At 59.7% G+C, this 57,085-nt stretch carries 50 protein-coding genes and 1 pseudogene (2 of these 51 running past the window's edge); 26 read left to right on the top strand and 25 right to left on the bottom strand.

Going from position 1 to position 57,085, the window contains the following annotated elements:
* From AB4O11_RS02300 to AB4O11_RS02280, 5 genes and pseudogenes are all read left to right on the top strand, one after another.
* On the top strand, nt 1-104 hold the 3' portion of the coding sequence (locus AB4O11_RS02300; protein WP_257356014.1) for a HugZ family pyridoxamine 5'-phosphate oxidase. 628 nt of this gene lie to the left of the window's left edge; the window shows 104 of its 732 coding nt (coding positions 629-732); the start codon falls outside the window, past its left edge; it ends in the stop codon at nt 102-104.
* A 65-nt stretch (nt 105-169) separates the two neighbouring features.
* A complete protein-coding gene (locus AB4O11_RS02295; protein WP_093430564.1) occupies nt 170-646 on the top strand; it encodes an FxsA family protein in 477 nt (158 codons plus the stop codon).
* Nucleotides 647-906: 260 nt separating this feature from the next.
* On the top strand, nt 907-1,200 hold the full coding sequence (locus AB4O11_RS02290; protein ID WP_007916610.1) for a co-chaperone GroES: 294 nt from the start codon (nt 907-909) through the stop codon (nt 1,198-1,200).
* Nucleotides 1,201-1,250: 50 nt separating this feature from the next.
* Nucleotides 1,251-2,897, top strand: a complete 1,647-nt coding sequence (groL, locus tag AB4O11_RS02285) for a chaperonin GroEL (RefSeq protein WP_093430563.1) — start codon at nt 1,251-1,253, stop codon at nt 2,895-2,897.
* Nucleotides 2,898-2,953: 56 nt separating this feature from the next.
* Nucleotides 2,954-3,061 (top strand): annotated as a pseudogene (locus tag AB4O11_RS02280) (metal ABC transporter ATP-binding protein); the annotation flags it as partial.
* Nucleotides 3,062-3,089: 28 nt separating this feature from the next.
* On the opposite strand, the gene AB4O11_RS02275 reads toward AB4O11_RS02280, so the two are convergent.
* Entirely contained in the window at nt 3,090-3,833 is a 744-nt protein-coding gene (locus AB4O11_RS02275) for a phosphatase PAP2 family protein (protein ID WP_093430562.1), read from the bottom strand.
* 54 nt (nt 3,834-3,887) lie between these two features.
* The gene (locus tag AB4O11_RS02270) at nt 3,888-5,837 is read right to left on the bottom strand and encodes an LTA synthase family protein (protein ID WP_099757046.1); all 1,950 of its coding nucleotides are present in this window, start codon (nt 5,835-5,837) and stop codon (nt 3,888-3,890) included.
* 203 nt (nt 5,838-6,040) lie between these two features.
* Between AB4O11_RS02270 and colR the strand changes: the two genes are divergently transcribed.
* The 5 genes from colR to AB4O11_RS02245 all read left to right on the top strand — a co-directional run bounded on the left by colR (nt 6,041) and on the right by AB4O11_RS02245 (nt 9,769).
* Nucleotides 6,041-6,724, top strand: a complete 684-nt coding sequence (colR, locus tag AB4O11_RS02265; protein WP_041068401.1) for a two-component system response regulator ColR — start codon at nt 6,041-6,043, stop codon at nt 6,722-6,724.
* The gene (locus tag AB4O11_RS02260; RefSeq protein ID WP_116255107.1) at nt 6,714-7,988 is read left to right on the top strand and encodes a sensor histidine kinase; all 1,275 of its coding nucleotides are present in this window, start codon (nt 6,714-6,716) and stop codon (nt 7,986-7,988) included. Before colR ends, AB4O11_RS02260 begins: the two co-directional genes overlap by 11 nt.
* Before the next feature lie 161 nt (nt 7,989-8,149).
* The gene (locus AB4O11_RS02255; protein ID WP_093430559.1) at nt 8,150-8,818 is read left to right on the top strand and encodes a class I SAM-dependent methyltransferase; all 669 of its coding nucleotides are present in this window, start codon (nt 8,150-8,152) and stop codon (nt 8,816-8,818) included.
* Between the two features lie 4 nt (nt 8,819-8,822).
* Nucleotides 8,823-9,539, top strand: coding sequence for a lipopolysaccharide kinase InaA family protein (locus AB4O11_RS02250; RefSeq protein WP_093430558.1), 717 nt, complete (start codon nt 8,823-8,825; stop codon nt 9,537-9,539).
* A gap of 2 nt (nt 9,540-9,541) precedes the next feature.
* Nucleotides 9,542-9,769 (top strand): hypothetical protein, encoded by a 228-nt coding sequence (locus tag AB4O11_RS02245; RefSeq protein ID WP_093430557.1) that lies wholly within the window; start codon nt 9,542-9,544, stop codon nt 9,767-9,769.
* Nucleotides 9,770-9,944: 175 nt separating this feature from the next.
* Here AB4O11_RS02245 and AB4O11_RS02240 read toward each other — a convergent pair whose 3' ends face one another.
* The 10 genes from AB4O11_RS02240 to AB4O11_RS02195 form a co-directional block, all read right to left on the bottom strand.
* Nucleotides 9,945-12,980: a multidrug efflux RND transporter permease subunit gene (locus tag AB4O11_RS02240; protein ID WP_460130018.1), complete on the bottom strand. Its 3,036-nt coding sequence runs from the start codon at nt 12,978-12,980 to the stop codon at nt 9,945-9,947.
* A gap of 13 nt (nt 12,981-12,993) precedes the next feature.
* Nucleotides 12,994-14,142, bottom strand: a complete 1,149-nt coding sequence (locus AB4O11_RS02235) for an efflux RND transporter periplasmic adaptor subunit (protein WP_099757043.1) — start codon at nt 14,140-14,142, stop codon at nt 12,994-12,996.
* A 180-nt stretch (nt 14,143-14,322) separates the two neighbouring features.
* The gene (locus tag AB4O11_RS02230) at nt 14,323-15,423 is read right to left on the bottom strand and encodes a DUF1513 domain-containing protein (protein ID WP_460130017.1); all 1,101 of its coding nucleotides are present in this window, start codon (nt 15,421-15,423) and stop codon (nt 14,323-14,325) included.
* A 14-nt stretch (nt 15,424-15,437) separates the two neighbouring features.
* A complete protein-coding gene (locus AB4O11_RS02225; protein ID WP_460130015.1) occupies nt 15,438-16,502 on the bottom strand; it encodes an imelysin family protein in 1,065 nt (354 codons plus the stop codon).
* A 27-nt stretch (nt 16,503-16,529) separates the two neighbouring features.
* Nucleotides 16,530-17,957 (bottom strand): di-heme oxidoreductase family protein, encoded by a 1,428-nt coding sequence (locus AB4O11_RS02220; RefSeq protein WP_460130013.1) that lies wholly within the window; start codon nt 17,955-17,957, stop codon nt 16,530-16,532.
* Between the two features lie 318 nt (nt 17,958-18,275).
* A complete protein-coding gene (locus tag AB4O11_RS02215) occupies nt 18,276-19,619 on the bottom strand; it encodes an imelysin family protein (RefSeq protein WP_093430551.1) in 1,344 nt (447 codons plus the stop codon).
* Between the two features lie 227 nt (nt 19,620-19,846).
* Nucleotides 19,847-21,898 carry a putative bifunctional diguanylate cyclase/phosphodiesterase gene (locus AB4O11_RS02210; protein WP_093430550.1) on the bottom strand — a complete coding sequence of 684 codons (2,052 nt, stop codon included), beginning with the start codon at nt 21,896-21,898 and terminating at the stop codon, nt 19,847-19,849.
* A gap of 332 nt (nt 21,899-22,230) precedes the next feature.
* The gene (locus AB4O11_RS02205; protein WP_007918933.1) at nt 22,231-22,827 is read right to left on the bottom strand and encodes a superoxide dismutase; all 597 of its coding nucleotides are present in this window, start codon (nt 22,825-22,827) and stop codon (nt 22,231-22,233) included.
* Between the two features lie 176 nt (nt 22,828-23,003).
* Nucleotides 23,004-23,606, bottom strand: a complete 603-nt coding sequence (locus tag AB4O11_RS02200) for a LysE/ArgO family amino acid transporter (RefSeq protein ID WP_460130011.1) — start codon at nt 23,604-23,606, stop codon at nt 23,004-23,006.
* Nucleotides 23,607-23,611: 5 nt separating this feature from the next.
* Nucleotides 23,612-24,013: an ACT domain-containing protein gene (locus AB4O11_RS02195; RefSeq protein ID WP_186622841.1), complete on the bottom strand. Its 402-nt coding sequence runs from the start codon at nt 24,011-24,013 to the stop codon at nt 23,612-23,614.
* 96 nt (nt 24,014-24,109) lie between these two features.
* Between AB4O11_RS02195 and AB4O11_RS02190 the strand changes: the two genes are divergently transcribed.
* The 4 genes from AB4O11_RS02190 (at nt 24,110) to AB4O11_RS02175 (ending at nt 28,000) form a co-directional block, all read left to right on the top strand.
* Nucleotides 24,110-25,003, top strand: a complete 894-nt coding sequence (locus tag AB4O11_RS02190) for a LysR family transcriptional regulator ArgP (RefSeq protein ID WP_460092083.1) — start codon at nt 24,110-24,112, stop codon at nt 25,001-25,003.
* Nucleotides 25,004-25,057: 54 nt separating this feature from the next.
* Entirely contained in the window at nt 25,058-26,050 is a 993-nt protein-coding gene (locus AB4O11_RS02185) for an NAD-dependent epimerase/dehydratase family protein (protein ID WP_093430546.1), read from the top strand.
* Nucleotides 26,051-26,166: 116 nt separating this feature from the next.
* A complete protein-coding gene (locus tag AB4O11_RS02180) occupies nt 26,167-27,021 on the top strand; it encodes an ATPase (protein ID WP_093430545.1) in 855 nt (284 codons plus the stop codon).
* A 130-nt stretch (nt 27,022-27,151) separates the two neighbouring features.
* Nucleotides 27,152-28,000: a cache domain-containing protein gene (locus tag AB4O11_RS02175; protein WP_099757038.1), complete on the top strand. Its 849-nt coding sequence runs from the start codon at nt 27,152-27,154 to the stop codon at nt 27,998-28,000.
* Between the two features lie 144 nt (nt 28,001-28,144).
* Here AB4O11_RS02175 and AB4O11_RS02170 read toward each other — a convergent pair whose 3' ends face one another.
* Nucleotides 28,145-29,662: an MDR family MFS transporter gene (locus tag AB4O11_RS02170; protein WP_320336417.1), complete on the bottom strand. Its 1,518-nt coding sequence runs from the start codon at nt 29,660-29,662 to the stop codon at nt 28,145-28,147.
* Nucleotides 29,663-29,741: 79 nt separating this feature from the next.
* Nucleotides 29,742-30,926 (bottom strand): 4-hydroxybenzoate 3-monooxygenase, encoded by a 1,185-nt coding sequence (pobA, locus tag AB4O11_RS02165; RefSeq protein WP_460131035.1) that lies wholly within the window; start codon nt 30,924-30,926, stop codon nt 29,742-29,744.
* A 186-nt stretch (nt 30,927-31,112) separates the two neighbouring features.
* Here pobA and AB4O11_RS02160 point away from each other — a divergent pair, with 186 nt between their 5' ends.
* Nucleotides 31,113-31,997, top strand: a complete 885-nt coding sequence (locus AB4O11_RS02160; protein WP_460130008.1) for a helix-turn-helix domain-containing protein — start codon at nt 31,113-31,115, stop codon at nt 31,995-31,997.
* A 134-nt stretch (nt 31,998-32,131) separates the two neighbouring features.
* Here AB4O11_RS02160 and AB4O11_RS02155 read toward each other — a convergent pair whose 3' ends face one another.
* Together AB4O11_RS02155 and AB4O11_RS02150 are read right to left on the bottom strand one after the other, a co-directional pair.
* Nucleotides 32,132-32,308 (bottom strand): hypothetical protein, encoded by a 177-nt coding sequence (locus AB4O11_RS02155; protein WP_460130006.1) that lies wholly within the window; start codon nt 32,306-32,308, stop codon nt 32,132-32,134.
* 117 nt (nt 32,309-32,425) lie between these two features.
* On the bottom strand, nt 32,426-33,331 hold the full coding sequence (locus tag AB4O11_RS02150) for a LysR family transcriptional regulator (RefSeq protein WP_460092078.1): 906 nt from the start codon (nt 33,329-33,331) through the stop codon (nt 32,426-32,428).
* A gap of 114 nt (nt 33,332-33,445) precedes the next feature.
* On the opposite strand from AB4O11_RS02150, the gene AB4O11_RS02145 reads away from it, so the two are divergent.
* Together AB4O11_RS02145 and AB4O11_RS02140 are read left to right on the top strand one after the other, a co-directional pair.
* Nucleotides 33,446-34,324, top strand: coding sequence for an MBL fold metallo-hydrolase (locus tag AB4O11_RS02145; protein ID WP_093430539.1), 879 nt, complete (start codon nt 33,446-33,448; stop codon nt 34,322-34,324).
* A 45-nt stretch (nt 34,325-34,369) separates the two neighbouring features.
* Complete coding sequence (locus AB4O11_RS02140; protein ID WP_460130004.1) at nt 34,370-34,984, top strand: NAD(P)-dependent oxidoreductase; 615 nt, start codon at nt 34,370-34,372, stop codon at nt 34,982-34,984.
* A 334-nt stretch (nt 34,985-35,318) separates the two neighbouring features.
* On the opposite strand, the gene AB4O11_RS02135 is transcribed toward AB4O11_RS02140, so the two are convergent.
* Entirely contained in the window at nt 35,319-36,200 is an 882-nt protein-coding gene (locus tag AB4O11_RS02135; protein WP_116255101.1) for a LysR substrate-binding domain-containing protein, read from the bottom strand.
* Nucleotides 36,201-36,337: 137 nt separating this feature from the next.
* Here AB4O11_RS02135 and AB4O11_RS02130 point away from each other — a divergent pair, with 137 nt between their 5' ends.
* The 6 genes from AB4O11_RS02130 (at nt 36,338) to AB4O11_RS02105 (ending at nt 43,757) form a co-directional block, all read left to right on the top strand.
* Nucleotides 36,338-37,975: a 5-guanidino-2-oxopentanoate decarboxylase gene (locus AB4O11_RS02130; RefSeq protein ID WP_460131032.1), complete on the top strand. Its 1,638-nt coding sequence runs from the start codon at nt 36,338-36,340 to the stop codon at nt 37,973-37,975.
* Nucleotides 37,975-39,423 (top strand): aldehyde dehydrogenase family protein, encoded by a 1,449-nt coding sequence (locus AB4O11_RS02125; RefSeq protein WP_460131029.1) that lies wholly within the window; start codon nt 37,975-37,977, stop codon nt 39,421-39,423. The genes AB4O11_RS02130 and AB4O11_RS02125 overlap by 1 nt, the downstream gene beginning before the upstream one ends.
* A 217-nt stretch (nt 39,424-39,640) precedes the next feature.
* A complete protein-coding gene (locus AB4O11_RS02120; protein ID WP_093430534.1) occupies nt 39,641-40,744 on the top strand; it encodes an ABC transporter substrate-binding protein in 1,104 nt (367 codons plus the stop codon).
* 190 nt (nt 40,745-40,934) lie between these two features.
* Nucleotides 40,935-41,843, top strand: coding sequence for an ABC transporter permease (locus tag AB4O11_RS02115; protein ID WP_099757032.1), 909 nt, complete (start codon nt 40,935-40,937; stop codon nt 41,841-41,843).
* Nucleotides 41,840-42,688: an ABC transporter permease gene (locus AB4O11_RS02110; protein WP_320336423.1), complete on the top strand. Its 849-nt coding sequence runs from the start codon at nt 41,840-41,842 to the stop codon at nt 42,686-42,688. The genes AB4O11_RS02115 and AB4O11_RS02110 overlap by 4 nt, the downstream gene beginning before the upstream one ends.
* 13 nt (nt 42,689-42,701) lie before the next feature.
* Complete coding sequence (locus AB4O11_RS02105) at nt 42,702-43,757, top strand: ABC transporter ATP-binding protein (RefSeq protein ID WP_460130000.1); 1,056 nt, start codon at nt 42,702-42,704, stop codon at nt 43,755-43,757.
* Nucleotides 43,758-43,982: 225 nt separating this feature from the next.
* Here the strand turns inward: AB4O11_RS02105 and AB4O11_RS02100 are convergent, their stop codons facing one another.
* Entirely contained in the window at nt 43,983-44,912 is a 930-nt protein-coding gene (locus tag AB4O11_RS02100; protein WP_460129998.1) for an AraC family transcriptional regulator, read from the bottom strand.
* Between the two features lie 338 nt (nt 44,913-45,250).
* Between AB4O11_RS02100 and AB4O11_RS02095 the strand changes: the two genes are divergently transcribed.
* Nucleotides 45,251-45,604: a putative quinol monooxygenase gene (locus AB4O11_RS02095; RefSeq protein ID WP_093430529.1), complete on the top strand. Its 354-nt coding sequence runs from the start codon at nt 45,251-45,253 to the stop codon at nt 45,602-45,604.
* 43 nt (nt 45,605-45,647) lie between these two features.
* On the top strand, nt 45,648-45,890 hold the full coding sequence (locus AB4O11_RS02090) for a hypothetical protein (protein ID WP_116255098.1): 243 nt from the start codon (nt 45,648-45,650) through the stop codon (nt 45,888-45,890).
* Nucleotides 45,891-45,894: 4 nt separating this feature from the next.
* On the opposite strand, the gene AB4O11_RS02085 is transcribed toward AB4O11_RS02090, so the two are convergent.
* Together AB4O11_RS02085 and AB4O11_RS02080 are read right to left on the bottom strand one after the other, a co-directional pair.
* The gene (locus AB4O11_RS02085; protein ID WP_007912610.1) at nt 45,895-46,524 is read right to left on the bottom strand and encodes a flavin reductase family protein; all 630 of its coding nucleotides are present in this window, start codon (nt 46,522-46,524) and stop codon (nt 45,895-45,897) included.
* Between the two features lie 273 nt (nt 46,525-46,797).
* Nucleotides 46,798-47,073, bottom strand: a complete 276-nt coding sequence (locus AB4O11_RS02080; RefSeq protein WP_064119044.1) for a hypothetical protein — start codon at nt 47,071-47,073, stop codon at nt 46,798-46,800.
* Nucleotides 47,074-47,414: 341 nt separating this feature from the next.
* Between AB4O11_RS02080 and AB4O11_RS02075 the strand changes: the two genes are divergently transcribed.
* A complete protein-coding gene (locus AB4O11_RS02075; protein WP_093430527.1) occupies nt 47,415-48,170 on the top strand; it encodes a COG4705 family protein in 756 nt (251 codons plus the stop codon).
* A gap of 150 nt (nt 48,171-48,320) precedes the next feature.
* Here AB4O11_RS02075 and AB4O11_RS02070 read toward each other — a convergent pair whose 3' ends face one another.
* The 5 genes from AB4O11_RS02070 to AB4O11_RS02050 all read right to left on the bottom strand — a co-directional run.
* A complete protein-coding gene (locus AB4O11_RS02070; protein ID WP_093430526.1) occupies nt 48,321-49,640 on the bottom strand; it encodes an MFS transporter in 1,320 nt (439 codons plus the stop codon).
* 515 nt (nt 49,641-50,155) lie between these two features.
* Complete coding sequence (locus AB4O11_RS02065) at nt 50,156-51,484, bottom strand: sigma-54-dependent transcriptional regulator (protein WP_257356000.1); 1,329 nt, start codon at nt 51,482-51,484, stop codon at nt 50,156-50,158.
* A complete protein-coding gene (locus tag AB4O11_RS02060) occupies nt 51,484-53,244 on the bottom strand; it encodes an ATP-binding protein (protein WP_320336565.1) in 1,761 nt (586 codons plus the stop codon). Before AB4O11_RS02060 ends, AB4O11_RS02065 begins: the two co-directional genes overlap by 1 nt.
* Before the next feature lie 84 nt (nt 53,245-53,328).
* The gene (locus tag AB4O11_RS02055) at nt 53,329-55,965 is read right to left on the bottom strand and encodes an RHS repeat-associated core domain-containing protein (RefSeq protein ID WP_460129996.1); all 2,637 of its coding nucleotides are present in this window, start codon (nt 55,963-55,965) and stop codon (nt 53,329-53,331) included.
* A gap of 4 nt (nt 55,966-55,969) precedes the next feature.
* Nucleotides 55,970-57,085, bottom strand: partial view of an RHS repeat-associated core domain-containing protein gene (locus tag AB4O11_RS02050; RefSeq protein ID WP_460129993.1) — the 3' portion only. It continues 1,674 nt past the right edge of the window; only the last 1,116 of its 2,790 coding nucleotides appear in the window; the start codon falls outside the window, past its right edge; the stop codon is at nt 55,970-55,972.

The following is a 57,085-nucleotide window of genomic DNA, read 5'->3' as shown; positions in this document are numbered from 1 at the left end:
TGCGGTTCCCGGCACCTTGTAATACGCCGACACAAGTGCGCGAAGCCTTGGTTTCTCTGGCTCACGCCGAGGTCTGGCCAAAAAATGAGGTGGCTGGTGCTTGAATTCACGAAAGGGCGACGTCATCTAAGGCTTACTGCAAGGCATTTCTTGCGTTGAGGAAACTTTGATGCGCCCTTTTCTGTTGCTCTTTCTGCTGTTTCCGGTGCTGGAGCTGTTCGTATTCGTCAAAGTGGCAGGGGCTATCGGGTTTTTCCCGGCCCTGCTGCTGATCATTGTCGGCTCGATGTTCGGCATTTTCGTGCTGCGCGTCGCCGGTCTGGCCACTGCATTGCGTGCCCGTGAAAGCCTGAACCGCGGCGAACTGCCCGCGCAAACCATGCTCGAAGGGCTGATGCTGGCTCTGGCCGGTGGCCTGTTGATCCTGCCAGGCTTCATCAGCGATGTGGTCGGTCTGGTCATGTTGTTGCCAGTCAGCCGTCGATTGCTGGCGAACAAAATGCGCCAGCGCGCTGAAGAACAGGCCATGCGCCAGCGTGCGTTCGCCGATGACCTGCAACCCCGTGGCGGTCCTGCACCGCGCCAGCCTCTGGGCCGCGAGGGTGATGTGATCGAAGGCGAGTTCGAACACCGCGACAACAAGTAACTGCTCTATCTACACGGCACCTTCGGGTGCCGTGTTCGTTTATGGGCTGCTTTTGTGCAACACATCGGTGAAAAATTTTTCGCCTCGCCCTTGTAATCAGCTTATGCGCCCTTATGTATCGGTCACCGAAAGGTTTCCGGTATTTGAACCGGACAGACTTCCGCGGTTCGCTCGACGAATCGCAACCGGCGCAGGCCGGATTTGTTAAACCCGCCGGGACTACACCGGCCGATGAAAACCACAATTAGGAGAGATCGACAATGAAGCTTCGTCCTCTGCATGACCGCGTCGTAATCCGTCGCAGCGAAGAAGAAAAGAAAACCGCTGGCGGTATCGTCCTGCCAGGTTCGGCTGCTGAAAAAGCCAACCACGGTGTGATTCTCGCTGTAGGCCCGGGCAAAGCTCTGGAAAACGGCGAAGTGCGCGCACTGTCCGTTAAAGAAGGCGACAAGGTTGTGTTCGGTCCTTACTCCGGCAGCAACACAGTGAAAGTCGACGGCGAAGACCTGCTGGTAATGAGCGAGAACGAAATCCTCGCTGTTATCGAAGGCTGATAACCCCGTTCATTTTCCCGCTACTACAAAGTATTTAAGGAATATCGATCATGGCTGCTAAAGAAGTTCTGTTTGGCGATTCCGCCCGTAAAAAAATGCTCAAGGGCGTCAACGTCCTGGCTGACGCAGTAAAAGCGACCCTGGGCCCGAAAGGCCGTAACGTGATCATCGAGAAGAGCTTCGGCGCTCCGACCATCACCAAGGACGGCGTTTCCGTCGCCAAAGAAATCGAACTCGAAGATCGCTTCGAAAACATGGGCGCGCAGCTGGTCAAAGACGTTGCCTCCCGTGCCAACGATGACGCTGGTGACGGTACTACCACCGCTACCGTTCTGGCTCAGTCGATCGTCAACGAAGGCCTGAAAGCCGTCGCTGCCGGCATGAACCCGATGGACCTGAAGCGCGGTATCGACAAAGCGACCATCGCTATCGTCAAAGAGCTGAAGAACCTGTCCAAGCCATGCGCTGACACCAAGGCAATCGCTCAGGTAGGCACCATCTCCGCCAACTCCGACAACTCCATCGGCGACATCATTGCCGAAGCCATGGAAAAAGTCGGTAAAGAAGGCGTGATCACCGTTGAAGAAGGCACTGGCCTGGAAAACGAACTGTCGGTTGTTGAAGGCATGCAGTTCGACCGTGGCTACCTGTCCCCGTACTTCGTCAACAAGCCAGAGACCATGGTTGCCGAGCTGGACAGCCCGCTGATCCTGCTGGTCGACAAAAAGATCTCGAACATCCGTGAAATGCTGCCAGTGCTGGAAGCCGTTGCCAAAGCCGGCCGTCCACTGCTGATCGTTTCCGAAGACGTTGAAGGCGAAGCCCTGGCGACTCTGGTTGTGAACAACATGCGTGGCATCGTCAAAGTCGCAGCCGTCAAGGCGCCAGGCTTCGGCGACCGTCGCAAGGCCATGCTGCAGGACATCGCAGTTCTGACCGGCGGTACCGTTATCTCCGAAGAGATCGGCCTGAGCCTGGAAGCCGCTACCCTGGAAAACCTGGGCAGCGCCAAGCGTGTGACCATTTCCAAGGAAAACACCATCATCGTTGACGGTGCCGGTGCAGATTCCGACATCCAGGCGCGTATCGCTCAGATCCGTGCTCAGGTTGCTGAAACTTCCTCGGACTACGACCGTGAAAAACTGCAAGAGCGTCTGGCCAAGCTGTCCGGCGGCGTTGCAGTGATCAAGGTTGGCGCTGGTTCCGAAGTTGAAATGAAAGAGAAGAAGGCCCGCGTTGAAGACGCCCTGCACGCAACCCGTGCAGCCGTTGAAGAAGGCGTGGTACCTGGCGGTGGCGTTGCGCTGATCCGCGCTTTGCAAACCCTGGTTGACCTGAAAGGCGACAACGCTGATCAGGACGTGGGTATCGCTGTGCTGCGTCGCGCTGTTGAAGCACCGCTGCGTCAGATCGCTGCCAACAGCGGCGACGAGCCAAGCGTTGTCGTCAACGAAGTCAAGAACGGCAAAGGTAACTTCGGTTACAACGCTGCGACTGGCGAATACGGCGACATGATCGAAATGGGCATCCTGGACCCAACCAAGGTGACTCGTTCCGCTCTGCAAGCGGCATCGTCGATCGGCGGTCTGATCCTGACCACCGAAGCAGCTGTAGCTGACGCGCCGAAGAAAGACGGCGCTGCAGGCGGCGGCATGCCAGACATGGGCGGCATGGGTGGCATGGGCGGCATGATGTAAGCCAGCCTTACCCCTGTAACGCAAAACCCCGCTGGCGCAAGCCAGCGGGGTTTTTTATTGCCCAAATTTCAGCTTCACACCAATCCCCTGTGGGAGCGAGCCTGCTCGCGAAGGCGTCGGATCAGCCAACATTAATGTTGAATGACACACCGCCTTCGCGAGCAGGCTAGCTCCCACAATTGGATTTATATGTCAGGCGCTGACCGGTTGTGCCTTGACCACGGCCTCGGTTTTCACCGCCGGGCGATACAGCACCCAGTAATACGACCCCAGGCAAATCAGCCAGCAGAAAATCGCCGTCCACACGTTGTGCGAAAAGAAGTGCGCACCCTGCATCATCCGGCTGATCGAAAACACCGAACCCAGCGCAAAGGCAAAGATAAACGCCTGACGGGCCAGACGCGGACGGCGATCACGCAGGACAAAGAACAGCGCAAACAAGGTGAACCCCGTCGCCGCATGACCACCAGGCCAGCAACGGCCAGGTTTGTCGGTTTGTGGACGATGTTCCATCAGTTTGCTGTAGGTTTCATGGCCGCCAAATTGCTCCAGGCTCCATGGGCACTGCACCGCCGTTACGGCTTTGACCGGGGTGACGAACGAGGTCGCCAGGCCCAGCGACAGCACCAGACAACCCAGTTCGCGCTTGAACGGTTTCAGTCTGCCGACGAAGAACGAGCCGAGAAACCCCAGCACCGCAAACACCGAAAACGCGATCACCACCTGCTTGGCGCGATCGTGCAGGATGTCTTCCAGGAAAAAACTGTGGCGGCCAATGAAGTCGCCGGCCACCGGGTCATAGAACAACCGCGCCAGCACCATGTCCAGGTCGGTCATTTCCAGCAGAATCAGGCTTATCGCCGCGATGATTGGAATACCCAGATACAGCCACAGATTCAGCGGGCGAGGGGTAGGGCGTACAACACTTGATGACATGTCGGATCCTGAACAAAAGAAAACGCCCCGGGGCATCAGCCCGGGGCGTTTCAATTAACGTTCGCTGACTTGTGGAACACCCTCCTTGGGTGCTTTCCAGGCAAGCAGCTGTTGCTTGAAGCCATAACTGGCGGTTTGGTAATAGGTGATGGCGCGGCTGATCAACGGATCATCGCTGGAGGCCCGCGATTCGCGGCTCTCGGTCAGCGCATCGTCATGCCGACGCAAGCCTTGGCGCGGGCTGAGGATCGCCAGATCCTTGCCGTCAAACAGGCCCAGATGCTGGTAGTTGCCGACCACGACGCGTGGTGGCAGTGGGTTGTCCTGCAGCAGGTTGCGCCCGAAGAAAGTCGACTCGTAATCCATGTTCAACAAGCCCAGCAGCGTCGGTGCCAGGTCGATCTGGCTCGCCAGTTGGCCATTCTCGCGAGGCTCGATCAGCTTCGGTGCATAAATGAACAGCGGAATTTGATAGTTGGCAATCGGCAAGTCTTCTTTACCGGCGCTGCCCGCCGTGTGATCGGCGACGAAGATGAAGATCGTGTTGTCGAACCACGGTTTTTGCCGCGCCTGGTCGAGGAACTGGCCAATCGCATAGTCGGTGTATTTCACCGCGCCATCGCGACCGTTACCGGATTTGATGTCGATCCGGTCGTCCGGGTAGGTGTAGGGACGATGGTTGGAGGTGGTCATCAACTGCAACAGAAACGGTTGCTGTTTGGCATAGTCGGCATCGGCCAGCTTCAGCGTCTGTTTGTACAGATCCTCGTCGGCCATGCCCCAGGCGTTCTTGAAGTGAATCTCGGTTTCATCAACGCTGCTCTGGTCGACCACCCGATAGCCGTTGCCACTGAAGAACGCGTTCATGTTGTCGAAGTAGCCGCGGCCACCGTAAACGAACACGCTGTCGTAACCCACCGCGCTGAGTTGCTGGCCAAGGCTGGCAAAACCGCTCTCGCGACCGATACGCTTGACGATCGAACGCCCCGGGGTTGGTGGGATGGCCAGTGTGATGGCTTCCAGGCCGCGGTCGGTGCGGGTGCCGGTGGCGTAGAAATTGCTGAAATACAGGCTCTGTTTACGCAGCGCATCCAGATTGGGCGTCAGGTCGCGTTTGTCGCCGTTACTGCCCAGGTATTTGGCGCTGAGGCTTTCGATGGTGACCAGGACGATGTTGGGTGTACGCGCAGTGCCGGGATTGTCGATCATCCGGCGGATGTCCTGTGGGTCCTGACCGATGAAGCGCGCGTTGGGCTCGCTCAGTTCGGCGCGAATCTGTCGGGCGACCACCTCGGGCGTGTGGCTGCTGTAGAACTGCGTGTAATCCAGTTCGTTGTTCCGGAACGCGGCGAAGAACTGATACGGGCCGTTGCTGGCCAGTTCGTTCTGATAGGCATTGCCACCTTGCGCACGTGGCGCATCCTGGCTGAGCAGTTGCAGGCTCAGACCGGCAATGATCAACAGCCCCAGGGCATTGAGCAGGCGCCCACGCAGCGGCGGCAATGGCGCATTCAGCGCGGCATTGAACGGTTTGCGCAGGGCAAAACCGAGCGCGACGGCCAGCAACGCCAGAATGCTCAGCAGCGTGCCGATCGGGTAAGACTCCAGCACGTTGTTCAGCACTTCGTCGGAATACACCAGATAGTCGACCGCGATGAAGTTGAAGCGCACACCGAACTCGTCCCAGAACAGCCACTCGGCCACCGCCACGAACAGCATGGCGAACAGGCTGACGGTCAGCAGCCCTTGCAGAAACCAGCGATGGCCACGGCGGCGCCACAGGGCCGGCGGGCAGAGCAACAGGTACAGGCCCATCGGCAACGCCGCATAGGCAAGAAACCCCAAGTCATACAGCAAGCCGATGCCAAACAGCGAAAGCGTGCCACCGCCGGCCTCATCCAGATGAGTCAGCAACAGAACGGTTCGAGTCAGGAGAAATACCAGCAGCCACACACCGGTGACCAGCAACAGAAGGCGCACAGGCGCCGTCTTGAAAAAGTCCATTGTCTACATTTCCTTATATCTAATGGCGCGAGAGTCTCGCGTTGTCACTGTAGTCAGGTTGTGAACCAATAGTGAAAAACTCGTTAAGGTTTGAATTTGCTTGAGAGAGTTGATTTACGAGGCTTTCAGCCCTAGCTCTGAGCTGGCGATGGCCTTAAGCTGCGCGAGCCATGACGGCCGTTACTGTGTACGGAGGAGTGCCCATGCGAATTCTATTGGTTGAAGACAACCGCGATATCCTCGCCAATCTGGCCGATTATCTGGGGCTCAAAGGCTATACCGTCGATTGCGCCCAGGACGGTCTGTCGGGCCTGCACCTGGCGGCCACCGAGCATTACGACCTGATCGTGCTCGACATCATGTTGCCCGGCATCGATGGCTACACCCTGTGCAAACGTCTGCGTGAAGACGCCCGTCGGGACACGCCAGTGATCATGCTGACCGCTCGCGATCAACTGGACGATCGTCTCCAGGGTTTCAAGTCCGGGGCTGACGATTACCTGGTCAAACCCTTCGCCTTGTCCGAGCTGGCCGCGCGCGTCGAAGCAGTGATGCGTCGGACCCAGGGTGGCGGGCGCCGGGCGTTGCAGGTCGGTGATCTGAGCTATGATCTCGACACGCTCGAGGTTACCCGCGAAGGCAAACTGCTGAAACTCAATCCGGTCGGCCTCAAGCTGCTGGCGGTGTTGATGCAGAAGAGCCCGCACGTCCTGCGTCGGGAAATTCTCGAAGAAGCGCTGTGGGGCGATGATTGCCCGGACAGCGACAGCCTGCGCAGCCACGTCCACCAATTGCGTCAGGTGATCGATAAACCGTTTGCCAAGCCATTGCTGCAAACCGTGCACGGCGTCGGTTATCGCTTGGCCGAGGGCCGCGATGGAGTTTAAGCAAAGCCTTTCCCAGCGGATCATCATTGCCTTTGCGCTGATGAGCGCGCTGGTCGCGGGGGCCTTTGCCATGGGTATCGTCGCGACCGTGCACCTGGTGGAAGAAAAACTGATTTCGGCGGGGCTGGGCGGCGATCTGCAACGGCTTCTGCTGATGGACAACGTTTCGGACTGGAGCCATCGCCCGGAACCCGACCAGTTGTTCTATTTCAGTGGCGGCCCGGGCGATTTCGAGCTGCCCAAGGACCTGCGTCACCTTGATGCGGGTTTCCATGAAGTGTTCCGCGAGCAGCTGTCGTATCACGCGATGGTCGAAGTCGTCGACGGTCGGCGTTATGTGCTGCTGCAGGATCAAAGCGATTTCGAAGAGCGCGAGCGGGTGCTGTTTGCCGTGGTACTGGTGGGCTTTGTGCTCAGCCTGGCCCTGGCGGTATTCCTCGGTTGGGTGCTGGCGCGCAAGGTAATGGCGCCGGTGGTGCGCCTGGCCCGGCAGGTACGCCATCGCGATCAGTTGCTTGGTCTGGCGCCGCCGCTGGCACCGGATTACGCGGCAGACGAAGTAGGCGAACTGGCGGTGGCGTTCGATGCCACGCTGGGGCGTCTGCGTCAGGCGCTGACACGTGAAAGATTGTTCACCAGCGATGTCAGTCACGAGTTGCGCACGCCGTTGATGGTATTGGCCAGCTCCTGTGAGCTGCTGATGGAAAACCCGGCCATCGATCAGCGTGGGCGCAATCAGGTCGAGCGCATTGCCCGGGCCAGTGAGGAAATGCGCGAGCTGGTGCAGACCTTCCTGATGCTCGCCCGCTCTCAACGCGAAGATGCTGGTTCGGCACCGCAACAGAATCTCGCTCAAGTCGCGGACAGCTTGTTGTGCGTGTGGCGTGAGCCGATCGAAAGCAAAAGGCTGACCTTGCAGTTCGAGCCGGGAAATCCGCCGACCACGTGCTACAACGCAACGTTGTTGACCGCGGTGATGGGCAACCTGTTGCGCAACGCTTGTCACTACACCGAGAAGGGCTTCATTCGCCTGACACTCACGGCGAACGGCTTTGTGGTGGAAGACTCCGGTGTCGGCATTCCGGAAGAAAAACGCGAAGCCATGTTCGAGCCTTTCGTGCGTGGCAGCGAAAAGCGCGGCGAAGGCCTGGGGTTGGGATTGTCGCTGGTGCAGCGGATCTGCGAGAACCAGGGCTGGACCGTCAGCCTGAGCACGATGGAACCCAATGGCTGCCGCTTCGAGGTGGATCTGGGCAAAATCTGACGCACGGAGTGGCTCGATGCTACTCCCTCCTTCCTGTCTAATTCCTGTATAACGCTGTAATAATTTGTCTGTTTACCGGACATTTTTTTCACAAATGGATGACCTGACGCTGACACGCCGCTCCTTAAGGTGGTGACATCAGCAATTCAGGAGTCCAGGTGATGGCCGGTCCGATCAAACTCGATTTTTCCGAGAAGTACGACGATCAACACGCGCAGAAATACCTGCGCAAGCACAAAGAAAGCCTTGGACGGCGTCTCTCCCACTGGCGTGACGAACAGCTGGCCCGCAAGGCGCTGGCGTCGGTGGGTGAACCGGGACTGGTGCTGGATCTGCCTTGCGGTGCCGGGCGTTTCTGGCCGTTGTTGGGCGAAAAGGCCAACCGGGTGATTATCGGCGCGGACAATTCCGAATCGATGATCAAGACGGCAATGCAGTCGCAACCGGCCGATGTGGTGAAACGGGTACAACCCTTGCACACCTCTGCCTTCGATATTGCCTTGCCTGACAACGCCGTCGACAGCATTTTCTGCATGCGTCTGCTCCACCACATCGGTGAAGCCGAGCATCGCCGGGCGATTCTGCGCGAATTCGAGCGCGTTACCCGGGACAGTGTGATCGTTTCGCTGTGGGTTGATGGCAATTTCAAAGCCTGGAAACGCCAGCGAGCCGAGCGCAACCGTGACAAACGCGAGTATCAGAATCGCTTTGTGTTACCGGCCGCTACGGTGGAAAAGGAGTTCGAGGAAGCAGGTTTTCGGATTCAGGAACAACTGGACTTTATTCCGCTCTACGCCATGTGGCGGGTTTACGTATTACGCAAGAGGTAACAGGATGGCAGTGCAATTTGCAGCAGAAACGGATGTCGCTCCGCAAGATCGCTTTGACTTTTACTGGAACCAGCGCGGCGAGTGGGTGGAAGAACCCAATGTTCGACGTGGCGGGGAAAGTGGCGTGCAAAGGGTCGTGGGGCGCGATGGTCAACTGCTGTATGCCAAGCGCCAGACCGGTCACATCTATCGCAGTTGGTTGCACCCTTTTGGCCGTCCTACTGTTTTGCGTGAACTTGATGCGCTGACCGGCGTGAGCAAGCTCGGTGTGCGCGTACCGCAAATCGTTTTCTGCGGCGCTCAGCCTGATCCTCAGCACAAATGGCGCGCTCTGCTGGTCACCAAGTCCCTGGACGGTTTCCAGGAACTGGAACATTGGCTGGCGGCTGCCGGCGGTCGCGATCAGTGCGGTGATGTGGTTTATGAGCGCGTGCTCAAGGACCTCGCCGAGAACCTGGCGCGCATGCACAAGGGCCGTTGGCAGCACAGCTGCATCTACATCAAACACGTGTTTGTGCGTGTGACGGGCGAAGGCGAGTCGGCCAAGGTCGAAGTCGCGTTGATCGATCTGGAGAAATGCCGCCAGCGTCTGACCGCCTATCGCGCCGCTTCCCACGACATGAAGCAATTGCGCCGCCATTCGTCGTTCCGCGACACGGACTGGAAAAAACTCGTCTACTTTTATGAGACGGCGTTTGGCAGCGCTATCAAAGGTTTATAGCGATGAAACTAGAAATTGCACGAGGTTTGTTTTTGGTTGGAGCCTTGGCAGTTGCGTCATTGGCGGTGGCTGCCTGGGAGCAGCCCCGCATGCAGGTAGTGGGCTCGTCCGTAGACGACGCCCACTGCGCAGTCCCACGGGTGGCAAAAGCCTCCGTGGCGACCAAACCCGATCATGATCTGTTGTTGTTCATGTTCGGACTTTCTCAAGGGATGAGGCCGCAGAGTTGAACCGATTGAAGCCCACATAAAAGGCCTCGCAGATGCGAGGCCTTTTTTTATGCGCGGATTTTATGGATAAACGCCAACCAAATGTGGGAGCGAGCTTGCTCGCGAAGGCGGTGTGTCAGGCACTATAAGTATTAACTGAAAGACCGCTTTCGCGAGCAAGCTCGCTCCCACAGGGTTATGCGGTTTGTTTGGGATCGGGTTTCGCCAGCAGGGTGTAAACGCACGGCAACACAAACAGCGTAAACAACGTGCCAATCGACATCCCCGTGGCAATCACCATGCCGATATCAAACCGACTGACCGCGCCGGCACCCGTGGCGAGAATCAACGGCACCATGCCAAACACCATCGCCGCCGTGGTCATCAACACCGGGCGTAAACGAATCGCTGCCGCTTCCTCAACGGCTTCACGCGCCGTCAGGCCTTTATCCTTGCGCAATTGGTTGGCGAACTCGACGATCAGAATCCCGTGTTTACTGATCAGCCCGATCAGCGTCACCAACCCGACCTGGGTATAGATGTTCATGCTCGACCAGCCGAGGAATAGCGGTATCAGCGCGCCGCAGATCGACAACGGCACCGTCACCAGGATCACCAGCGGATCGCGGAAGCTTTCGAATTGCGCCGCCAGCACCAGAAAGATAATCGCCAGCGCCAGCGCGAAGGTTACCCACAGGGCACTGCCTTCCTGCACGAACTGTCGCGATGCGCCGCCGTAGTCGAAAGCAAACCCGGCCGGTGCTTCTTCGCTGGCAATCTGCAACACGGTGTCGATGGCTTCACCCATGCTCACCAACGGGAAACCGGAGATCTTCGCGGCGTTAAGTTGCTGGAACTGATTGAGCTGGCGCGGTCGAGCGCGGTCGCTGACCTTGATCAGCGTCGACAGCGGCAATAACTCGCCCTGAGTGTTTTTCACGTAGTAGTTGTTCAGCCAGTCCGGGTTATCGCGATAGGGGCGTTCGACCTGGGCAATGACCTTGTAGCTGCGCCCATCAATGGTGAAACGGTTGATTTCCGCCTCGCCCAACAGCGTCGCCAGCGTGCCACCGAGATCCTGCATCGACACGCCCATCTGCGCTGCTTTGGCGCGGTCAATATCGACCACCACCTCGGGTTTGTCGAACGCCAGATCGAGATCGACGAAGGCGAACTTGCCCGACTCCATCGCGCGCTTCTTGATCCGGTCAGCCACTTGCAGCAGCAGTTCATAGTCGTTGGCGGTGTTGACCACGAACTCAAACGGCAAGCCTTCACCGGTGCCGGGCAGGGAGGGCAGGTTGAAACCAAAGATCTGCAAGCCAGGAATGCCTTCCAGTTTGCCTTGCACCTCGGGGAGGATTTGCATCTGCGTGCGACTGCGCTCATTCCACGGCTTGAGCAGGAAGCCGCCGATCCCCGCCTGTACACCGTTGTAGCCGTTGATCTGGAACGAGGAGTAGTACTCCGGGAACTCTTTGAAGATCTTGATGAATTCGTCGGTGTAGGTGCTCAGGTAATCGAGGTTGGTTGGCTGCGGCGCAGTGGCCATCATGAAAATGATGCCCTGATCTTCGTCCGGGGCCAGTTCCGATTTGGTGAACTTGAGGAACACCGGGATCAGGCACAACACGATCACTGCGAACACCAGCACCACCGGCCGCGTGTTCAGCGTGCCGTGCAGCATGCTCTGATAGCGGCGCTTGAGGCCGTCAAAAATGCGGTCGAGGCGATGCGCGAGGCCGCTGGGATTTTCCTCGTGGCGCAGCAAAAACGCGCACATCATCGGCGACAGGGTCAGGGCGACGATCCCGGAAATCACCACGGCGCCGGCCAGGGTCAGCGCAAACTCCTTGAACAACGCTCCGGTCAGCCCGGTGAGGAAACCGATCGGCGCATACACCGCCGCCAGGGTGATGGTCATCGACACCACCGGCATGGCGATTTCCCGTGCGCCTTCCAGCGCCGCATCAAACGGCGTCTTGCCTTCCTCGATATGCCGGTGAATGTTTTCCACCACGACAATCGCATCGTCCACCACCAGACCGATGGCCAGCACCATCGCCAGCAGCGTCAGCAGATTCATCGAGTAACCCATCATCTGCATGAAGAACATCACGCCGATCATCGACAGCGGAATGGTCACCACCGGGATTAGCACCGAGCGCAATGCGCCGAGGAACAGGAACACCACGACGATGACGATCAGCACCGCCTCGAACAGGGTTTTTACCACTTCATCGATCGAGGCCTGGATAAACAGCGTGGCGTCGTAGGCGATCTCGCTTTTCAGGTTCGGCGGCAGTTGCGCTTCCAGCTCGGGCATCAGCTTGCGCACTTCCTTGATCACATCCAGCGGGTTGGCGCCCGGGGTGGCCTTGATGCCGATGTACACCGACGGCGTGCCGCCAAACGAGCTGATCGAATCGTAGTTTTCCGCGCCCATTTCCACCCGCGCGACATCACTCAGCAACACGCGGCTGTCGCCACTGACCTTGAGCGGAATCGCCGCGAAGGCTTCAGCGGATTTCAGTTCGGTGTTGGCGTTGATGCTGGTGACCACATACTCGCCTTTCACTTCGCCGGCGGCGGAGAGGAAGTTGTACTGGCGCACGGCGTTGGTCACATCGCTGGCGCTGAGGCCGAAACCGGCGAGTTTCACCGGGTCGAGCCACAAGCGCATGGCGAACACCTGATTGCCGAGAATCTCCGCCTCGGCCATGCCCGGCAAGGTCGCCAGTTTTGGCTGGATCACCCGTGACAGGTAGTCGGTGATTTGCGGGTTGCTCAAGTCCTTGCTGAAGAAACTGATGTACATCAGCGCCGAGGCGTCGGCGGACTCCTTGCTCAGCACCGGGTCTTCGGCGTCCTGTGGCAGCTTGTTTTTCACCTCGTTGGCTTTGGCCAGCAGTTCGGTGAACAAACGGTCGGTGTTGGAGCCGATGCGCGCGTAGATCGAGATCACCGAGAAGTTCTGCCGGCTGACCGAAGTCATGTAGTCGATGCCCTCGGCGCTGGCGAGGCTCTGCTGCATCGGCTGGGTGATGTAGCCCTGAATGGTTTCGGCGTTGGCTCCGGGATAAGCGGTGGTCACCGTGATCAGGGCGTTTTCCATTTGCGGGTATTGGCGCAGCGGCAACTTGCTCCAGGCCTGAAAGCCCAGCAGCACAATCAACAGGCTGACCACGGTGGCGAGCACCGGGCGGCGGATGAACGGATCGGTAAAGGCCATGGGGATTCCTTGATCAGTCGGCGCGCGGCGGACTGTTCTGCTCGCCGAGGGTCTTGTCGTCGCTGATGGCGATGTGGGCACCGTTGTCCAGTTTGATCTGGCCAGCCGTCACCACTTGTTCGCCACTTTGCACGCCCTTTTTGATCATCACCAGGCCATCGCGGCGCTCACCGGTTTCGATGAAGCGGCGTTCGGCGATCAGCACCGGTTGGCCCTTGTCGTCCTTTTCGACGCTGCCGTCTTCGGCTTTCTTTTGCCCGACCACGTAGATCGAGTTGCCGTAGAGGGTGTAGGTGATCGCGCTCTCCGGCACGACAATGTGTTTCTGCGGATCCGGCAACAGCACCTCGAGGCTGGCGAACATGCCCGGCAGCAATTTGCCGTCGGGGTTGGCCAGCGTGGCGCGAACCAGAATGTTGCGCGTTGTGCTTTCGACGATCGGGTTGATCGCGCTGATCTTGCCGGCGAAGTTTTGCTTGGGATAGGCGGCGACAGCGATCTGCACAGGCTGACCGATGGCCAGTTTCGGCACCGATTGTTCGGGCAGGTAGAAGTCGGCGTAGAGGCTGCTCAGATCTTGCAGCGTGGCGATTTTGGTGCCGCTGGCGAGGTAGTCGCCGACGTCGACCTGACGGATGCCGATGGTGCCGCTGAACGGTGCGAGGATGCGTTTTTTCGCCAGCGAAGCGTTGAGCTGATTGACCGTGGCTTTATTTTTCTGCAGTACAGCGGAGAGCCGGTCGTACTCGCCTTTGGAGATTGCGCGGCTATCGACCAGTTGCGCGCCACGGCCGAAGTCCAGTTGCGCCAGCCCGAGATCAGCCTTGGCGGTTTCCAGCAGGGCAGTTTCGACGCCACTGTCGAGTTGCAGCAAGGGTTGCCCGGCCTTGACCTTCTGTCCGGACTCGAACTTGAGTTCGGTGACGGTGCCGGCCACTTCCAGGCTCAGCTCGACACCTTGCAGCGCCTTGAGAGAGCCGACGGTGGGCAAACGCATCTGCCACGGTTGCTCGGTGGCATTGGCCACGGCAACGCTGATTGGCGGTTTCGGCTTGGAAAAGCCCTGGATCATTGTGTAGATCGAAAAGGCTTTGTATCCGCCCAGCACCAGGACGATCAACAAAACAACACCCAACATGATCAGCATGCGGCGACGCAGCATATTTCCAGTTCCTTGGATAAATCAGGTGAGACAGGCGGGCACATTACTCCGAGTACAGGGGGGATTCCAACTGGCAGTTCTTACAGGGGCGCGCAAAAAGACCGCAGCCTGCGGCAGTTCCTGCAGAGGAGTGCATTCCAATGCAGGAGCTGCCGCAGGCTGCGATCTTTTAAGGCAGTTTTACGCCATCAAATGCAGATGGTTGTCCCAGAGCCCCGCCGGTAATTCCAGTGGCTTGGCCAGCAGCTCATCCTGACGGCAATCGTAGTAACGGCAACGTCCTTGCCCGGAGGTCACGACAAAACCGTCCTTCACCGCACCCACACCCGCGCAATCGGGCAACGGCGCGTCGAGGCGCACCTCGCCACTGTCCAGATCCCAGATAAAGAAGCGGTTGCCACGCGGCGCCGTCAGCGCAACCAGGCGCAAGTCGCTGTGCACCGCAACACTTGCGGTGTAATGCCCCATCGACTGCAACTGATGCTCCGGCACCGGGAACGCCACGAACGGCTGCCCCGGACGCTTGATCGCCAGCAACTCCGAACGCTCATGCGAGGCGCCCATGAACTGCTGACCGGCGACGATGGTACCGTCGCTGGCGATGCCCAGATGGCGCACGCTGTTCATCTGCTGGGCGAGGGTTTCCTTGCTCAGCAGGGTGCCATCGCGCTGCATCAGCACCAGACTTGGCTCCATGGCGTTGAGGTTCATGTCGACACGGCTTTCTGCCTCGGTACGAATCCCGCCATTGGCCACCACCAGCGTCTCGCCGTCAGGCATCCACGACACCTGATGCGGACCGAGACCGTGGGTGGAAATCTCGCCCGTGTGCACCAGTCGCGCGCCTTCGAACTTGTAGACGCCGAGCAGGCCACGGCCAGGATCGGTGGTGTCGTTCTCGGTGGCGTACAGGTATTCGCCGTCCTTGTGCACCACGGCGTGGCCGTAGAAGTGCCGGTTCGGCTGTGAGGTCACGGTCTGCAGCAACTTACCGTCGCGCAGGTCGACCAGGTAACTCTCGGTGCCCGGGCGACGTGCGACGAACAGTGCAATCGGCTGCGTCGGATGGTTGATGATGTCGTGGCAGCGTTGGCCGACTTCGGTGGCGAACACCCGCGTGCCATCCAGCCGATAGCCGACGGCGTAGTGTTTGCCGTCGGTGTCGTCGCGCGCCGACAGCAACAGCGGGCTCTGATCCTTGCGTTTGAACAGCGTCCAGCCGCCCAGCGTCACTGCTCCCAGCAGTGCACTACCTAAAGTCAGAACCTGACGTCGCAGCATGGCACTTGCCCTCATCAGTCACCGTCGTTGGCGTTGAAGCCCAGTTGGATGCCCAGCGCCTTGGCCAGTTCGCCTTCGTGCAGGCGATGGACCACGTTGAGGCTGTCGTAGATGTCGTTCAGTTGCTGACGACCGGCGTCGTCTTCGAGCATTTCGCCGAGCGAACGCTGAGTGCTGTCGAGCAGTTTCAGCGAAGCGGCGTAGGCAGCGTCGATCTTGTCCGCCAGTGGCTTCTGCTCAGCCGGCAACAGACCGCGCAGGCCTTTGTTGTCGACACCTTCCCAGACGGTTTTGGCAGCGGCGAGGCTGGCTTCTAGTGCGGTCAGCGAGGACTGGCTGCGCCAGGCATCGGCCTGGAACGGTTGAGGCACGCCTTTGCTCTGACGGCCCATTGGCGTGCCGAGTTTTTTCTTCAGAGTGTCCAGTGCAGTGACCTGCACGCGCAGCAGATCGGCGATCGCTTCGTGGGAGTCGGCATAGCGCTGGTTGGGGAACTTGGTCATCTGCGCGAGCATGCCGTCAGTGTTGTTCCAGCCCTGCAGAATCTCTTCGGCCAGTTGCTTCTGTCGTTCGCCAATGGCGATCAGCAGTGGGCAGTACTTGGCTTTCTGCTCGGCGTTGGCCACGTCAGGCTTGGCGTCGAACAGGATGTACTCGTACGCCGACAGACCTTGAACGACTACGCTCGATTTGGCCAGGGCGGCGGCGTCGATCTGCGGCTGCGCGACGACCAGTTGCTCGACCTGACGGCCGACGAGGTTCTTCTTGTCCGGCCAGAACTGTACCTGCCACGAACGGTTGCCCTCGGCCAACGGGCCGATCAGCAGCGGTTGCAGCTCGGCCCAGGCTTTCTGCGCGTGCAGGAAATCGGCGCGGGCGGTTTCCGGGGTTTCCTTGCCCTGGCAGTAGGCGAGGGCGCTGACCGCCAGTTGCTTGTCGGCCTCGACCCAACGGGTGTAGGTCGGCAGGATCACCGATTTGGCGATGGCCGCCGACGTGACCGCTTGCGGATCCTGCGGCGAGCAGGCGCCGAGGGCGAGCGCGGCAAGGCTGGTGAACAGTAGCTTGGGACGGAACATGTCGGGCTCCCGATTCTTTTTCAGTGTTTAAAGTGAGTTCAAAAACGCCAGCAGCGCGGCACGCTGCTCGGCATTGAAAGACAAAACCTGTTGCTGCGCGGCTTGTGCTTCGCCGCCATGCCAGAGCACCGCTTCGAGCAGATTGCGCGCGCGACCGTCATGCAAAAACTGTGTGTGGCCGCTGACGGCTTGCGTCAGGCCGATCCCCCACAACGGCGGCGTGCGCCAGTCGCGGCCGGAGGCCTGGAATTCCGTACGGTTGTCGGCCAGGCCGTCGCCCATGTCATGCAGCAACAGATCGCTGTATGGACGAATCACCTGATTGGCCAGTTCAGGTTCGGCTGCGTTGGCGGCGGTGGTGTATTTCGGTGTATGGCACGACTGGCAGCCGGCCTGGAAAAACAGGCTCTTGCCGGCCAGCACTTGTGCATCGTTGACGCCACGCCGCGCGGGTACGGCGAGGTTACGGCTGTAGAACAGCACCAGACGCAGGATGTTGTCGCTGACTTCCGGCTCGCCGTCCGGGCCATTGCCGTTTGGCGCCTGTTTGCAGGCAGTTTGCGCCTCGGTGCAGTCATCGAAGGGGCGCAGACTGGTGGTGAGACCCATGTCACCGGAAAACGCGTGGACGCTCTGTTGATTGAGGTTCGGTTGCCCGGCTTTCCAGCCGAATCTGCCCATGACGGTCTTCTGCAACGCATCATCCCAGACCTGATTGGGACGGCCATTGATGCCTTTGTTGTCTTTGGCTTGCGCGGCGGCGTTGGCCAGAATCGCTTCTTCGGGGATTGCTTCGAGCAGGCCCAGACCAATCATCGGCGGCGCGACGCGGGCCGAGAAACGCGTGTCCGGGTGCATCGGGCCGTAGCCCAGTTGGGTGATCTGCAACACTGGCTTGCGCAATTCGACTTCGGTGCCGTCCTTGAAACGCACGGGCACTGGCGTGTAATCGACGCGCACTTTGCCTTCCGGGGCGACGCCGGGCACGGCCATGTCCTGGAACTGGCCGCCGTAGACCGGCTCCGGCACTACGCCAGCCTGCTCGATGAGCCGGGCATATTCCGGCGCGTCGGGGATCGACAGCCTGACCAGCATCGACACCGCGTTGGCCGCATCCGGCGTCGGTGGGTGGCCGCGACCGTCCTTGATGTGGCAGTTCTGGCAGGCGTTGGTGTTGAACAACGGGCCGAGGCCATCGCGCGCCGTGGTGGTCGACGGTGCAATCACCCATGGGCTGCGGAAGAAACTGTTGCCGACACTGAAATCCACTCGCCGTGACGGTGGCAGGTTGGCCGAGGGCAGGGAGAATGCGTTCTGATCGGTCTTGCGCACGGTCGCTGCACCGCCCGAACGGGCTTCACCCGGCTCAGCCTTGGTGAAACGCGGGGCGTCATCGCAGGCACTCAGGCCCAGGGCCAGCAACAGTGCGGACAAGCGAAGAGGCAGCGAGGGCATCAGACATCCTGCGGACGGGCGAAAATAAAGGCGCAAAGTCTAACAGGGCGAAGGAGTTTGAATAAGAGGAATTATCGTTTGCTTGATATGAAGCAAACCTAAAGGCCAATGCAAACCTTGTGGGAGCGAGCTTGCTCGCGAAAGCGGAGTTCGTCGCTCTGCTGGTGTTGCGCCAGATGCCGCCTTCGCGAGCAAGCTCGCTCCCACAGGGATTGGTGGTGCACTTGATATTGGGTACACCTTGAAGCAGGGGGTTGTGTTTGGCATGCATGAAAAAGGCGACCCGAAGGTCGCCTTTTTTTGAATCGGACGCAGTGATCAGAACTCGTGATCAGCGTTGTCCGGGTTCAGGTCGCTGATGCCCAGTTTGCCGGCAGCGGCTTCGATCGAACCGGTCTGCTTGACCAGCGAGGCGATGGCGTCGCGAACGATCTGGTTGCCCGCAGTGTTGCCGGCAGCGATCAGTTGGTCGTAGTGCTCACCCTTGTTGGCGTGATCGACCATGACCTGGATCTTCGCTTCAGTGGCGGCCAGATCGGCTTTCAGCGCGGTGTCGGCAGCCGGGTCGGCCTTGGCCACCAGCGACGACAGGCTGGCGCCGGTCATTTTGGTGCCGTCAACACGGGTGTACTCGCCCAGGTAAACGTTACGAATGCCTTTGGCATCGTAGAAGTGCGAGTTGTGCGTGTTGTCGCTGAAGCAATCCTGCTCGTCTTCAGGGGAGTTGGCTTCCAGGGAAACCTTCATACGTTCGCCCGCCAGTTCACCCAGGGACAGGCTGCCCATGCCGAAGAGCATTTTGCGCAGACCGGTTTCGCCCGGCTCGGCTTCCAGGGTGGCACGGTAGTTGTCAGCCACGTTCGGCTTCCAGTTGCCGACCATTTCTTCCAGGTCGCTGACCAGCAGTTGGGTCACGGACTTCAGGTAAGCACGACGACGATCGTTGTGACCGCCAGTGGCGCCGGCGCCTTCCAGGTAGTCGGAGGCCGGACGGTTGCCAGCGCCAGGGCCGGTGCCGTTGAGGTCCTGGCCCCACAGCAGGAATTCGATCGCGTGGTAGCCGGTGGCGACGTTGGCTTCGGAACCGCCCAGCTCGTTGAGGCTGGCGAGTTTTTCCGGGGTGATGTCTTTGACGTCGACCTTGTCTTCGCCGACCTGAACTTCGGTGTTGGCAATGATGTTGGCGGTGGCGCCCGGGTTACCCAGTGCGTGCTCGTAGGATTTGTCGACGTAGTCGATCAGACCCTCGTCCAGTGGCCAGGCGTTAACCTGACCTTCCCAATCGTCGATGATGGTGTTGCCGAAGCGGAACACTTCGCTCTGCAGGTACGGAACGCGCGCGGCGACCCAGGCAGCCTTGGCGGCTTTCAGGGTGTCGGCGTTCGGCTTGGCGAGGAAGGCGTCGACGGCGGTCTGCAGGGTTTTCGCGGTGGATTCGGCATCGCTGTAAACGGCGAAGACCATGTCGGCGTAGTGCGCGACCACAGCCTTGGCGGCGGCTTCGTCGACTTTACCGGCAGCGGCAGGCGCCGCAGGTGCGCTGGTGCTGGCGGCTGGGGTCGGTGCGGCCGGAGCGGCGGCCTTGTCTTTGCCTTCGCCGCAACCGGCGAGGGAAATAGCGATGGCCAGCAGACTGGCGGTAGCCAGAGGCATACGAATCATGGCGAACATCCTGCTTCGATAGTTGAGTGGACTCGCGCTGGGGGTGCGCAAAACTGCGACATAATGCAAATCTTTCGCATTATGTGTAAAGGGCGTACTTGGAAATATTTCTTATTCGCGCATCGATAGCAAAAGATCGTCCAATCGCGGCCCGAGCCTTCGGCAGCTCCTGCATTTGAAATGCGTTCGTCTGTAGGCGCTGCCGCAGGCTGCGATCTTTTGATCTTCTAGAGAATGGCCGCGTTACTGCGTTGCGCCTGTTTGAGATAGGCGCCCAGTTCCCGGGCCGGCAGCGGTTTGCTGTAGTGGTAACCCTGACCTTCGTGGCAGCCTTCGGAGATGATGTAGCTTTCCTGTTCGGCGGTTTCCACGCCCTCGGCAATCACCTGCATGCCCAGGCTCTTGCCCAGTTGAATGATCGCGCGAACGATGGTCGCATCGTCGTCGTCATCGAGCAGGTCCTGAACGAAGCTCTTGTCGATCTTGATCTTGTCCAGTGGCAGGCTTTTCAGATAGCTCAGGGATGAATAGCCGGTGCCGAAGTCATCGATGGCGATCAATGCGCCAGAGCGGCGCAGGCTGAGCAAGTGCTGGGCGGCGGTGCTGATGTCTTCCATCAGGCCGGTTTCGGTGACTTCCAGTTCCAGGCTGCGCGGTGGCAGGCGGTACATCTGCAGCAGGTTATTGACCACGCGCGGCAATTCGGCGTGGTGCAATTGCACGGTCGATAGATTCACTGCCATGCGCAGGTCGGCGAAACCCATATCGTGCCATTCGCGCAATTGCTTGCAGGCCTGATCGAGCACCCATTCGCCAATGGCGATGATCGTGCCGTTCTGCTCTGCCAGCGGAATGAACAGGTCCGGCGGCACCAGACCGTGTTCCGGATGCTGCCAGCGAATCAGCGCTTCGACGCCGACCACGCGGTGATCGCGATAGCTGATCTGCGGCTGATAGACGAGATAGAACTGATCACGCAACAGCGCATCGCGCAGGTCTTTTTCCAGTTCACGACGACGGCGCATCTCGCTATCTACACTGGCGATGTAGAACTGATAGCGGTTGCGCGAGCGGGTCTTGGCCAGGGTCATGGTCTGCTCGGCCTTCTGCAACAGCTTCTCGGTGCTGTCGCCGTCCTCCGGGAACAGGGTGATGCCAATGGTCGCGCGCAGGCGGATTTCCTGATGGTCGAGGGCGAACGGCGCCTCCAGATCATCAAGGATGCTTTGCGCCAGTTCGGCCGCTTCGTAAGGTTGCTCGATATCCGCTTGTACCAGTGCGAACTGGTCGCCGCCGAGGCGGGCGAGGGCGCCGAGGCGGCCGCTGTGGGCGCGCAGACGATCGGCCAGGGCCAGCAACAATTGGTCGCCGGTCTGGTAGCTGAATTGCTCGTTGATGCCTTTGAAATCATCCAGCCCCACGCACAACACCGCGACCCGGCGTTGCAGCTTGCCGGCGTCGACCAGAATCTTGTCCAGTTGCTGCTGGAGTTGCTGGCGATTCGGCAGGCCGGTGAGGAAGTCGTACTGGGCCATGCGCAGCAGACTGTTTTCCGCTTCATGACGCAGATGGGTGTTGCGTTCGATCGACTCAAGCAACTGATTGGCGGTGTTGATCCAGATCCCCAGCTCGTTTTTTTCGTGGCCCTTGAGCTGCGGAATCTTGTGTTCGCTGGGGCGATCGGGGTTGATCTCGGTGAGGTGTTCGATGATCCGCGACAACGGCTTGGTCAGCAGCCAGTGATAGACCAGATACAACACCAGGCCCATCGCCAGTGCGCGCAAAACCCCGGAAATAAAGATGATCACCGAACTGACGATAAAGCCCTCGCCATAGGTGGCGGTGTCGAGGGTGATGCTCAGGTCGCCGTAGTACTCGCTGTACGGACCACGCCCTACCAGTTGCGTGGTGAAGGTGCGTTCCTGGCCGAGAATCAGGTCGGTCAGCCAGCGGCTGTTGGACTGCTGCAATTCGCGGGACTTCTGCGCGAGCATGGCTTCGTTGGGATGGCCGATAGAAGCCTGACGCACGGCATCGTCCTGGAACAGGCCTTCGATCACCTGCATGCCCATTTCCCGGTCGAGGCTGTAAACCGCCTGGGTCGAGGGATCGCGGAACATGTCGAGGATGCGTTCGGCGTCGCCGGCAACAGCCTGGCGGGTTTTGTAAGCATCGAAAACGATCTGTGCGCAGCTCAAGACTACGCCGACGATCAATGCCGACAGGAGCACGACCCGGAGCAACTTCACCGACAAGCTGTTCTTGAGTTCCAGCTTCAAAGGGTTATTCCTTGTTCCGTGCGGGTAGCGTCAAGTTGCCATGAGTATTGGCAATCCCGAGTTTGCAGTCAAAGGGACAATCAGACCGGGGACGATTCGCCCATAGCCTTGGCCGAAATGCTGCTGTCTGGAGTATTAGCCCTAATTTGTACTATGTCGGTAGTTTCGCCCCTCAACTTGAGCGGTTCGCAGCATTTTTTCCTCTTTTTGATGTTAGCCCGCTGTGGCATGGCGGCAAGCAGCGGCAGACAGCTTTCAGCGTGAGAAAAACGCTATTTAAATGCAGGCATAAAAAACCCGGCAAAAGCCGGGTTTTTTGACTGGCGCGCAGCTTAAGCGGTGAAGGTTTTGCCTTCGAACTGCTCAGCAACGAACTTCCAGTTGACCAGGTTCCAGAACGCTTCGACATACTTCGGACGAACGTTGCGGTAGTCGATGTAGTAAGCGTGTTCCCAGACGTCGCAAGTCAGCAGCGGAGTGTCGCCGCTGGTCAGCGGGTTGCCGGCGCCGATGGTGCTGGCCAGAGCCAGGGAACCGTCAGCCTTTTTCACCAGCCAGCCCCAGCCGGAACCGAAGGTGCCGATCGAGGTTTTGCTGAACTCTTCCTTGAACTTGTCGAACGAACCGAAAGCAGCATTGATGGCTTCAGCCAGCGCGCCGGTTGGTTGACCGCCGGCGTTTGGCGCCAGGCAGTTCCAGTAGAAAGTGTGGTTCCAGACCTGAGCGGCGTTGTTGAAGATACCGCCCGAGGAAGTCTTGACGATTTCTTCCAGGGTCTTGCCTTCGAACTCGGTGCCTGGCACCAGGTTGTTCAGGTTCACGACATAGGTGTTGTGGTGCTTGTCGTGGTGGTATTCCAGGGTTTCCTTGGAAATGTGCGGCTGCAGGGCATCGTGTGCGTAAGGCAGCGGCGGCAATTCGAAAGCCATGATGATTCTCCTAATCAGGTCTGTTGCGGTGAGCGCAAGGCCGATCACGGGCGGCCAGAAATGCACCGGCGAGTTTTTACTCTTTGCGGCGCAGGGTTTCGATCATAGCACCGGGGTTGCGGCATAACCACGCAACAACTGTGTGGGATAGAGGTTCCAGAGCGGTTTGGAATAAATCAGCTCGCCAATATCAACTGCCCGGCGACCGTGAACATCATCAACGCCACCACCAGATCAAGAATCCGCCAGGTACTCGGCCGGGCCAGATATGGCGCCAACCACGCAGCACCCAGTGCCAACGTGAAAAACCACAGCAACGAAGCACTCGCCGCGCCCACTACATAAGCGCCCGGCACCGATTGCTGCGCGCCGAGCGAGCCGATCAGCAACACCGTATCCAGGTAAACGTGCGGGTTGAGCAGCGTCACCGCCAAAGCGCTGAGCATTACCGCACGCAGCGAACGCACGGTCTGATTCTCGCCTTGCCCCATGCTCTGTTTCGAACACGCCCTGCGCAGCGCCTGGCTGCCGTACCAGATCAGAAACGTCGCGCCGCCCCAACGGGCAATGGCGAGCAGCGTCGGGTTTTGCGCCAGAATCGTCGCCAGGCCGAATACCCCGGCCGCCACCAGCAGCGCATCGCAAACCACGCACAACGCCGCCACGGGCAGGTGATGTTCACGACGCAGGCTCTGCGCCAATACAAAAGCGTTCTGCGTGCCGATCGCCATGATCAGCCCGAACGCCACCAGCAGGCCGTTCAGATAGCTTTGCCACATAACAATTACTCCGCGTTGGCTGCGAGATCGCGCAGCACTTGCATGGCGCGTTCGGCGTCGGCCTGGCCGACGAACAAATGGTCGTGGTAATAGCCGGCAATCACGTTGCAACTGATCCCGGCCTTGCCCAGTGCCGTGGCGAATGCGGCGGTGAGGCCCACGGCTTCCAGCGCCGAGTGCACGTTGAGGGTGATCCACGCGGCGACGTAGTCGAAACTGAAACCGGCCTGTTCAGCTTGGGAGCGTTCGAGAATCACGGTCAGGCCTTCCTGTTCGCGGAAGCTGCCGACGATCTCCAGATCCCTCGGTAACACGCCATCGGGCAGGGTGCAGAATACGTATTCGCCGGCGTTCAATTGCGGGCTCATGCTGCGCAACAAGGTTGTGAGTGAGGTTTCGCCAGCCATTGCAGTGATCCTTGATAAAGAGTGCTTGCTGGCTATTCTCCGGGCGAAACCTGTATAAGAAAAACCAATAGTGCTGATCGCTCATTAGGAAAACTGATGTTCGACTACAAATTGCTTTCTGCTCTGGCCGCTGTGGTCGAGCAGGCCGGCTTCGAACGGGCCGCGCAGGTGCTGGGTTTGTCGCAATCGGCGATTTCGCAGCGGATCAAACTGCTCGAAGCGCGGGTCGGCCAACCGGTGTTGATTCGCGGCACGCCACCGTCGCCGACCGAGATAGGCCGGCGTCTGCTCAACCATGTGCAGCAGGTGCGTCTGCTCGAGCGTGACCTGCAAACCCTTGTGCCCGCGCTGGACGAGGAGGGGGTGCCGGAACGTTTGCGCATCGCTCTTAATGCCGACAGCCTCGCCACGTGGTGGGCCAAAGCGGTGGGAGATTTTTGCGCCGAACAACATTTGCTGCTCGATCTGATTGTCGAAGACCAGACCGTCGGCCTCAAACGCATGCGCGCCGGTGAAGTGGCCGCGTGCCTCTGCGCCAGTGAACGGCCGGTGGCCGGGGCACGCAGTGTGTTGCTCGGGGCGATGCGTTATCGCGCGCTGGCCAGCCCGGCGTTCATCGCACGGCATTTCCCCGACGGCGTGCGCGCCGAGCAACTGCCACGCACCCCGGCGCTGGTGTTCGGCCCGGACGACTTCCTCCAGCATCGTTACCTCGCCTCGTTGGGCGTCGATGGCGGATTCGAACACCATTTATGTCCTTCCTCGGAAGGTTTTATCCGCCTGATCGAAGCCGGACTGGGCTGGGGCCTGGTGCCGGAACTGCAAGTGCGCGATCAATTGCAACGCGGGTTATTGCATGAACTGCTGCCAGATAAACCGATCGACGTGCCGTTGTACTGGCATCATTGGCGTAATGGCGGTCAGCTGCTGGGCCTGCTGACCGAGCAATTGCTGCGTTCTTCGGCGCAATGGCTAGTGCCGTTGGACTGAGGGCCAGCGTCAAGACACTCGAATCAGGCAAAACGAAAGACATCGGAGCTTTACATGAAAATTCTGGTCACCGGCGCAAGCGGCTTCATTGGCGGACGCTTTGCGCGTTTCGCCCTGGAGCAGGGCCTGGACGTGCGGGTCAACGGTCGCCGGGCCGAGAGCGTCGAACATCTGGTGCGCCGTGGCGCCGAGTTTGTCCCCGGCGACCTGACCGATCCCGATCTGGTCCGCGAGCTGTGTTCCGATGTTGAAGCCGTGGTGCATTGCGCGGGCGCCGTCGGGCTGTGGGGCCGCTATCAGGACTTTCATCAAGGCAACGTGCAGGTCACCGAAAACGTTGTCGAAGCCTGTCTGAAACAGCGCGTCCGCCGTTTGGTGCATCTGTCGTCGCCATCGATCTATTTCGATGGCCGCGATCATTTCAACCTGACGGAAGAGCAAGTACCCAAGCGCTTCAAGCATCACTACGCCGCGACCAAATATCTGGCTGAGCAAAAGGTTTTCGGTGCGCAGGAGTTCGGCCTGGAAACCATTGCCCTGCGCCCGCGTTTCGTCACCGGCGCCGGTGATATGAGCATCTTCCCGCGCCTGCTTAATATGCAGCGCAAGGGCCGCCTGGCGATCATCGGCAATGGCCTGAACAAAGTCGATTTCACCAGCGTGCAGAACCTCAACGAAGCGATGCTCAGCAGTTTGCTGGCCGCCGGTTCCGCGCTGGGCAAGGCCTACAACATCAGCAACGGTGTGCCGGTACCGTTGTGGGATGTGGTCAATTACGTGATGCGCAAGATGGAAGTGCCACAGGTCACCAAGTACCGATCGTATGGTCTGGCCTACAGCGTCGCGGCGCTCAACGAAGGTGCATGCAAGCTCTGGCCCGGGCGTCCGGAGCCAACCCTGTCGCGGCTCGGCATGCAGGTAATGAAAAAAAATTTCACCCTCGACATCAGCCGCGCCCGACATTATCTGGACTACGATCCGAAAGTCAGCCTGTGGTCGGCGCTGGATGAGTTCTGCGGCTGGTGGAAAGCTCAGGACATCCGTTGAAACGATTCGGCCGGGCGGCAATGAACCGTGTAGCCGCTTGGGGGTCAATCCCTGCGGCTGCGGCGGTTATACTTCGCAGCATTTAGCCATCACCGCGTTTCACAAAGGTTGCCTCAATGTCCATGCGTAATGATGCCCACGACGATTTCGATGATGTCCCGAGCCTGCGTGCCGACACCTTCGACGACGATGACATTCCGACCACCGCTCGCACCTCCGTGCATTCGCGCACGCCGCCCGTGGTCAAGGTCAAGGCGGCCAGCACCGGCCCGTTGTGGGCGTTGGTCGGCGCACTGTTTTTCGCCTTCGTCGGTCTGGCCTGGTGGAGTTTCCAGCAAATCTCGTTGATGGAGCAGCAACTGGTTGCGACTCAGGAAAGCTTCGCGCGCATCAGTGAAGAAGCGGCGGGGCGCTTGCAGGACATTTCCGGCAAGGTCGTGGCCAGCCAGTCCAACGTCACCAGCGACAGCGAAGCCCTCAAGCTGCAGATCAAACAGCTCGAAGGCAAGCTGCTCGATCAGAGCAAACAGCAGCAAGGCGTCGCGGGGCAGGCCAGTGATCTGGACAAACGACTGGCACAGATGACCGCGCAGACCACTGAACAGCAGAACGCCAATACCCAGTTGCAGGCGCAGGTCAAAGCCTTGACTGCGGAACTGGCGACGGTGAAAAGCACACCGGCCGACACCAGCAAGGTCGACGCTCAGTTGAAGGCCTTTGACGCTCAGTTCAAAAGCCTCGGTGCCGATATCGCGGCGTTGAAGAAGCAGGGCAACCCGAGCGCGGCGATCGATCGCCTCGAACAGGAAATCGTCGTCCTCAAAAGCGAGCAGGACAACCGCCCGGCAGCCCCGCAAGGCGGCGGCAATACCGCCGAGTTCGACGCTTTCCGCGGGCAGATGACCCGCAACATCAATACCCTTCAGGCGCAGATTCAGAACCTGCAGCAGCAGATCAATTCCCGCCCGTAAGACTTGCTCAACGGTGGTGAGGCTCGCCTCACCACTCAAGCCGCGAAACGTTCAGAAACCCTCTGAATATCCATACATCAGCCCAAGCCGTCTACGCTCTTGAAACACCAACAAGAACGAGGGATGCGCTATGGGGTTTTTGCATAAAGTGGCCTGGCTCAGCGTGATGTTACTGGCCGGTTTCGGCCAGGCCAGCGCCGCCACGACCGCCAAGGATGACAGTCAGGCCGCCATCGCCTTGCTGGAAAAAGCCCTGGCCTATTACCACGACAATGGCGACAAGGCGTTCGCCGCGTTCAGCCGTCAGGGCGAGTTCGTCGACAAGGATCGCTACGTGTTCGTGGTCGACACCAAAGGCGTGATGCTCGCCAGCGGCGGGCCTTCATCAGCGTTGATCGGTCGTGACGTCAGTGAAGTGCTCGGCCCGGATTTGCAGAAAACCTTCAAGGACGCGTTGAAAGTGCCGGAAGGCAACGGCATCCAGCAGGCCGAATACCGTTGGCAGAACTGGTCGGACGGCAAGGTCGAGCGCAAGCATGTGTATTACCAGCGCATCGGTCAGCGGATTCTGGCGGTGGGTTACTACTTGCCGCGAGCCTCGGCCGAGCAGGCCAAGGCGTTGCTCGATAAAGCGGCGACTGATTTGGGCAAAGACGAGAAGGCCACGCTGACGGCGATCAACTCACTCAAGGGTGGCTACTTGCAGGACGACTTGTATGTGTTTGTGGTTGATCTGAACACCCAGCGCTACGTTGCCCACGGCACCAACCTGCGCTTGATCAACACCGACTTCGGCAAGATCAAGGATCCGGATGGCAAACCGGTGGGCGAGCCGATTCTGGCGCTGATCGGCAAGCAGGATGACGGTGAGTATGAATACCGCTGGAAGAACCCGGTGACCGGCAAGGTTGAGGACAAACATGCCTACCTGAAGAAGGCCGGGCATTTCCTTGTAGCCGTCGGTTACTACAGCCCCTGAACGAAATGCCGCTCTTGTACTGATCGTTCCCACGCTCCGCGTGGGAATGCAGCCCGGGACGCTCTGCGTCCCATCCAAAGCCGAACGCAGAGCGTCCGTTGAGGCATTCCCACGCAGAGCGTGGGAACGATCAACGGGAGAAAGTTATTTGGCGCCGTGCTCGCGTCCGCGCAGCAGGTTGTTCGGCATCGCAATCGCTGCCGCCAATCCCAGCAACGACACCGCCGCACTTACCCACAGCAAATGCCGGAATGTCACCAGCAATTCCGCGCGCAAGGCGTTCTGCGCATCACCCGGCGCGGCGTTCAGACCATCGAGCAAGACGTTGCCCGAATGCCCTTCGCTCATCAGTGAACTGCTTGCCAGATGGGCGAAGCTGGAGTCCTGTAACAACGCCAGCAACAGCGCCGACATCAACGCCACGCCCACTGCGCCGCCGAGGGAGCGAAACAGGTTGGTGGTGCTGGTCGCTACGCCGATGTCGCGTTGCTCTACCGAGTTTTGCGTGCCGACCAGCGAAGTCGGGAATTGCATGCCGCTGGAGATACCGCAGAGCAACATGAACAGACCACTGACCAGCGTCGCCTCGGGTGGGCTGAACGCCATACCGAAGATCGCAACCGGCATCAGCATCGCACCGGTCAGAATCTGCGGTTTGTAGCGTCCGGTAATCGACGTGCGACGCCCGGCGAAAAACGCACCAATCGGCAGCCCCATCGCCAGCGGCAGCAAGTGCAACGCGGCACTGTCGGCCCCTGCCCCAGTGACACTCTGAAAGCGCAGCGGCATCAGCACGATCAACGAAATCGCCTGGAAACTGGTGAAGAAAATCGTGCACCAGCACAGCAGCGCGTTGCGATTGGCGAACAGGTGCATCGGCAGCAACGGCTCCCGCGCCCGGCGTTCGTGCCAGACAAACAGCGCCAACACCACCACCGCACATGCAAACAGCCCGAGCACTTCACTGCTGCGCCACGAATGACCCTGGCCAACCTGAGTGATGCCCAGCAGCAGGGCAGTGAGGCCGATGATCATCAGCAGCGTGCCGAGGTAATCGATGACCGGTTTGCGCTGGGGAATCGGCAGGCCACGCAGATTGCGCCGCGCCACCCACCAGGCACCGAGGCCCAGCGGCAGGTTGATCAGAAATACCCAGCGCCACGACAGGTACTCGGTCATGTAACCACCGAGTACCGGGCCGGCGACACTGGCCACCGCGTACATGCTGCTGAAGTAACCCTGATAACGCCCGCGTTCACGCGGCGGCACGATGTCACCGATGATTGCCTGACTTACCGAGATCATCCCGCCGGCGCCGATGCCCTGAAGGATCCGCGCCAGCACCAGTTGCTCCATGCTCTGCGCCATGCCGCAAAAGAGTGAGGCGAGGGTGAACAGGCCCATGCCGAACAGCATCAATTTGCGCCGCCCGTACAAGTCGCCGAGCTTGCCGTAGATCGGCACGGCCACCGTCATCGCGACCATGTACCCGGAAATCACCCAGGCCAGCAGGCTGACGTCCTTGAACTGCGCAGAAATGGCCGGCATCGACACGGCGACAATGGTTTGGTCCAGCGCGCCGAGAAAGATCGCCATCATCAGCGCGACCAGCACGCTGCGAATGGCCGGTTTGGGCGTTTCGGGGTGATTGAGATTGGTCACGGGCAAAACCTGCGGGCAGTGAGAGTCCCGCAGATCATCAGGCGAGCGGGGATGCTCGCCAGTGTAAGTCGGTAGCAGGCTATTCGATAGCCTCATAAGGAAGTCCGACGTAATTTTCTGCAATGGTTTTTCGCCCTGCTTCTGAACTGACAAAGTAGTCCAGTTCCGAAGCGCTGATGCGCTGGCTGAACGCATCGTGGTCATCGAAGCGATGCAGCATCGAGGTCATCCACCAGGAAAAGCGCTCGGCTTTCCACACGCGGCGCAGGCAGATTTCCGAGTATTTCTCCAGCAGATCGGTGCGCTCGTCGCGATAAACCTTCAGCAGAATATTGAACAACGTGCTGACGTCGCTGGCGGCCAGATTCAAACCCTTGGCGCCAGTGGGCGGGACGATATGCGCCGCGTCGCCGACGAGAAACATCCGTCCGTACTGCATCGGCTCGACGACAAAACTGCGCAGCGGCGCGATGCTCTTTTCAATCGATGGGCCAGTGACCAGCTTCTCGGCAAGCTCCACCGGCAGACGATTTTTCAATTCATCCCAAAAGCGCTGATCGCTCCAGTCATCGACATTTTCATCCGCCGGCACTTGCAGGTAATAGCGGGTGCGGGTGGCCGAACGCATGCTGCACAGAGCGAAGCCACGTTCATGGCGGGCGTAGACCAACTCCTCATGCACCGGCGGCGTGTCGGCCAGAATCCCCAGCCAGCCAAACGGATAAACCCGCTCGAAGACCTTCAGGCTATCGGCCGGAATCGACTGCCGCGCGACCCCGTGGAAACCATCGCAACCGGCGATGTAATCGCAATCGACGCGAAAGGTTTCGCCGTCCTTTTCGAAGGTGACAAATGCCTCGTCGCTTTTCATGCCGTGAGGAACGACATCCCTCGCCTGGTAAATGGTCGGCGCACCAGCCTCCCGACGAGCGGCCATCAGGTCGCGGGTGACTTCGGTCTGGCCGTAGATCATCACGCTCTTGCCACCGGTCAGCGCGTGCAGATCGATGTGCACCTGACGTCCGTCCAGGGCCAGATCGAAACCGCCATGCACCAGACCTTCGGCGTCCATGCGCTGACTCACGCCAGCCTGACGCAACAGCTCTACCATGCCCTGTTCAAGTACCCCGGCGCGAATGCGTCCGAGCACGTAATCAGGTGTCTGGCGTTCAAGGATGAGGGTGTCGATACCAGCGTTGTGCAGCAACTGGCCGAGGAGCAATCCGGACGGACCGGCGCCGATAATGGCGACTTGGGTTTTCAGCGTTTTCATTGTTTTTATGGCTCGCAAGCTTCACGCGACAAGCGCCGGTGAATATTTTTTATGGATCGAGTGCTTGCATTTTTCCCTTGCGGGTCTGTCAATTGAAGGTGAAAACTGAGCTGATACCTGTACATTCTGCCAATCGGTGCGATTATCGCCCACAACCCCGAGGCCTGGATTGAAGTGATGAACAAGCCTGAGCTGCCTTCGATTCCAGTGTTCAAGCTCTACGGTGAAAGCCTGGACTGGCCGACCCCTGACTTGCTGCACTGTGAAACCATTTCCTCCCGCAGTCGCGAACATGAGTGGGAAATCAAACCCCACCGCCATGCTGATTTGTGCCAGTTGCTCTTCGTCTTCAAAGGTCAGGCAGAGCTTGAGATCGAAGGGCAGCGCACGCAACTCGAAACTCCGGCGATTCAAGTGCTGCCACCATTGTCGGTGCACGGCTTTCGTTTTTCCGAAGACGTCGAAGGGTTCATCGTTACCCTCGCCACACCGCTGATCAATCACTTGCAGGCGCAACTGGGCGATTCGGTGCACGCACTGGCCAGTGCAGAGAACTACCCGGCAGGCATCGACGGTGATTACCTCAACAGCCTGTTTTCGGCGTTGCAGGCTGAGTACAACGGCCACCAACCGGCGCGGGAAATGCTCATGCATTCGCTGGTCAGCGTGATCATGGTCTGGGTCAGCCGGCAGGCGATCGTGCGGCACAAAGCCAGTCAGCGGCCGCAACGTCAGCGCGAATACCTCAATGGCTTTATTCAATTGGTCGAGGAAACTTATCGCCAGCATGTGAAGGTTGAAGACCTGGCGCATCGGCTGGGGATTTCGGTATCGCACCTTAACGGCACTTGCCGTGAACTGGCGGGGCAACCGGCGTTGCAGATCATGCACGAGCGTCAGTTGCTGGAAGCCAAGCGCTTGCTGACCTACACCAGCATGACGATTTACGAGATGTCGGAGTTGTTGGGGTTTTCCGATCCGACCAACTTCACGCGCCTGTTTCGGCGCCGGGTGGGGATATCGCCAAAAGCCTTCCGCGACCGATTGAAAGCCGAACAATAATTTCATAACCACACTAAACACTGTGGGAGCGAGCTTGCTCGCGAAGCGGTGTATCAGCCGCCAATAATGGTGATTGACACACTGCATTCGCGAGCAAGCTCGCTCCCACAGGGGCGCATTCCAGCTCAATTACCTCAGCGCAATGCGTTCAGAGTGGCATTGTGCGGAATGCAGCGCTCGAAGTTGCAGCTCGCATACTCGTGCGGCAGTTGTCGCAGCTGTTCGACCCGCCAGGCAGCGGTGCCGTACAGTGCCAGGGTGGCGGCGCAGGTGATGAAAATCGCGATGTACCTTCTTGTTTTGATGTTCATGGCGTAGACCTCTGAACGACATACCTTGCGGTATTACTTTCAGCATAGGTCAGCGCTGGGGAGTTGCCAGCGAGTGTGCTTGAGGATTTAACCGGCCATTCAGCACATTGGATCGGTTTACAGATCAACGTCCCATTGCGGATGCTCAGGAAAGCGCTCTACCAGAAAATCCAGCATGCTGCGCAGCGCCGCCGGCATGTGTTTGCGTGAGGCGTACACCGCGTAGATGTTCATCTGTCGCGGCTCGGCATGGGGCAGCAGGCGGACCAGTTCGCCGCTGTGAATATGCACCCCGGCCTGATAGGTCGGCAGCATCGCCACCCCCGCGCCAGCCAGTGTCGCGCGCAATAACGTGCTGGCCTCGTTGGCGCTGATATTGCCCTGCACCGGCACTGAAACCGGTTCGCCATCCTCCTCGAAATGCCACAGGCTTTTGCCGAAATACGAGTGCGTCAGGCAATTGTGTCTGCTCAGATCCTCGACCCGTAATGGCGCCGCTTGCTCCTGCAGATAAGCGGGCGCGGCGCAGACTACCGAACGACAAACGGTCAGGCGTCGGGCGATCAGGTTGGGGTCGAGATCGTTACTGGTGCGAATCGCCAGGTCGATGCGCTCATCGACCAGATTCACCGTGCGATCGAGCATTTGCAGATCGATGCTCACACCTGGGTAGCGTTTGACGTAGGCGGCCATCGCATCCGCCAGTTGGGCCTGGCCGAACGAAGTGCTGACGCTGATCCGCAATAGCCCGCGCGGGGCATCGTGGGGTTCGCTGACGGCGGCCTGCATGTCGCTCGACAACTCCAGCATCTGCCGGCAGCGCGGCAGAATCTCACTGCCGGCGGCGGTCAGGCTCAACTTGCGCGTGGTGCGGTGCATCAGGCGTGCGCCGACCCAGTCCTCCAGCTCTGCCAGATAACGTGAAACCACCGGCCGCGAAAGGTCCAGATGATCGGCTGCGGCCGACTGGCTGCCCAGGTCCACCACGGTGACAAACACCCGCATTGCTTGGAGACGATCCATGATTTGCCCGCTTTCAGAAACAAACTATGTTCAAGCATCGCATTTTTTGTACTGAGTCAGGCAACTAAGCTCTGTTCCATCGCCAAACACGGCATTCGGACACCGGAGCAACAGATGATCGGCTTCACCACACTCAAACGCGTTCTGCTCGCCACTGCTTCCCTGGGTTTCGCCGCGCATGCAGCGGCGGCCAATCTGACCCTGGATGTCTACAACCCAGGGACAAACGCGATTTTCCCGGTGACCTCGGTGCTGGTCAGCGGTGAGAAAGACGCGATCCTCGTTGATGCGCAATTCGGCAAATCCCAGGCCGAGCAAGTCGTGGAAAAGATCCGCGCCAGCGGCAAGCACCTCACCACTATCTACATCAGCCACGGCGACCCGGATTACTACTTCGGCCTTGATACCCTGACCAAGGCATTCCCGGAGGCCAAGGTATTGGCCTCGCAGCCGACGGTTGATCACATCAACAAAACCGTCGCCGGCAAACTGGCCTTCTGGGGCCCGAAAATGGGCGCCGACGTGCCGGCGAAAACCATCGTGCCGGGCGTGCTCAAGGGTGACAGCCTGATGCTCGAAGGGCAGAAATTGCAGGTCATCGGTCTCGACGGCAAACAACCGGATCGCAGTTTTGTGTGGATCCCGTCGCTCAAAGCCGTGGTCGGTGGTGTGGTTGTCGCCGAGAACATCCACGTATGGATGGCCGATACCCAGAGCGCGCAATCCCACGCCGACTGGCTGGAAACGTTGCACTCGATCGAAACCCTCAAACCGAACACCGTGGTGCCGGGTCACTACCTGGGTGACAGCAGCCGCTCGCTGGCCAGCGTGAAATTCACCGCCGACTACATTAAGGCTTTCGACGCGGAAACCGCCAAGGCCAAAGATTCCGCCGCACTGATCGCCGCGATGAAAAAGCGCTACCCGACACTCGGCGAAGAAAGTTCGCTGGAGCTGAGCGCGAAAGTCGCCAAGGGCGAAATGCAGTGGTAAGCCGATTCTGAAAACGCAGCACTCTCAAGCCAACTGGAGAATGTCATGAGCAAGATCGCAATCATTGGTGCCACCGGCCGAGCCGGTAGCCAACTGCTGGAAGAAGCCCTGCGTCGCGGCCATAGCGTCACCGCTATCGCCCGCGATACCTCGAAGATCGGCGCCCGTAGCGGTGTGGTCAGCAAGAAAGTCGATGTGCTGGATTCGGCCGCGTTGCAGGACGCCGTGGCCGGTCATGATGTGGTGATCACCGCCGCGCATTTTGCCACCGTGCCTGCGGCGGCGATTGTCGGGCCAGTGAAGCAGGCGGGTGTGAAGCGTCTGCTGGTGGTGGGTGGGGCCGGTTCGTTGTTGCTACCGGACGATACGCGAGTGATCGACAGCGCGGGATTTCCGGCGGAGTACAAAGCTGAGGCCAGTGCCGGTGCGGCATTTCTTGAGGCGTTGCGGCAAGAGAAAGAACTGGACTGGACCTTTCTGTCGCCGTCGGCAGAGTTTGTCGAAGGTGAGCGCACGGGTAGTTTTCGTGTCGGCCAGGATCATTTGCTGGTGAGTGCTGAAGGGCGTAGCTGGATTACTTTTGCTGATTACGCGATTGCGCTGATCGACGAGGTGGAAACGCCGAAGCATTCGCGTCAGCGGTTTACTGTCGGGTACTGAGTGAATCCTTGCCCCTCACCCCAGCCCTCTCCCGAGGGAGAGGGAGCCGACCGAGGTGTCTGGCGTTGTACATCGACCTGAGTGATCGAGTCGATTATGGATTCAACGCAGTAATTTCACGTCGGCGTATTTCTAGAGCATCCCCCATTCAGTCCCCTCTCCCGGAGGGAGAGGGGGAGGGGAGCCGACCGAGGTGTCTGGCGTTGGACATCGACCTGAGTGATCAAGTCGGTTATGGATTCAACGCAGTAATTTCACGTCGGCGTATCTCCAGAGCATCCCCCAATCAGTCCCCTCTCCCCCTGGGAGAGGGTTAGGGTGAGGGGAAATAGCCTCACCGCAAATGCGCCTGCTCAACCAGCCAGATCATCAATTCTTCCAGCTGCGGCGAAGGCTCGGTTCCCGCAGGCACCACCACGTAATACGCCAACCCCGTCCTCACCTTCAATTCAAACGGCATCACCAGCCGTCCGGCACGCAAGTCGTCGCCGATCAACGACCAGTCGCCAATCGCCACCCCCGTCCCATGCGACGCCATCGACATCGCCTGATCCAGCGTTTCGAAATGCTGGCCCATGTTGACGTTATTCAACTGCAGTTCGGCCGCCGTCAGCCAGACCTTCCAGTCCTGAGTGTCGCGGGTCGGATGCAGCAACAGATGCTGTTGCAGATCAGCCGGGTCAGACAGTTCCGGTGGGCCTTTCAAAAGTGCCGGTGAGCAAACCGGGGTCAGTTGTTCATCGAACAGATGCAGCGCGGTCGAGGAGTTGTCCGGCGGCGCTCCATAGATCACCGCCGCGTCGAACTGCTCGCGCTGAAAATCCACGCCATGGGCCAACGTCGTGGTCAGTTTGACCGGCACATCCGGGCGTTCCTTTTGCCATTGCAGCAGGCGCGGCACCAGCCAGCGCATCACACAACTGGGCGCCTTGAGTTGCAGGGTTTCGCGCTTGAGACCGATCTGCTCGGTGGCCTCAGTGATCAGTCCGAAGACCTTCTCCACTCGTGGCAACCACTCCCGGCCTTCGGCCGTCAACTCCAGGCCACGGGCCAGACGGATGAACAGTTCATACCCCAGATGATCTTCCAGCCCGGCGATCTGCCGGCTCACCGCGCCTTGTGTGATGTGCAATTGCTCGGCGGCCCGGGTGAAGTTGCAGCACTGCGCGGTGATCAGAAACGTGTGCAGGGCGGGCAGGGGAGGCAGTCGTTTCATGGGGATCCAAGGTATGACGTGAGGACATGGCTAGTATGACTTTTAATCGATTGTTGCCGCTACCTGCCGACCGTTCAATGAGCCCATTGAAGGCCTGCATGGGCCTTGTGTCTCAAACGAACAAGAAGGGCAATGACATGGCGACGTGTGGCGAAGTACTGGTCAAGTTACTCGAAGGTTATGGGGTCGAGCAGGTGTTCGGCATTCCCGGCGTGCACACCGTTGAGCTGTATCGCGGGCTGGCCCGTTCGAGCATCAACCACGTCACCCCACGGCATGAACAGGGCGCCGGTTTCATGGCCGACGGTTATGCGCGCACCAGCGGCAAACCGGGTGTGTGCTTCATCATTACCGGCCCGGGCATGACCAACATCTCCACCGCCATGGGCCAGGCTTACGCCGACTCGATCCCGATGCTGGTGATCTCCAGCGTACAGAGCCGCAACCAGTTGGGCGGCGGGCGCGGCAAGCTGCACGAGTTGCCGAACCAGAGCGCACTGGTCGCTGGCGTCGCAGCGTTCTCTCACACCCTGATGTCGGCGTCGGAATTGCCCGGCGTGCTCGCTCGCGCATTCGCCTTGTTCCAGGCCGGGCGTCCGCGTCCGGTGCACATCGAAATTCCGCTGGACGTGTTGGTGGAAGAGGCCGATGAGTTGCTCGCCAGTGTCCCGGTCAACATCGACCGCGCCGGTGCCGCGCCCGCTGCCGTGAGTCGTATGAGCGCGTTGCTGGCCGGTGCCCAACGTCCGTTGATTCTCGCCGGTGGCGGTGCGATCGATGCCGCAGCAGAGCTTACCGAACTGGCTGAACTGCTCGACGCACCTGTAGCGTTGACCATCAACGCCAAAGGTCTGTTGCCGTCGGCGCATCCGCTGCTGATCGGCTCTACACAAAGTCTGGTCGCCACCCGCGAATTGGTCGCGGATGCCGATGTGGTGCTGGCGATCGGCACCGAACTGGCCGAAACCGATTACGACGTGACCTTCGCCGGTGGTTTCGAGATTCCCGGCAAGCTGCTGCGCATCGACATCGACGCCGATCAGACCGTGCGTAACTATCCGCCACACGTCGCCCTGGTTGCCGATTCGCGCAATGCCGCGCAGGCATTGCTCAGCGCCTTGTCGCACAAAACGCTGGCCGAGCGCCGCAACGATTGGGGCCAGGTACGCGCGGCGCGTCTGCGTGATGATCTGGCCGCGACCTGGGATGCAGCGACGCTGGCGCAAACCCGTTTCCTCGAAACCGTGCTGCACGAATTGCCCGACGCGGTGTTCGTCGGCGACTCCACGCAACCGGTGTACACCGGCAACCTGACCTTCAACCCGGAGCGTCCGCGTCGCTGGTTCAACTCGTCGACCGGCTACGGCACCCTCGGCTATGCGTTGCCGGCAGCGATTGGCGCATGGCTCGGTGGACAACTCGACAAAGGCGCACGGCCACCGGTGGTGTGCCTGATCGGCGACGGCGGTCTGCAGTTCACCCTGCCGGAACTGGCCAGCGCCGTCGAAGCGCGCACCCCGGTGATCGTCCTGCTGTGGAATAACCAGGGCTACGAAGAGATCAAGAAATACATGGTCAACCGCGCCATCGAACCGGTCGGCGTCGACATCTACACCCCGGACTTCATTGGCGTGGCCAAGGCCCTCGGCTGCGCCGCCGAAGCGATCAACTCAGTGGAACAACTGCGCAGTGCACTGCGTGCCGCGACCGATCGCCAAGGCCCGACCGTGATCGAAATCGACCAGAACCTGTGGATGCAGGCGGTGGCCCAATGATCAATTTTCCAACCACACTCGACGGCCTCTACATCAACGGCCAATGGTCGGCCGGCCGCGAACATCTGCGCGTGATCAACCCGGCCACTGAGGCGTTGCTGACCACGGTCAATGGTGGTGACGAGCACGCGGTGAGCCAGGCCGTGAGCGCTGCGACTGAAGCATTCAGGGACTGGTCGCAAACCAGCGGTGCCGAGCGCGGCGCGATTCTGCGCAACATCGCCAATGGCGTGCGCAACGGTCGCGATCACTTGATGAAACTGCAATCGAGCAACAACGGCAAACCGCAGTTCGAAGCGGCCATCGACGTCGACGATGTGATCGCCACCTTCGAGTACTACGCCGAACTCGCTGAAGGCCTCGACGCCAGACAGGACAGCAACGTGCCGCTGCCCAGCGATGATTTCAGCGCACGCTTGCGCCGCGAGCCGTGCGGCGTGGTCGGGCTGATCGTGCCGTGGAATTTCCCCATGGTCACCACCGCATGGAAACTCGCGCCGGCCCTCGCCGCCGGGTGCTGCGTGGTGCTGAAACCGTCGGAAGTCACGCCGCTGCCGGAGCTGGAACTGGCGGCGATCATCGCCGAAGCCGGCCTGCCCAACGGCGTGTTCAACGTCGTTTGCGGTACTGGTCTGGCGGTCGGTGCACCACTGTCGGCGGATCCGCGCATCGCCAAGATTTCCTTCACCGGTAGTAACGCCGTCGGTGTCCAGGTGATGCAGCGTGCCGCCGAAACGGTGAAGGGCGTGAGCCTGGAACTGGGCGGCAAATCTTCGCTGCTGGTGCTCGAAGATGCTGATCTGCAATTAGCGGTCGAGCTGGCTTGCGGTGGCGGTTTCTTCAATGCCGGGCAGATGTGCTCGGCCACCAGCCGTGTGTTGGTTGCCGATGAATTGGCGGATGAATTCCTTGAACGTTTGCACAAGCGTGCGCAAGCGATTCGCGTGGCGGATCCGTTCGACCCGGACGTGGAGATGGGCGCACTGGTCAATCAGGCGCAATACCAGCGCGTGCTTGGTCACATCGACCGGGGGCTGAGCGCTGGCGCGAAGCTGGTGTGCGGCGGTAATCGTCCGGCAGATCTGCCACGCGGTTATTTTTTGCAGCCGACGGTGTTCACCGACGTGCCCCTCGACAGTGCGCTGTGGTGCGAAGAGATTTTCGGCCCGGTGCTGTGTGTGCGCAGTTTCAGCAGCGAAGCCGAGGCAATTGCCCTGGCCAACGACAGCCAATTTGGCCTGGTCGCCAGTGTGGTGACGCGTAACGCCGAGACCGCCGAGCGGGTCGCCAACGCCCTGCAGGCAGGGCTGGTGTGGCTCAACGCGCCGCAAGTGATCTTCCCGCAGGCGGCGTGGGGCGGTTACAAGCAGAGCAGCATCGGCCGCGAATTGGGGCCGTGGGGCCTGGCCGCGTTTCAGGAAATCAAACACGTGATCCGGGCGCTCTGAACGCCCGAAAAAGGTCAGCGCATGCCTCGCAACGAGGCATGCGTCGGCGTCATGGCTTCAATGAGTTTTTATCGATAGTCAGGTGTTTTGCACGAGCTCAGGATGAACCCGTCGGCAGCGCTGCAGGCCTTTGAAAACAAGGCTTTCAGCGGACCCGGCCGCGCGGATGCAACAGTTGCGACCAACCTCATACTTAAAAGAACAAAGGGAGTCCGTCATGGGCGAGCACGATCTGAACAGGCGTCAATTCATTAAAACCGTCGGCGTCGCCTCGGTGGCGGCGGCTGCCCTGAGCATGCCCTTCATCCGGGCGAGCGCCAGCGACACCCGCTTCGCCGGCAAGACCCTGCGTTTGCTGACCTGGTCGGATGACACCGGCCTCGCGGCACTGCGCAACATCGCCGCCACGTTCGAAGCCAAGACTGGCGCCAAGGTCATCGCCGACCGCACCGGCAGCACTTCGGAAATGGTCGCCAAACTCAAGGCCGGCGGTGATCGTCCGCAGTACGACATCATCACGTTGGCAGGCGTCGGCGCCGAAGGTCTGGCGGCCGCCGGGCTGCTGGAAAAACCCGACCTCAACCGCATTCCCAACCTGGTCGACGTCCCGGAAAAATACCGTACCGGCGCCAACGGGCACGGCATCGGTTACCTGTTGTGGTGCAACAGTCTGGTCTACAGCACTCGCACCCAGAAAGAGGCGCCGAGCAGTTATGCCGCGTTGTGGGATGCCGATCTGGCACCGAATATTTTTCTGCCACCGCCGAACTGGACCGAGGCGATGGACCTGATCATCATCGCCGCGAAACTGGCCGGCGGTGACGAACACAACATTGAGCCGGGCTTCAAGAAGCTCGCCGAACTCAAGGATCGCGTGGTGACGTTGGGCGAAAACCCGAACCAGATTGCCGAGCTGTTCCGCACCGGTTCGCTGGACATGGGCGGCCTCTATGCCCCGGCATTTTTCCCCAAACAGATTCGCGATCCGAACTACGGCCTCGGCGCTACGTTCGGCATGAAGGAAGGGTTCTACACCGACCTGATGCTCTCGGTGATGCCGAAGAATCGGCCGGGCGACACCGACCTGGCCTACGCCTTCATCGACCACTCCCTCGACCCGCTGGTGCAGGGCAAGATGGCCGAGGACATCTTCAACGGCCCGGTCAACGCCAAGGCGATCATCTCCGCCGAAGCGCGCAAGAGCCCGTTCATCCTCACGCCGGAGCAGATTGCCGAGAAGGCGATCATGCACGACAACGCCTTCCTGGCCACCGTGCATGACCAATGGATTCGTCGTTATACGGAAATCTTTTCTTCCTGAGCCGAACACAAACCTTCAGAACACCACAAATCCCCTGTAGGAGTGAGCCTGCTCGCGATAGCGTCATACCAGTCAACCTATTAGGTGGCTGACACACCGCTATCGCGAGCAGGCTCACTCCTACAAGGGGGCGGGGGTGGTTTGGAGAGTTGTGTTCGTCAGTTGTTTTTCCATTGACGAGATTATTGCTATGGAACATCAATCCCTGACCCAAGCGGTCGGCGCTGCTGCCGTGCGCCCGATGCGCGGTGTTTCGCCCACCGCGCGGGCGTGGTTTTTCCTCACGCCGTCGATGCTGTTTCTCGGCGTGCTGATCGCCGCCAGCCTGCTGGTGCTGCGCATGAGCGTCGGCACCAAAGGCGCGGAGTGGAGCGGTTTCAGCCTGGCCAGTTATGCCCAGTTGCTCGAACCCTATTACTTGAAATCCTTGCTGCTGACCTTGCGTCTGGCACTGATCAGCGCGGTGATTGCCGTGGTGCTGGCGATCCCGGTGGCGTACACCATGTCGCGGCTGACCTCGCCGTTTCTGCGGCGAATTTTCCTCGCAGCGGTGCTGCTGCCGTTGCTGGTCAATCTGCTGCTGCAAAGCTATGGCTGGCTGGTGATTCTCGGGCCCGGCGGCATGCTCAATCAGGCGCTGATGGGCCTCGGTCTGATCAAGCGGCCGATCATGTTGCTGTACAACCAGAACGGCGTCCTGATGGGGCTGGTGCAAACAGCGTTTCCACTCGCGGTGTTGCCGATTGCCAGCGCCATGCGCGGCGTCGCCCGCACCTATGAGGAAGCGGCTGCGACCCTCGGTGCCAGCCGTTTTCAAGTGTTCCGCCAAGTGGTTCTGCCGATGAGTTTGCCCGGGATCATCACCGGTGCAACGTTGGTGTTCGCCTACAACGCCAGCAGTTTTGTCGTGCCGTTGCTGCTCGGTGGCCGGCGGGTGCCGATGCTGGCGGTGATGGTGCATGACCAGATCGCGCCGCTGATGAACTGGCCCGCCGCGTCGGCAGCCGGGGTGGTGCTGATCGTCACCACGCTGGCGATCATGACTCTCTCTGAATACATCACTGGCCGTCGTCGGCGTCTGCTGGAGGCTTCGCAATGAGTGCCCTGACCAAGAAGCGCATGGCGCTGTTGCCCGGCGAAACCGGCAAGTTCGCCGGCATCCTCTCCGGCTGCATTCTGCTGCTGGCGGTGTTGCCGATCCTGACCATGATCGTCATGTCGTTCAGCGGTGCGTCGAACCTCGACTTCCCACCGAGCAGCTACAGCCTGCAATGGTACAAAGCGGCCTGGCACACCTTTGTTTCGCCGGACGCCAGCGACGTGCTCAGCCTCGGTCAGGCCATGGCCACCAGCCTGTTGGTGTCGTGCCTGACGATGGTTTTTGCCACGCTGATCGCGGTGCCTGCCGCGTATGCGCTGACCCGCTGCGAATTCCGTGGCAAGGCCGTGGCGCTGCAACTGATGTCACTGCCGCTGGTGTTTCCGATGGTCGTGTTAGGCCTGGCCTTGTTGTTGGTGTTCGACAGCCTGCCGTTCCACCTGACCACTTCGCGGCTGGTGATTGCCCACGTGATTCTGGCCTTGCCGTTTGTGGTGAAGAACTGTACCGCAGCGATGCTTTCCATCGGCAGCGAAGTCGAGGAAGCGGCGCGAATGCTTGGCGCTTCACCGCTGCGCGCGATTGTCGATGTGGTGGTGCCGTTGATGAAGTCGGGGATTCTGGCGGGCATGCTGCTGGCGTTCATCGTCTCGTTCAACGAATTCACCGTGACCTATTTCCTCTACACCATCGACGTCATGACCGTGCCGATCTGGATGTACAGCCGCACCGTGTCATCGCTCGACCCTACCGTGTTCTCGTTTGCCGTGCTGATCGTGCTGATCGACTTCGTCCTGATCTGGGCGCTGGAGAAGCTGGTGGGCGAGGGCGGCGTTTCCTTTTGATTTGAGGTGCAACATGACTGGTCTGATTCTGGAAAACGTCGAGAAATTCTACGGCTCGGCGTGCGCGGTACAAGACGTCAACCTGCATTTGCCGGAAGGCAAACTGGTGTGTTTCCTCGGCCCGTCCGGCTGCGGCAAAACCACCTTGCTGCGGATGATCGCCGGGCTGGAAACCCTCACTGGCGGCGAGATTCGCCTGGACGGCGAGGACATCGGCCAGACCCCGGCGCACCTGCGCAACTTCGGCATGGTGTTCCAGTCGCTGGCGCTGTTCCCGCACATGACCGTCGGCGAGAACATCGCCTACCCGCTGAAACTGCGCGGCGTCAGCAAGGCTGATCAGCACAAGCGCGTGGTCGAGTTGCTGGAGCTGATCCAGTTGCAGGCGATGATCGATCGCCCGGTGGGGAAACTTTCCGGCGGCCAGCGGCAGCGCGTGGCGATTGCCCGGGCGATTGCCTCGCACCCGAAAATCCTCCTGCTCGATGAGCCGCTGTCGGCGCTCGACGCCAAGCTGCGCGAATCGATGCAGGTGGAAATCCGCCAACTGCAGCAGCGCCTGAACATCACCACGATCATGGTCACCCACGATCAGCGCGAAGCGATGACCATGGCCGATATCGTCGTCGTGCTGGGCGAACACAAGGTGCAGCAGGTCGGTACGCCGATTGACATCTATCGGCATCCGGCCAATGAGTTTGTCGCGGACTTCATCGGCTCGGGCAATATTTTCCCGGCCACGGCGCTGGGCGATGGCAAGGTCAGCCTGCCGGGTGGTGACGCGCTGCAAGTGCCGATCTGTAGCAGCATTGTCGTGGGGCAGAAAGTGAAGATGCTGATTCGTCCGGAAGACCTGCAACTGTCGGCAGCGCAGGCGACGGCGGGGAATCGCTTGCTCGGCAAGGTGACGTTTGTGCGTGATATCGGCGCGACCATCGAGACCACGGTGGAGTGTTCCGGGGTGACGTTTACGGCGTTGAGTACGCCGTGTCAGGGGATCGGATTGGCGATCGGGCATCCGGTGTCGGTGACGTTGCCGGTGGAGGCTTGTCGGGTGTTGGGAGCTTAGATTGGGGGCTGACTCCAAATCGCCCCTCACCCCAGCCCTCCCGAAACGTCGGACCGCCCGGAGGGAGAGGGGGCCGACCGAGGTGTCTGGCGCTATCCATCGACCTGAGATATCGAGTCGATTATGGATTCGGCAAAGTACTTTCAGGTCAGCGTACTTCTTCAATATCCCCCATTCAGTCCCCTCTCCCTCGGGGAGAGGGCTAGGGTGAGGGGCTTCTAACGGTCACACCGAAAGCCGCAACCGCGCCAAATCCCTTAACGGCGGTGCACCAAACAAGCGGCTGTACTCACGGCTGAACTGCGACGGACTTTCATACCCGACGCGATACCCCGCCGCCGACGCTTCCAGCCCCTCCGCCAACATCAACCGCCGCGCCTCTTGCAGGCGCAACTGCTTCTGATACTGCAACGGGCTCATCGCCGTCATCGCCTTGAAACGGTGATGCAATGTCGAGACGCTGAGGTTCACTTCTTTCGCCAAATCATCAATGCGCAGCGGCTGTTCGAAGTTGCCGTTCAACCATTTGATCGCCTGACTGATGCGATGGCTCTGGCTATTGGCGATCGCGATTTCATACAAACGATGGCCCTGCGGGCTGCGCAACAGGCGATAAAGAATCTCCCGGCGAATCAGCGGCGCGAGCATGGCGATGTCTTTCGGTGCATCGAGCAAGCGGGCCAGTCGCAGCACGGCATCGAGCATCGAACTGTCAATCTGCTCGACATACAAACCCCGCCCGGTCGGCCGCGTCGGCACGCCCATCGGACCGGCGTCGGCGATCAGCGCGGTGATTTCGGTCGGGTCGATATCCAGGCGCACGGCGAGGATCGGTTCTTCTGGCGAGACATTCACCACGCGCCCGCTCAACGGCATCGAAACCGACACCACCAGGTAATTCAGCGGATCGTAATTGAAGAACTCGTCGGCCAGCCGCACCTCTTTGCGTCCCTGCGCCATGATGCACAGCGCCGGTTGCGCGAGCACCGGGGCAAAGTCGTGGGATCGGGTGTGACGCGACATGAACAGCGAGCCGATGGCGGTCTCGTAGCTGCCATCGTCGGTGGTGTTGCGGCGGATGATCGCCGCCAGTTCCGCGCGCTGTTTTTCCATGTCAACGGTGGGTTCGGCTTGAAAACGATCGAATGACGTCATGCACGGCATCCTCGGCAGGGGAGGTGGAATGGAGCAGAACATATGTTTGTGCAAGCGCCAGCGGTAGACACATCCTGCGAAATGCTTGCCTGATCCTGCATGGGATTGTGGGCGGGCTCAGCCATAGCAGGTTGTAGGGCGGCAAAGTTGCTTGATACGCCGTATGACAACCGTGTGACGCAGTTTTACAGGTTGTTACAGGTCTTCTGCGCAGTCTCGCAGGATTGTGCAACTCAGCGACAGGAATCGACTAACGGCGGCTGGCGTGCGGCCCTTAACCTTTGATCCTGTCGCAGCCCGTCCCCCGGCTGCCACGCGACTCCCTGGGAGGGTTGAACATGTCCAAGCAGATTCCCGTCAGTCATATGGCCTTCGTTCGAGCGCGCGCCGGGCGTTCGGCGGAACTCGGTGTACGCCTGAGCGCGTTGATCGAGCCGTCCCGCGCCGCCCCCGGTTGCCTGAGCTTTGCGTTGCAGCATTCGCAGTGTGATCCCGAGTTGTGGCTGGTCTCCGGCTTCTGGAGCAGCCAGCAAATGATGACCAACTATTTCAACAGCCCATCGATGGAAATCTTCGCCGAGCTGGTGCAGGAACTGGTGGTCAACAGCCTCGACTTCCACACGTTCAAGGACGTGTCGGCGGCGCAAGCCCTCGGTCAATGCCCGGCGCCGGTACACAAACTCGTCGGTTGAGGGTTTAATGTCCGGCTTGTTTGTCTGAGCCGGGATATGTGACATGGCACGTAAAGAGTTCGAACACTTCGAAGCAGTTTCCGCAGTCGTCCCCGTCGAGTTGGGCGGCAACAAGGGCTATCACGCGGCAATCGCGGTCAAGGCCCTGGTCGATGGCGGTGCACCACGCTTTCACAAACTGTTGAATGACCAGATCTTCCCCGGCGCCATTGCCGCTGATGAAGCGGCCATCAAGGAGCTGGATAACCTCAATGGCGTCACTGAAGACGCCGAGTTGATCTGGTAACGCGTTACTTGTTGGCGCCCGGACGCCACATCTTGAACAGGGCCTCAGGCCCCAACTGGAAATAATCCGCCGGCCCGCCGCCGCGCAGAATCGGTTCTGCTGCGGCGGTGTCGTAGATTCCATCCTTCAACAGCCACTTGGCGATATGCACGGCGACCACTTCGCCGAGGATCAGCCAGCTCGGCACCGTCTCGCCATCAGCGCGCTGCAATTGAATGATCTGCGTGACCTTGCATTCGAAGGACACCGGACTTTCTGCGACCCGTGGTACTGAAATCACCTTTGACGCCACTGTCGTCAAACCCGCCAATTCAAACTCGTTGACCTCAGGCGCGACCATCGCGCAGCTCTGGTTCATCTGCTCGGCCAGCGGCCGGGTGGCGAGGTTCCAGACGAACTCGCCGGTCTGCTCGATGTTGTTCAGGCTGTCTTTGCGCCCGACGCTGGAAAAACCAATGATCGGCGGAATGTAGTTGAAGGCATTGAAGAAGCTGTACGGCGCCAGGTTCAAGCGGCCGTTGGCATCCTGTGAAGAAATCCAGCCGATCGGGCGTGGGCCGACGATGGCGTTGAACGGATCGTGGGGCAGACCGTGGCCGTTGGCGGGTTCGTAGAAATGGATGTCATCGGGCATGGCGGGTGGTCCTGGAGAGTGCTGAGTCAGGTGGCCAATAGTGCAAGCACGCAACGCATATTTCCAGCAGACACCGGAATTCCAGGCTATGAAATTCCCCTGTGGGAGCGAGCTTGCTCGCGAAAGCGTCGGGTCAGTTGCATTGATATCGCCTGACACAACGCCTTCGCGAGCAAGCTCGCTCCCACAGGGTTCGGTGTGAACTCATGAAAGGGGCATGCCCCAAAATGACTAAGCCCGGCCAAGGCCGGGCTGTGGGAGGACTGCTGATACTTAGCTGATGGCAGCGGCGGTGCCGGTTTTGTCGAAGCCGTCAGCAGCGACCGTTTTACCCAGGTTGGTTTTATCGAAGCCATCGGCAGCAACAGCTTTGCCGATGTTGGTTTTATCAAATCCATCAGCAGCGTAAGTGCCGGTGTGGCTGGTTTCGATGGCGGCGCTGGCACCGTTGATGAAGTCAGCGGATTTGGTTTTGTCCGAGCCATCGGCAGCGAAAGTGTTGGCGGCCAGTACGGACAGGGTCAGGGCGAGGATCAGTTTGGTTTTCATGTCGGTTACTCCGGATTCGTTGGCGATGTGTGTTGCATGGGTCTAATGCTACGCCAAATAAATTGATTAAAAAGCGCAAATTAATGCTAAGAACAATCGATTAACTTGATGTTAAGGGCGACGCGTTGAATTCGCTTTCGTCGTCGCAGCGAGCGTCGCGCAGGTCATCGATCAGGTGATTGCAGAATGAGGGGGCAGCATTAATTAGCGATTAATCGCTGTTTTGTGCGGCATGACAGATTTTTCATACTTTGCCGACCGCTTTTTCACCGTTGCAACGCCAGTCTGCCCGTGGCCAGAAAACCAAGAACCGGCCGTCACACACTGGAGCGTTGCCTGCGATGAATAAACTGCCTCAAATCACCTTGGCCTTCTGGGTCATGAAAATCTGCGCGACGACCCTGGGGGAAACCGCGGGCGATTTGTTGTCGATGACCCTCAACGTCGGCTACGCCATGAGCTCGCTGATCCTGATCAGCGTGTTTGTGCTGACGCTGATCACGCAGTTGATGGCCAAGACCTACAAGCCGCTGCTGTACTGGATCGTGATCCTGTCCACCAGCACCGCCGGCACGACCATGTCGGACTTCATGGACCGCACCCTCGGACTCGGTTACGCCACCGGCTCGATGATCCTTATCGCGATCCTGCTGGCGATCTTCGCCGCTTGGCGCCTGAGCGGTGATTCGCTCAACGTCAGCAAGGTGCAGACCTTCCGTGGCGAGATGTTCTACTGGATGGCGATTCTGTTCTCCAACACCCTCGGCACCGCGCTGGGCGATTACCTGGCCGACGACTCGGGCCTGGGATTTGCCGGTGGTGCGTTACTGATCGGCTCGACGATTGCCGTGGTCGTGCTGCTGAAATACTTCACGAAGATTTCCACGGTGGTGCTGTTCTGGGTGGCGTTCGTGCTGACCCGGCCGTTTGGCGCGACGTTGGGTGACTTGATGACCAAGCCCCATGAGAAGGGCGGGCTGGACTTTGGCACCATCGGTTCGTCGGCGGTGCTGGCGGGGATTCTGCTGGTGATGATTGTCGGCGCTTCGTATGCGCAGAAACGTTATGGCAAGCCGCAGGTTGCCGAGTTGACTTAATACCGAGTTGAGCTCATTCGCGAGCAAGCTCGCTCCCACAGGGTAATGGGGTGCCCACAGAATATGTGAACACCACCGACCACTGTGGGAGCGAGCTTGCTCGCGAAGGGGCCAGAACAATCACCACAATGGTGACTGAATCTACACCGGTCAGTCAGTCACAATGCGCGAATGCTTCTGGGTGTCCTTCATGGTGATGTACACCAGCAACGACACCGCGATGCACGCCGTCACATACCAGTAGTAACCGGTTTCCATGCCGATGCTCTTGAACCACAGCGCGATGTATTCAGCGGTGCCGCCGAAGATCGACACGGTCAGTGCGTATGGCAGGCCAACGCCCAGCGCGCGGATCTCGGTCGGGAACAGTTCGGCTTTCACCACCGCGTTGATCGAGGTGTAGCCGCTGACGATGATCAGCGCTGCCATGATCAGGAAGAACGCGCCCCACCAGGTTTGAATGGTGTGCAGGGTCATCAGGATTGGCACGGTGAAGATCGTCCCCAGCACGCCGAAGGCGATCAGGATCGGACGACGACCGATCTTGTCCGAGAGGCCGCCGATGATCGGTTGCAGGCACATGAACAGGAACAGCGTGGCGGCAGAAATGGTGGTCGAGTCGGAGATGCTCATGCCGACGGTGTTCACCAGGTATTTCTGCATGTAGGTGGTGTAGGTGTAGAACGCCAGGGTGCCGCCCATGGTCAGGCCGACTACGGTCAACAGTTCTTTGGGATGGCGCATCAAGGTGCGCATGGCGCTTTCCTTGGACTTCTCTTTCTTGGTGAACGACTCGGTTTCTTCCATGCCGCGACGCAGGTACAGCGCCACGACCGCACACAGCGCGCCGATGGCGAACGGAATACGCCAGCCCCACGCGTACAGTTGTTCAGTGGTCAGCACGTTCTGCAGCACGATCAGGACGCCCAGCGCGATGAGCTGGCCGGAGATCAGGGTCACGTACTGGAAGCTGGAGAAGAAGCCGCGACGTTCCTTGGTCGCCATCTCCGACAGATAGGTCGCCGAGGTGCCGTATTCGCCGCCGACCGACAGGCCTTGCAGCAAGCGCGCGAACACCAGCAGGATCGGCGCGCCGATGCCGATGGTTTCGTAGTTCGGGCTGAGGGCGATCAGCAGCGAGCCGAAGCACATCAGGTAGACCGAGGCCATCAAGGCTTTTTTACGGCCGACCTTGTCGGCGTACATGCCCATCAGCCAGCCACCAATCGGACGCATCAGAAAGCCGACGGCGAAGATCGCGGCGGTGTTCATCAGTTGGGCGGTGGTGGAACCGGCGGGGAAGAAGGTTTTTGCGAAATACAGGGAGAAGGCGGCATACACGTACCAGTCGTACCACTCGACCATGTTGCCGACGGAACCGCTGAAGATCGATTTGATCCGGCTGGCGGTGGTTCTTTCTTTGGCCGGCGCAGCAGCCGACCCAAGTGGCAGGGCGTTGGAGTTATCCATTGAAGGATCCTTCGTTTAATTGTTTTTGTGGAGCGCGTCGAAACGCAGCCTGCGAGGGCTATAGCAGGAGGTGTGCCAACGGGGTGAGGGCCGGGCTAGAGGGGGTGGCGGGATTGGGTGAGCGGGATATTGCCGAAGGATTTGGTTCGATGAGCGGATTTCCGCTTATTGGGGCGAAGATCAAAAGCCCCTCACCCTAACCCTCTCCCAGGGGGAGAGGGGACTGACCGAATGGATTGTTCGAGTTACACCGACCTGAGATACCGAGTCGAACTCAGGTTTCGAACAGCATAAAGATCGGCTCCCTTCCCCCTCGCCCCCTGGGGGAGAGGGCTGGGGTGACCGAGTGGATTGTTCGAGTTGCACCGACCTGAGATACCGAGTCGAACTCAGGTTTCGAACAGCATAAAGATCGGCTCCCTTTCCCCCTCGCCCCCTTGGGGGCGGTCCGACGTTTCGGGAGGGCTGGGGTGAGGGGGAAAGATCTCAGCCACACCGAAAATCCCAAGCCCGACTCACTCGCTCAAAAACATCTCCCGACTCAACCCATGCCGCTGCAGTTTTTCATTGAACGTGCGGCGCGGCAGTTGCAACTCTTCAAGCACCGCTTTCACATCGCCCTTGTGCCGGGTCAGCGCCGCGCGCAGACACTGCGCTTCAAACGCTTCCTGCTGCGCCGCCAGCGATTGCCCCGGATCAATCCCCGGCGCCGGTTCATCCAGGCCCAACACCTGGCGTTCGGCAACGTTCGCCAGTTCGCGCACGTTGCCCGGCCAGTCGTGGCTGAGCAGATGGCTCAATTGCGCGCCACTCAAAGGTGGAAAGGTGCGGCCCAAGCGTTCAGCGGCATTGTGGGCGAAGGTTTCGAACAGCAACGGGATGTCTTCGCGGCGATCGCGCAAGGGCGGCAAGCGCAGTTCGGCAACGTTCAGGCGATACGCCAGGTCCTCGCGAAAACGTCCGGCCCGGGCTTCATCGAGCAGGTCGGGTTTGGTCGCTGCGACAATGCGCAGGTCAACACGAATGCTCTGGTTCGAGCCCAGCCGTTCAAGCTTCTGCTCCTGCAATACGCGCAGCAGTTTCACCTGTTGTGCCAGCGGCATGCTTTCGATTTCATCGAGAAACAAGGTGCCGCCATCGGCGTATTCCAGCTTGCCGATGCGCTTGCCCGAGGCGCCGGTAAACGCACCGCTTTCATGACCGAACAACTCGGCCTCGAACAACTGCTCAGGAATCGCCGCGCAGTTCAGCGCCACAAACGGCTTGGCCGCGCGCGGGCCGAAATCATGCAGGCAGCGCGCGACCAGTTCCTTGCCGCTGCCGGTTTCGCCACGGATCAACACATTGACCGGCAACGCCGCCAGGTCCAGCACTTGCCGACGCAACGTCTGCAAACCACGGGACACACCGAGCAACGTCGCATCGAGTTTCGCGCGGTTGTCGGCCTGCTCGTGCAGCGCACGGTTTTCCAGAATCAGCCGGCGTTTGTCCAGCGCCCGGCGCAAGCTGCCGAGCAGGGTTTCCGGGCTGAACGGTTTTTCCAGAAAGTCGTAGGCACCGTCGCGCATCGCCTCGACGGCCATCGGTACATCGCCATGACCGGTGAGCAGAATGACCGGCAGGTCAGCGTCGCGTTTCTGCACTTCGGCCAATAACGCCAGGCCGCCCATGCCAGGCATGCGCACGTCGCTGAGGATCACCCCGGCAAAGTGCGCGGGCAGGGCGGCGAGGCATTCTTCGGCGCGGCTGAACAACTGCACCGCGAACCCCGACAGGCTCAGCCACTGCTCGACAGCACTGCGAATGCTGCTTTCGTCATCAACCACCATCACCGAGTTGAGCATCAGATGTGTGCCTCCAGATCGATCGGCAAAGTCAGGCTGAACACCGCGCCGCTGTCGCCATTTTCGGCGCTCAGGCGCCCGCCGGATTCATGCACTATGGCGAAGGATACCGCCAGGCCGAGACCCAGACCGTCGCCCACCGGTTTGGTGGTGAAGAACGGGTCGAACACCTGGCCCAAATGGTCTTCGGCAATCCCGCCGCCGTTGTCGCTGACGCTCAGCCGCCACAGTTGCTCATCGGCTTCCAGACGGATTTCCAGACGCTTGCAGGCTTTGCCCTGCATCGCATCGAGGGCGTTGCGCAGCAGGTTGATCAGCACCTGTTCGAGACGAATCGCATCGCCGCGTACCCATGCCGGACGCGTCAGGTGCAACACCAGACTGACCTGTTCGTCACGCAACCGTGCATCGAGTAACTGCAATGACTGATCGACCACCGTCGCCAGATCCAGCCGCTCACGCAAGCCGCTGGGGCTTTTGCGCGCGAAGGTCTTGAGGTGGCCGGTGAGGGCAGCCATGCGCGTGAGCATCTCGTCTACCGGTTTCAAGGCTTTATAAGCATCGTCGACCCGGCCATGCTCGAGCAGCAGGCGCAGCGTCGCCAGTTGCATGCGCTGAGCGGTCAGCGGTTGATTGATTTCGTGGGCCAGCGCGGCGGACATCTGCCCGAGCGCGGCGAGTTTGGCCGATTGCACCAGGCCGTCCTGCGCGGTGCGCAAATCGCGGGTGCGCTCTTCCACTAACTGTTCCAGTTCCTCACGGTTGCGCTGGCGGATTTTCGACAGGCGCCAGCGCTGGTTGAGAAACAGCAACAGAAACACCAGCGCCAGCCACACCCCGGCGGCGGCCAGCCCGGCGTTGCGCAGGTCTTCGAACGCCACTTGCGGATGGCGCAGCAGGTGCAGGGTCCAGCCTTCGGCGCTGAGGGGCAGTGATTCCCACAGGTAATCGGCCGTGCCTTGCGGGCCTTCGACGCGGCGCAGGTCGCTGTTGTCATCGAAGCGGCGCAGCGATAAATGAGTCAAGGGCTGCAGCGACTGCTTGTCGTACTGTCGGGTGGCTTTGATCTCATCCATGTCGCGGGCGCTCAATGGCCGCAGCGCGCGATAGCGCCAGCCGGGCTGGTTGGCGATGAAGATGATCCCGCGCGCATCGCTGACCAGCAGGGTGTCATTGCCCTGACTCCACTCGCGTTCCAGCTCGGGGAATTCCAGCTTGACCACCATCGCGCCAAGGAACTCGTCGTTGTCGCCGAGCACCGCGCTGGAGAGGAAATAGCCGGGAATTCCGCTGGTCACGCCCACCGCGTAAAAACGCCCGGTGCCTTGGGTGCGGGTCTGGCTGAAGTAGGGGCGGAAACCGTAATTGTGGCCGACGTAACTGCTCGGCAAGCGCCAGTTGCTCGCCGCTACGGCGAGGCCCGAGTGGTCGAGCAACTCAAGGGTCGAGGATTGCGCCGCGCCGTTGATCTTTTCCAGCTTGAGATTCAGCGCCGCCTGCTCGTCGGCATCGACCGGCCCGGCCAGCGCCGAACGCAATTGCGGATCGAGCGCCAGCACGGCGGGCAGGGCGCGGTAGCGGTCGATCAGGGTGTGCAGGGAATTGGCGTACAACGCCAGTTGCTGGTTGGCGCGTGCGGCGTCTTCCTCCAGCGCCTGGCGTTCGGCGTGGCGGATCGCAAGCGTGGCGGCAAGCGCTGCGCCGGCAATGATCAGCAGGGTATACAACGACAGACGCAAGGTACGGGAAGTCGGCAGCATGCTGGGCGAAGGGTCGACAGGACGGGCGGGCACGATAGCATGCGCCCACGTGGCGAAGCGCGATGTTCGCGCGAACCACGTCGCTCAGACAGCGGTTTCTCGCGCCTGGCGTCGAAGCTGGAGATTCAACCTCGGTTTGGGAATGGGTCTGGGTCTCGGTTCTTCAGCGATTGATTGTTCCAGTTGCTGCAGACGTTCGGTAACCTCTTCGGCTTCGCTACGCGCGTCGAGTACTGTCTGAGCTGTTTCCTTTATCCTGTCGATGGCATCGAACGGGTCGACTCCGGTCCTCGCCAGCTTCATGACTTGACGTTGTTTTTCGTCATCCAGTGAGTCCAGCTGTTTGTAGAACCTTTGCTGAATATCCTCAGAGTAGGCGTTGAGGTTATTGGTGAAGGTTTTGATGCCGTCGATCAGGGCGGCGCCGCCATTGACCAGATCCTTTACTGTTTCGACCCCGTTTGAAACAGTCTCGCCGAGTGTATTCAGGCCATCCTTGAGTTCTTGAGTGTGTAGCGTTTGCGCCAACTTCAGACCTTTCTTGAAGAAGTGGTAGCGTAACAAAGGCATCGCCACGGCTCCGACAACCGCACCGACTGCCAGGCCGATGGCATTCCCGGCACCCGGTACGACGCTGCCCAGGAGCCCGACTACCGTACCTCCCGCAGCTATCCCCTTGAGGACCGATTTTATGCCGTGTTTTGACTTGAGGAAGGTGCCGAAAGTCATGCTTGCACGCAGTTCGTTGATGTCGGCGTTTTCCGGAACAAGCCCGTCGAATTCAGTCGCCAGATTATGTATCTGGTTCGCCGCTGTCTGAGCCTTGTCCAGCATCCCGAGAAAGTCGCCAAGCAATTCGAATACGGCTTTTTTACCGCCGGTCCTGTCGACGTACAGGAGTGGATTGTTGCCAACCATGGCGTACAGGTTCAGGCCATCGACATCGCCATTCGGGTCGGCGCTTATCCAGCGCTGTAACCACGGCGAGTAGTAGCGCTCGCCGTAGTAGTACAAGCCACTGACATCCATTTCCTTTCCTGAGTAACGGGTGAATTTATAGCCCACTTCGACGGCGTGGCGTGCGGCCATCCACGCTGTGGCACCGAACGGGTAGTAACCCTCCTGGCTGATCAGGTCGCCCTGTTGATCAAGCTCCATCACGCAGGAGCCGAGATGATCTTCGAGGTTGTAACGCACTTGGTCATTGGCGATTTCATCGGGTGGTTTTTTCGCCCAATGCAGGCAACGCGCACTGCCTACCGAGATGATGTGCAGTTCTTCGCAGTTGTCCTTGTTGCGGATTTCCAGGCCCGGCAGGTAGCGCACCTGATGAAAGTGCACAGTCCTGTCGGTGTACGTTTCATGGCGTTTGAACACCCGCACGCCCTGGCTGTAACGGTAGTGTTCGGCGTCGTCATCAGTGCCGTCTCGGGCAATCAGCGTCACGCGTTGCAGTTCATCCCGTGCATTCCATTGCATGGCCTGTCCCGGTTGCAGGTTCTGCTGGTTGCCATGGCGGTCGAACAGTGTCTCGAAGTCAGGCTCCGGATCATCCGGTTTCCAGCGCACGCCGCGATTGCTGACTGAATCAATGCGCATCTGCACGGTGCGGTTGGCGCCGGCCCGTACATGCACCAGTTTCACCAGATTGCCGCCGGTGTCGTAAGTGTAGGTCTGGGTGTAGTTGAGGCGGTTGTTAGGGTCGGTGGGCGTTGGCAGCCCGGGAATGTCCGAGAGCGGGCCGTCGTCGTAACCGCTGGCGCTGACCAGTCGGTACAACGAGTCGTAGCTGAAATCACGGTGACCGTCGACCAGTTGGTTGGCGAAATAGACCGGCTGGAAGGCGTGGTCTTCGATGCGGGTAATGTTGCCGACGGGGTCGTAGAAATATTCGAGGTCTTGCAGCACTGCGCCGGTGTCTTTGTGACTGGACTGAGTGTGCAGACGACTGTCTGCAGGGTCGTACGTCCAGCGACTGAGGACAAGATTACCGGCCTGCTGCTCGATAATCTGGTCGGCGGCGTTGTACTGCGCATCAAGCAACACCGGCTGCCATTGGCTCTGGCCGCTGATCAACAGTTGTACCTGCCGAAGGTGCCCGGCCAGGCCGTAGCGCGATCGTCGTCGATGGCCGCCGGCGTCGGTCTGCTCGAGCAGCGCGCCGAGCGGGCTGAACGCATGGTGAGTGGTGAACTGCTCGCCGTCGTGGAACGTGCGGGTTTCGCTCAGCGGCTGGCCGGTCAGGGAAAAACTGTCCGTGAGCAGCGAACCGGAACGGTCTTTCTGTTCCTGCAATTGGCCGCGACGGTTGTATCCGGCTTCGGCCGAGGCGTCGGAATAGGTGAACACATCGACATCGACCTCGCCATTTTCCTCGACGGCCACGAGCCGCAGTTGTTCATCGAAGCACGTGCGCCAATGGCTGCCGCGCTGATCCCACCTGCGCAAAGGTTCACCGGCCAGCCCTGGCAGCACCACACGCCAGCCGCTATCCACGCTGTCGATAAGCACCGCATTGCCATTCAACGAATAAACAGTTGCCGTGTTCGCCATGGACAAGCGCGGGTCGCGTTGCGTGATCAGACGCCCGGCTAAATTGTGTTCCTGGCAGATCACCAGGGTGCTTGACGTGTTGCCTGCCATGCTTCGCAGGTAGGCGACCTTGCGAACTGGCAGGCCTCGTCCGTCAATCACTGTCAGGGAGGGCGTGCGTGAATGCATGGTTTCAGTGACCGTTTTTAAACTTGGTGAGCAAGGTGTTTCCCGGCTTTTTTGATGCCAGATGCCGTTGTCTTGCTATGTACAGATTGTCAGTGGTCCCCATCTCTTTGTATCGCGCAAGTCCGGCCTGAGCCTGTGCGATGTTGGCGAGTACGGCTCGGTTTTTCTGTTGCAAGCCAGAACGCGTAATGACGGCCAGCGTTTCGCTGGAAGTATTGCCATTGACATTCGGGAGCACATTGGCAGGCGAAACACTGTTAACGCCCAATGCGTCAAAAGCGTTTTCCGCCCATGCAGACCGTTGTTCGATGGCCGCTTTCCAGTCGCTGAGCATTTTTTCGATCTTTTCAATTTTCACCGGGTCAAGTCGGTTCTTGATGTCTTGTGCTTCCTGCGCCCGACTTCCCATATTAAGCGCGCCGGGAATAATCCCCACCACTGACCCGAATACTCTGTTCATTATAAATAATGGGTTGACTAACGAATTGAGTGCCGGATGCAGCACTTCGCTCTTGAAGTCTTTCCATGAATTGATTTCCTTGACGGGGGCCTCGATCCCCAGGCTTTGATCAATCGCGCTGACGGACATTTGCGAGGTCTGCGGGATCAAAGGCCCGACTTGCAGTCTGACATGGTTTGCCACTGGCTCAAGAATGGCCCCGGCGACATCACCCCCGATGTTGCCACCGACCAACGATGAAGGTTTCAACACGTTCGGTTGCACCTCAAGCGCTGGAAACATGGTGTCAAATTGGGCGCCGCCCAAAGATCCACCTTCATAACCGACAATACCTCTGACGGTTTCTCCCGCCAGATTCACCGCCATGTTCAGTGCAACATTTTGATTAATGATGTTGTGCAGTTGCACTAGTACTTCCTCGGAGTGCCCTTCTACGGCGGAAGCAAACGCCGAATACAGCATGATCACGCTTTCTGCCCGCGTGTTACCGTCCGGATCGATAAAACCGATCGGGTTATTCCCCACAAATGCATATAAATTCAAACCATCCGCCTGTTCTGCGTCGGTGCTGATCCAGCGTTGCAGCCACGGCGCGTAATACCGCGCGCCGTAGTAATACAAGCCACTGACGTCCATTTCCTTGCCCGAATAGCGGATGAA

The sequence above is a fragment of the Pseudomonas sp. H1_D05 genome, from assembly GCF_054682705.1.
The sequence above is the reverse complement of the archived record's forward strand: the minus strand, read 5'-3'. Positions and strand labels throughout refer to the sequence as shown.

What these genes read in the sequence shown, in the direction of transcription:
- AB4O11_RS02155 (WP_460130006.1), bottom strand. Translation starts at nt 32,308, where the DNA reads ATGAACATCAAAACAAGAAGGTACATCGCGATTTTCATCACCTGCGCC.
- colR (WP_041068401.1), top strand. Translation starts at nt 6,041, where the DNA reads ATGCGAATTCTATTGGTTGAAGACAACCGCGATATCCTCGCCAATCTG.
- AB4O11_RS02185 (WP_093430546.1), top strand. Translation starts at nt 25,058, where the DNA reads ATGAAAATTCTGGTCACCGGCGCAAGCGGCTTCATTGGCGGACGCTTT.
- AB4O11_RS02145 (WP_093430539.1), top strand. Translation starts at nt 33,446, where the DNA reads ATGATCGGCTTCACCACACTCAAACGCGTTCTGCTCGCCACTGCTTCC.
- AB4O11_RS02135 (WP_116255101.1), bottom strand. Translation starts at nt 36,200, where the DNA reads ATGAAACGACTGCCTCCCCTGCCCGCCCTGCACACGTTTCTGATCACC.
- AB4O11_RS02205 (WP_007918933.1), bottom strand. Translation starts at nt 22,827, where the DNA reads ATGGCTTTCGAATTGCCGCCGCTGCCTTACGCACACGATGCCCTGCAG.
- AB4O11_RS02275 (WP_093430562.1), bottom strand. Translation starts at nt 3,833, where the DNA reads ATGTCATCAAGTGTTGTACGCCCTACCCCTCGCCCGCTGAATCTGTGG.
- AB4O11_RS02245 (WP_093430557.1), top strand. Translation starts at nt 9,542, where the DNA reads ATGAAACTAGAAATTGCACGAGGTTTGTTTTTGGTTGGAGCCTTGGCA.
- AB4O11_RS02190 (WP_460092083.1), top strand. Translation starts at nt 24,110, where the DNA reads ATGTTCGACTACAAATTGCTTTCTGCTCTGGCCGCTGTGGTCGAGCAG.
- groL (WP_093430563.1), top strand. Translation starts at nt 1,251, where the DNA reads ATGGCTGCTAAAGAAGTTCTGTTTGGCGATTCCGCCCGTAAAAAAATG.
- AB4O11_RS02270 (WP_099757046.1), bottom strand. Translation starts at nt 5,837, where the DNA reads ATGGACTTTTTCAAGACGGCGCCTGTGCGCCTTCTGTTGCTGGTCACC.
- AB4O11_RS02100 (WP_460129998.1), bottom strand. Translation starts at nt 44,912, where the DNA reads ATGACGTCATTCGATCGTTTTCAAGCCGAACCCACCGTTGACATGGAA.
- AB4O11_RS02250 (WP_093430558.1), top strand. Translation starts at nt 8,823, where the DNA reads ATGGCAGTGCAATTTGCAGCAGAAACGGATGTCGCTCCGCAAGATCGC.
- AB4O11_RS02195 (WP_186622841.1), bottom strand. Translation starts at nt 24,013, where the DNA reads ATGGCTGGCGAAACCTCACTCACAACCTTGTTGCGCAGCATGAGCCCG.
- AB4O11_RS02095 (WP_093430529.1), top strand. Translation starts at nt 45,251, where the DNA reads ATGTCCAAGCAGATTCCCGTCAGTCATATGGCCTTCGTTCGAGCGCGC.
- AB4O11_RS02140 (WP_460130004.1), top strand. Translation starts at nt 34,370, where the DNA reads ATGAGCAAGATCGCAATCATTGGTGCCACCGGCCGAGCCGGTAGCCAA.
- AB4O11_RS02110 (WP_320336423.1), top strand. Translation starts at nt 41,840, where the DNA reads ATGAGTGCCCTGACCAAGAAGCGCATGGCGCTGTTGCCCGGCGAAACC.
- AB4O11_RS02150 (WP_460092078.1), bottom strand. Translation starts at nt 33,331, where the DNA reads ATGGATCGTCTCCAAGCAATGCGGGTGTTTGTCACCGTGGTGGACCTG.
- AB4O11_RS02085 (WP_007912610.1), bottom strand. Translation starts at nt 46,524, where the DNA reads ATGCCCGATGACATCCATTTCTACGAACCCGCCAACGGCCACGGTCTG.
- AB4O11_RS02240 (WP_460130018.1), bottom strand. Translation starts at nt 12,980, where the DNA reads ATGGCCTTTACCGATCCGTTCATCCGCCGCCCGGTGCTCGCCACCGTG.
- AB4O11_RS02225 (WP_460130015.1), bottom strand. Translation starts at nt 16,502, where the DNA reads ATGTTCCGTCCCAAGCTACTGTTCACCAGCCTTGCCGCGCTCGCCCTC.
- AB4O11_RS02215 (WP_093430551.1), bottom strand. Translation starts at nt 19,619, where the DNA reads ATGATTCGTATGCCTCTGGCTACCGCCAGTCTGCTGGCCATCGCTATT.
- AB4O11_RS02080 (WP_064119044.1), bottom strand. Translation starts at nt 47,073, where the DNA reads ATGAAAACCAAACTGATCCTCGCCCTGACCCTGTCCGTACTGGCCGCC.
- AB4O11_RS02130 (WP_460131032.1), top strand. Translation starts at nt 36,338, where the DNA reads ATGGCGACGTGTGGCGAAGTACTGGTCAAGTTACTCGAAGGTTATGGG.
- AB4O11_RS02070 (WP_093430526.1), bottom strand. Translation starts at nt 49,640, where the DNA reads ATGGATAACTCCAACGCCCTGCCACTTGGGTCGGCTGCTGCGCCGGCC.
- AB4O11_RS02200 (WP_460130011.1), bottom strand. Translation starts at nt 23,606, where the DNA reads ATGTGGCAAAGCTATCTGAACGGCCTGCTGGTGGCGTTCGGGCTGATC.
- AB4O11_RS02105 (WP_460130000.1), top strand. Translation starts at nt 42,702, where the DNA reads ATGACTGGTCTGATTCTGGAAAACGTCGAGAAATTCTACGGCTCGGCG.
- AB4O11_RS02090 (WP_116255098.1), top strand. Translation starts at nt 45,648, where the DNA reads ATGGCACGTAAAGAGTTCGAACACTTCGAAGCAGTTTCCGCAGTCGTC.
- AB4O11_RS02175 (WP_099757038.1), top strand. Translation starts at nt 27,152, where the DNA reads ATGGGGTTTTTGCATAAAGTGGCCTGGCTCAGCGTGATGTTACTGGCC.
- AB4O11_RS02260 (WP_116255107.1), top strand. Translation starts at nt 6,714, where the DNA reads ATGGAGTTTAAGCAAAGCCTTTCCCAGCGGATCATCATTGCCTTTGCG.
- AB4O11_RS02290 (WP_007916610.1), top strand. Translation starts at nt 907, where the DNA reads ATGAAGCTTCGTCCTCTGCATGACCGCGTCGTAATCCGTCGCAGCGAA.
- AB4O11_RS02235 (WP_099757043.1), bottom strand. Translation starts at nt 14,142, where the DNA reads ATGCTGCGTCGCCGCATGCTGATCATGTTGGGTGTTGTTTTGTTGATC.
- AB4O11_RS02075 (WP_093430527.1), top strand. Translation starts at nt 47,415, where the DNA reads ATGAATAAACTGCCTCAAATCACCTTGGCCTTCTGGGTCATGAAAATC.
- AB4O11_RS02065 (WP_257356000.1), bottom strand. Translation starts at nt 51,484, where the DNA reads ATGCTCAACTCGGTGATGGTGGTTGATGACGAAAGCAGCATTCGCAGT.
- AB4O11_RS02295 (WP_093430564.1), top strand. Translation starts at nt 170, where the DNA reads ATGCGCCCTTTTCTGTTGCTCTTTCTGCTGTTTCCGGTGCTGGAGCTG.
- AB4O11_RS02160 (WP_460130008.1), top strand. Translation starts at nt 31,113, where the DNA reads ATGAACAAGCCTGAGCTGCCTTCGATTCCAGTGTTCAAGCTCTACGGT.
- AB4O11_RS02055 (WP_460129996.1), bottom strand. Translation starts at nt 55,965, where the DNA reads ATGCATTCACGCACGCCCTCCCTGACAGTGATTGACGGACGAGGCCTG.
- AB4O11_RS02230 (WP_460130017.1), bottom strand. Translation starts at nt 15,423, where the DNA reads ATGCTGCGACGTCAGGTTCTGACTTTAGGTAGTGCACTGCTGGGAGCA.
- AB4O11_RS02120 (WP_093430534.1), top strand. Translation starts at nt 39,641, where the DNA reads ATGGGCGAGCACGATCTGAACAGGCGTCAATTCATTAAAACCGTCGGC.
- AB4O11_RS02180 (WP_093430545.1), top strand. Translation starts at nt 26,167, where the DNA reads ATGTCCATGCGTAATGATGCCCACGACGATTTCGATGATGTCCCGAGC.
- AB4O11_RS02115 (WP_099757032.1), top strand. Translation starts at nt 40,935, where the DNA reads ATGGAACATCAATCCCTGACCCAAGCGGTCGGCGCTGCTGCCGTGCGC.
- AB4O11_RS02255 (WP_093430559.1), top strand. Translation starts at nt 8,150, where the DNA reads ATGGCCGGTCCGATCAAACTCGATTTTTCCGAGAAGTACGACGATCAA.
- AB4O11_RS02220 (WP_460130013.1), bottom strand. Translation starts at nt 17,957, where the DNA reads ATGCCCTCGCTGCCTCTTCGCTTGTCCGCACTGTTGCTGGCCCTGGGC.
- AB4O11_RS02060 (WP_320336565.1), bottom strand. Translation starts at nt 53,244, where the DNA reads ATGCTGCCGACTTCCCGTACCTTGCGTCTGTCGTTGTATACCCTGCTG.